Annotated in this window: 55 protein-coding genes, 4 tRNA genes and 1 pseudogene (1 of these 60 running past the window's edge); 35 read left to right on the top strand and 25 right to left on the bottom strand. The window is 62.4% G+C overall.

What is annotated here, in order from left to right:
* The 6 genes from BT108_RS09190 to BT108_RS09215 form a co-directional block, all read left to right on the top strand.
* A partial coding sequence (locus BT108_RS09190) for a response regulator transcription factor (RefSeq protein WP_143142448.1) occupies window positions 1-414 on the top strand: 414 nt, incomplete at its 5' end.
* A gap of 365 nt (window positions 415-779) precedes the next feature.
* Entirely contained in the window at window positions 780-1,955 is a 1,176-nt protein-coding gene (locus tag BT108_RS09195; RefSeq protein WP_072294250.1) for a multicopper oxidase domain-containing protein, read from the top strand.
* 34 nt (window positions 1,956-1,989) lie between these two features.
* Entirely contained in the window at window positions 1,990-4,800 is a 2,811-nt protein-coding gene (locus tag BT108_RS09200) for a multicopper oxidase domain-containing protein (protein WP_255369682.1), read from the top strand.
* Window positions 4,801-5,135: 335 nt separating this feature from the next.
* Window positions 5,136-5,342 (top strand): hypothetical protein, encoded by a 207-nt coding sequence (locus tag BT108_RS09205; protein WP_072294251.1) that lies wholly within the window; start codon window positions 5,136-5,138, stop codon window positions 5,340-5,342.
* A 5-nt stretch (window positions 5,343-5,347) separates the two neighbouring features.
* On the top strand, window positions 5,348-5,707 hold the full coding sequence (locus tag BT108_RS09210) for a DUF5395 domain-containing protein (RefSeq protein ID WP_072294252.1): 360 nt from the start codon (window positions 5,348-5,350) through the stop codon (window positions 5,705-5,707).
* Window positions 5,704-7,146 (top strand): putative sulfate exporter family transporter, encoded by a 1,443-nt coding sequence (locus BT108_RS09215; protein ID WP_072294253.1) that lies wholly within the window; start codon window positions 5,704-5,706, stop codon window positions 7,144-7,146. Before BT108_RS09210 ends, BT108_RS09215 begins: the two co-directional genes overlap by 4 nt.
* Before the next feature lie 200 nt (window positions 7,147-7,346).
* Here BT108_RS09215 and BT108_RS09220 read toward each other — a convergent pair whose 3' ends face one another.
* The 3 genes from BT108_RS09220 to BT108_RS09230 form a co-directional block, all read right to left on the bottom strand.
* Window positions 7,347-8,069: a PEP-CTERM sorting domain-containing protein gene (locus tag BT108_RS09220; RefSeq protein WP_218184851.1), complete on the bottom strand. Its 723-nt coding sequence runs from the start codon at window positions 8,067-8,069 to the stop codon at window positions 7,347-7,349.
* A 574-nt stretch (window positions 8,070-8,643) separates the two neighbouring features.
* Window positions 8,644-8,719 (bottom strand) — tRNA-Lys (locus BT108_RS09225).
* 415 nt (window positions 8,720-9,134) lie between these two features.
* Window positions 9,135-9,210: transfer RNA gene (locus BT108_RS09230), tRNA-Thr, on the bottom strand.
* Between the two features lie 381 nt (window positions 9,211-9,591).
* On the opposite strand from BT108_RS09230, the gene aroQ reads away from it, so the two are divergent.
* The 12 genes from aroQ to BT108_RS09290 all read left to right on the top strand — a co-directional run bounded on the left by aroQ (window position 9,592) and on the right by BT108_RS09290 (window position 18,285).
* Entirely contained in the window at window positions 9,592-10,047 is a 456-nt protein-coding gene (gene aroQ, locus BT108_RS09235; RefSeq protein WP_072294254.1) for a type II 3-dehydroquinate dehydratase, read from the top strand.
* 109 nt (window positions 10,048-10,156) lie between these two features.
* Complete coding sequence (gene accB, locus BT108_RS09240) at window positions 10,157-10,612, top strand: acetyl-CoA carboxylase biotin carboxyl carrier protein (protein WP_072294255.1); 456 nt, start codon at window positions 10,157-10,159, stop codon at window positions 10,610-10,612.
* Between the two features lie 63 nt (window positions 10,613-10,675).
* Window positions 10,676-12,031, top strand: a complete 1,356-nt coding sequence (accC, locus tag BT108_RS09245) for an acetyl-CoA carboxylase biotin carboxylase subunit (RefSeq protein WP_072294256.1) — start codon at window positions 10,676-10,678, stop codon at window positions 12,029-12,031.
* A 49-nt stretch (window positions 12,032-12,080) separates the two neighbouring features.
* On the top strand, window positions 12,081-13,007 hold the full coding sequence (gene prmA, locus BT108_RS09250) for a 50S ribosomal protein L11 methyltransferase (RefSeq protein ID WP_072294257.1): 927 nt from the start codon (window positions 12,081-12,083) through the stop codon (window positions 13,005-13,007).
* A gap of 21 nt (window positions 13,008-13,028) precedes the next feature.
* The gene (locus BT108_RS09255; protein WP_072294258.1) at window positions 13,029-14,042 is read left to right on the top strand and encodes a DUF3426 domain-containing protein; all 1,014 of its coding nucleotides are present in this window, start codon (window positions 13,029-13,031) and stop codon (window positions 14,040-14,042) included.
* A 40-nt stretch (window positions 14,043-14,082) separates the two neighbouring features.
* Window positions 14,083-14,895 (top strand): ABC transporter ATP-binding protein, encoded by an 813-nt coding sequence (locus BT108_RS09260; RefSeq protein WP_072294259.1) that lies wholly within the window; start codon window positions 14,083-14,085, stop codon window positions 14,893-14,895.
* A complete protein-coding gene (gene mlaE / locus BT108_RS09265; RefSeq protein WP_072294260.1) occupies window positions 14,888-15,685 on the top strand; it encodes a lipid asymmetry maintenance ABC transporter permease subunit MlaE in 798 nt (265 codons plus the stop codon). Before BT108_RS09260 ends, mlaE begins: the two co-directional genes overlap by 8 nt.
* Entirely contained in the window at window positions 15,685-16,158 is a 474-nt protein-coding gene (gene mlaD / locus BT108_RS09270; RefSeq protein WP_072294261.1) for an outer membrane lipid asymmetry maintenance protein MlaD, read from the top strand. The genes mlaE and mlaD overlap by 1 nt, the downstream gene beginning before the upstream one ends.
* Before the next feature lie 75 nt (window positions 16,159-16,233).
* Window positions 16,234-16,863, top strand: coding sequence for an MlaC/ttg2D family ABC transporter substrate-binding protein (locus tag BT108_RS09275; RefSeq protein WP_072294262.1), 630 nt, complete (start codon window positions 16,234-16,236; stop codon window positions 16,861-16,863).
* 3 nt (window positions 16,864-16,866) lie between these two features.
* Window positions 16,867-17,160, top strand: coding sequence for an STAS domain-containing protein (locus BT108_RS09280; protein WP_072294263.1), 294 nt, complete (start codon window positions 16,867-16,869; stop codon window positions 17,158-17,160).
* A gap of 45 nt (window positions 17,161-17,205) precedes the next feature.
* The gene (locus BT108_RS09285) at window positions 17,206-17,961 is read left to right on the top strand and encodes an ABC transporter permease (RefSeq protein WP_072294302.1); all 756 of its coding nucleotides are present in this window, start codon (window positions 17,206-17,208) and stop codon (window positions 17,959-17,961) included.
* 81 nt (window positions 17,962-18,042) lie between these two features.
* Entirely contained in the window at window positions 18,043-18,285 is a 243-nt protein-coding gene (locus BT108_RS09290) for a BolA family protein (RefSeq protein WP_072294264.1), read from the top strand.
* A gap of 45 nt (window positions 18,286-18,330) precedes the next feature.
* Here BT108_RS09290 and rpoH read toward each other — a convergent pair whose 3' ends face one another.
* The 4 genes from rpoH to ftsY all read right to left on the bottom strand — a co-directional run bounded on the left by rpoH (window position 18,331) and on the right by ftsY (window position 21,910).
* On the bottom strand, window positions 18,331-19,182 hold the full coding sequence (gene rpoH, locus BT108_RS09295) for an RNA polymerase sigma factor RpoH (protein WP_072294265.1): 852 nt from the start codon (window positions 19,180-19,182) through the stop codon (window positions 18,331-18,333).
* Between the two features lie 89 nt (window positions 19,183-19,271).
* Window positions 19,272-20,180: a permease-like cell division protein FtsX gene (ftsX, locus tag BT108_RS09300; protein ID WP_072294266.1), complete on the bottom strand. Its 909-nt coding sequence runs from the start codon at window positions 20,178-20,180 to the stop codon at window positions 19,272-19,274.
* Complete coding sequence (ftsE, locus tag BT108_RS09305) at window positions 20,177-20,830, bottom strand: cell division ATP-binding protein FtsE (protein WP_072294267.1); 654 nt, start codon at window positions 20,828-20,830, stop codon at window positions 20,177-20,179. The genes ftsX and ftsE overlap by 4 nt, the downstream gene beginning before the upstream one ends.
* Window positions 20,831-20,923: 93 nt before the next feature.
* On the bottom strand, window positions 20,924-21,910 hold the full coding sequence (gene ftsY / locus BT108_RS09310; RefSeq protein ID WP_072294268.1) for a signal recognition particle-docking protein FtsY: 987 nt from the start codon (window positions 21,908-21,910) through the stop codon (window positions 20,924-20,926).
* Between the two features lie 96 nt (window positions 21,911-22,006).
* Here ftsY and BT108_RS09315 point away from each other — a divergent pair, with 96 nt between their 5' ends.
* From BT108_RS09315 to BT108_RS09335, 5 genes are all read left to right on the top strand, one after another.
* Window positions 22,007-23,428, top strand: a complete 1,422-nt coding sequence (locus BT108_RS09315) for a M16 family metallopeptidase (RefSeq protein WP_083566336.1) — start codon at window positions 22,007-22,009, stop codon at window positions 23,426-23,428.
* Between the two features lie 115 nt (window positions 23,429-23,543).
* Complete coding sequence (locus tag BT108_RS09320; protein WP_072294304.1) at window positions 23,544-24,854, top strand: M16 family metallopeptidase; 1,311 nt, start codon at window positions 23,544-23,546, stop codon at window positions 24,852-24,854.
* Window positions 24,855-24,885: 31 nt separating this feature from the next.
* Window positions 24,886-25,431 (top strand): 16S rRNA (guanine(966)-N(2))-methyltransferase RsmD, encoded by a 546-nt coding sequence (gene rsmD, locus BT108_RS09325; protein ID WP_072294269.1) that lies wholly within the window; start codon window positions 24,886-24,888, stop codon window positions 25,429-25,431.
* On the top strand, window positions 25,424-25,915 hold the full coding sequence (gene coaD / locus BT108_RS09330; RefSeq protein WP_072294270.1) for a pantetheine-phosphate adenylyltransferase: 492 nt from the start codon (window positions 25,424-25,426) through the stop codon (window positions 25,913-25,915). The genes rsmD and coaD overlap by 8 nt, the downstream gene beginning before the upstream one ends.
* Before the next feature lie 18 nt (window positions 25,916-25,933).
* A complete protein-coding gene (locus tag BT108_RS09335) occupies window positions 25,934-26,182 on the top strand; it encodes a YfhL family 4Fe-4S dicluster ferredoxin (protein WP_072294271.1) in 249 nt (82 codons plus the stop codon).
* Here the strand turns inward: BT108_RS09335 and BT108_RS09340 are convergent.
* The 5 genes from BT108_RS09340 to BT108_RS09360 form a co-directional block, all read right to left on the bottom strand.
* A complete protein-coding gene (locus BT108_RS09340; RefSeq protein WP_072294272.1) occupies window positions 26,163-26,897 on the bottom strand; it encodes a YggS family pyridoxal phosphate-dependent enzyme in 735 nt (244 codons plus the stop codon). The genes BT108_RS09335 and BT108_RS09340 overlap by 20 nt on opposite strands.
* 293 nt (window positions 26,898-27,190) lie before the next feature.
* On the bottom strand, window positions 27,191-30,682 hold the full coding sequence (gene dnaE, locus BT108_RS09345) for a DNA polymerase III subunit alpha (protein ID WP_072294273.1): 3,492 nt from the start codon (window positions 30,680-30,682) through the stop codon (window positions 27,191-27,193).
* 153 nt (window positions 30,683-30,835) lie between these two features.
* Window positions 30,836-31,891, bottom strand: coding sequence for a YheT family hydrolase (locus BT108_RS09350; RefSeq protein ID WP_072294274.1), 1,056 nt, complete (start codon window positions 31,889-31,891; stop codon window positions 30,836-30,838).
* 221 nt (window positions 31,892-32,112) lie between these two features.
* Window positions 32,113-33,648: a cytochrome B6 gene (locus tag BT108_RS09355; protein ID WP_072294275.1), complete on the bottom strand. Its 1,536-nt coding sequence runs from the start codon at window positions 33,646-33,648 to the stop codon at window positions 32,113-32,115.
* Window positions 33,649-33,843: 195 nt separating this feature from the next.
* Window positions 33,844-33,919, bottom strand: a tRNA-Lys gene (locus BT108_RS09360).
* A gap of 154 nt (window positions 33,920-34,073) precedes the next feature.
* Here BT108_RS09360 and thiO point away from each other — a divergent pair.
* The 5 genes from thiO to ruvB all read left to right on the top strand — a co-directional run bounded on the left by thiO (window position 34,074) and on the right by ruvB (window position 38,299).
* A complete protein-coding gene (gene thiO, locus BT108_RS09365; RefSeq protein ID WP_072294276.1) occupies window positions 34,074-35,186 on the top strand; it encodes a glycine oxidase ThiO in 1,113 nt (370 codons plus the stop codon).
* A gap of 136 nt (window positions 35,187-35,322) precedes the next feature.
* Window positions 35,323-36,048 carry a YebC/PmpR family DNA-binding transcriptional regulator gene (locus BT108_RS09370; protein WP_072294305.1) on the top strand — a complete coding sequence of 242 codons (726 nt, stop codon included), beginning with the start codon at window positions 35,323-35,325 and terminating at the stop codon, window positions 36,046-36,048.
* Window positions 36,049-36,080: 32 nt separating this feature from the next.
* Window positions 36,081-36,599 (top strand): crossover junction endodeoxyribonuclease RuvC, encoded by a 519-nt coding sequence (ruvC, locus tag BT108_RS09375; RefSeq protein ID WP_072294306.1) that lies wholly within the window; start codon window positions 36,081-36,083, stop codon window positions 36,597-36,599.
* A complete protein-coding gene (gene ruvA, locus BT108_RS09380; protein WP_072294277.1) occupies window positions 36,596-37,183 on the top strand; it encodes a Holliday junction branch migration protein RuvA in 588 nt (195 codons plus the stop codon). The genes ruvC and ruvA overlap by 4 nt, the downstream gene beginning before the upstream one ends.
* 75 nt (window positions 37,184-37,258) lie before the next feature.
* On the top strand, window positions 37,259-38,299 hold the full coding sequence (ruvB, locus tag BT108_RS09385) for a Holliday junction branch migration DNA helicase RuvB (RefSeq protein WP_072294278.1): 1,041 nt from the start codon (window positions 37,259-37,261) through the stop codon (window positions 38,297-38,299).
* A 174-nt stretch (window positions 38,300-38,473) separates the two neighbouring features.
* Here the strand turns inward: ruvB and BT108_RS09390 are convergent, their stop codons facing one another.
* A complete protein-coding gene (locus tag BT108_RS09390) occupies window positions 38,474-38,755 on the bottom strand; it encodes a hypothetical protein (RefSeq protein ID WP_072294279.1) in 282 nt (93 codons plus the stop codon).
* 347 nt (window positions 38,756-39,102) lie between these two features.
* Here BT108_RS09390 and BT108_RS09395 point away from each other — a divergent pair, with 347 nt between their 5' ends.
* Window positions 39,103-40,080: an IS3 family transposase gene (locus tag BT108_RS09395; protein ID WP_255369684.1), complete on the top strand. Its 978-nt coding sequence runs from the start codon at window positions 39,103-39,105 to the stop codon at window positions 40,078-40,080.
* Between the two features lie 106 nt (window positions 40,081-40,186).
* Here BT108_RS09395 and BT108_RS09400 read toward each other — a convergent pair whose 3' ends face one another.
* The gene (locus tag BT108_RS09400; protein ID WP_143142450.1) at window positions 40,187-41,308 is read right to left on the bottom strand and encodes an HAF repeat-containing PEP-CTERM protein; all 1,122 of its coding nucleotides are present in this window, start codon (window positions 41,306-41,308) and stop codon (window positions 40,187-40,189) included.
* A 292-nt stretch (window positions 41,309-41,600) separates the two neighbouring features.
* On the opposite strand from BT108_RS09400, the pseudogene BT108_RS14325 reads away from it, so the two are divergent.
* Window positions 41,601-42,020: pseudogene (locus BT108_RS14325) on the top strand (helix-turn-helix domain-containing protein); the annotation flags it as partial.
* Window positions 42,021-42,419: 399 nt separating this feature from the next.
* Here the strand turns inward: BT108_RS14325 and BT108_RS09410 are convergent.
* The 11 genes from BT108_RS09410 to BT108_RS09460 all read right to left on the bottom strand — a co-directional run bounded on the left by BT108_RS09410 (window position 42,420) and on the right by BT108_RS09460 (window position 52,776).
* Window positions 42,420-42,495 (bottom strand) — tRNA-Ala (locus BT108_RS09410).
* Window positions 42,496-42,600: 105 nt separating this feature from the next.
* Window positions 42,601-43,500 carry an oxygen-dependent coproporphyrinogen oxidase gene (gene hemF, locus BT108_RS09415; protein WP_072294308.1) on the bottom strand — a complete coding sequence of 300 codons (900 nt, stop codon included), beginning with the start codon at window positions 43,498-43,500 and terminating at the stop codon, window positions 42,601-42,603.
* Between the two features lie 55 nt (window positions 43,501-43,555).
* Window positions 43,556-44,866, bottom strand: a complete 1,311-nt coding sequence (gene purD / locus BT108_RS09420) for a phosphoribosylamine--glycine ligase (protein WP_072294282.1) — start codon at window positions 44,864-44,866, stop codon at window positions 43,556-43,558.
* Window positions 44,867-44,929: 63 nt separating this feature from the next.
* A complete protein-coding gene (gene purH, locus BT108_RS09425; RefSeq protein ID WP_072294283.1) occupies window positions 44,930-46,510 on the bottom strand; it encodes a bifunctional phosphoribosylaminoimidazolecarboxamide formyltransferase/IMP cyclohydrolase in 1,581 nt (526 codons plus the stop codon).
* A gap of 56 nt (window positions 46,511-46,566) precedes the next feature.
* Window positions 46,567-46,809 (bottom strand): helix-turn-helix domain-containing protein, encoded by a 243-nt coding sequence (locus tag BT108_RS09430; RefSeq protein ID WP_072294284.1) that lies wholly within the window; start codon window positions 46,807-46,809, stop codon window positions 46,567-46,569.
* Entirely contained in the window at window positions 46,806-47,819 is a 1,014-nt protein-coding gene (dusB, locus tag BT108_RS09435; protein ID WP_072294285.1) for a tRNA dihydrouridine synthase DusB, read from the bottom strand. Before dusB ends, BT108_RS09430 begins: the two co-directional genes overlap by 4 nt.
* A 230-nt stretch (window positions 47,820-48,049) precedes the next feature.
* Window positions 48,050-49,324: an FAD-dependent monooxygenase gene (locus tag BT108_RS09440; RefSeq protein WP_255369683.1), complete on the bottom strand. Its 1,275-nt coding sequence runs from the start codon at window positions 49,322-49,324 to the stop codon at window positions 48,050-48,052.
* Entirely contained in the window at window positions 49,321-49,662 is a 342-nt protein-coding gene (locus tag BT108_RS09445; RefSeq protein ID WP_072294286.1) for a hypothetical protein, read from the bottom strand. Before BT108_RS09445 ends, BT108_RS09440 begins: the two co-directional genes overlap by 4 nt.
* Window positions 49,655-51,001, bottom strand: coding sequence for a Xaa-Pro aminopeptidase (gene pepP, locus BT108_RS09450; protein ID WP_072294287.1), 1,347 nt, complete (start codon window positions 50,999-51,001; stop codon window positions 49,655-49,657). Before pepP ends, BT108_RS09445 begins: the two co-directional genes overlap by 8 nt.
* Window positions 51,002-51,059: 58 nt before the next feature.
* A complete protein-coding gene (gene murU / locus BT108_RS09455) occupies window positions 51,060-51,752 on the bottom strand; it encodes an N-acetylmuramate alpha-1-phosphate uridylyltransferase MurU (protein WP_072294310.1) in 693 nt (230 codons plus the stop codon).
* A 19-nt stretch (window positions 51,753-51,771) separates the two neighbouring features.
* Window positions 51,772-52,776: an aminoglycoside phosphotransferase family protein gene (locus BT108_RS09460; protein ID WP_072294288.1), complete on the bottom strand. Its 1,005-nt coding sequence runs from the start codon at window positions 52,774-52,776 to the stop codon at window positions 51,772-51,774.
* A 108-nt stretch (window positions 52,777-52,884) separates the two neighbouring features.
* Between BT108_RS09460 and BT108_RS09465 the strand changes: the two genes are divergently transcribed.
* The 5 genes from BT108_RS09465 to BT108_RS09485 form a co-directional block, all read left to right on the top strand.
* Entirely contained in the window at window positions 52,885-53,175 is a 291-nt protein-coding gene (locus tag BT108_RS09465) for an accessory factor UbiK family protein (RefSeq protein ID WP_072294311.1), read from the top strand.
* Window positions 53,176-53,218: 43 nt separating this feature from the next.
* Window positions 53,219-54,736, top strand: coding sequence for a YifB family Mg chelatase-like AAA ATPase (locus BT108_RS09470; protein ID WP_072294289.1), 1,518 nt, complete (start codon window positions 53,219-53,221; stop codon window positions 54,734-54,736).
* A gap of 227 nt (window positions 54,737-54,963) precedes the next feature.
* Complete coding sequence (locus BT108_RS09475; protein WP_143142451.1) at window positions 54,964-55,695, top strand: hypothetical protein; 732 nt, start codon at window positions 54,964-54,966, stop codon at window positions 55,693-55,695.
* Between the two features lie 15 nt (window positions 55,696-55,710).
* The gene (locus tag BT108_RS09480; RefSeq protein WP_177257294.1) at window positions 55,711-56,838 is read left to right on the top strand and encodes a hypothetical protein; all 1,128 of its coding nucleotides are present in this window, start codon (window positions 55,711-55,713) and stop codon (window positions 56,836-56,838) included.
* A gap of 12 nt (window positions 56,839-56,850) precedes the next feature.
* Window positions 56,851-57,347, top strand: partial view of a radical SAM/SPASM domain-containing protein gene (locus BT108_RS09485; RefSeq protein ID WP_072294292.1) — the beginning only. It continues 1,087 nt past the right edge of the window; only the first 497 of its 1,584 coding nucleotides appear in the window; it begins with the start codon at window positions 56,851-56,853; its stop codon lies beyond the right edge, outside the window.

Below are 57,347 nucleotides of genomic sequence, written 5' to 3' on the forward strand. Positions count from 1 at the left end.
GTCTTCCATGGGGCGCGGGGCGTGGTGTACAAGGAGCAGCCGACAGCGACCATTCTCAAGGCGATCCAGAAGGTTCACGAGGGCGAGCTGTGGCTGCCGCGCAAGACGATGGGACGCGTCGTGACCAGCTTCGTGCAGGCGGAGCCGGCGTTTGCCGATCCCGTCACCGAGCGGATCGTTGCGCTGACGCGCAAGGAAGGCGCGATCGTGGCGGCGTTCGCGAGCGAGGCGGGCGCCTCGAACAAGAGGATTGCGCACACGCTGGGGATCAGCGAGCAGACGCTGCGCAACCACCTGACCTCGATTTTCGGCAAGCTTGGCATCCGCAACCGCTTCGACCTCTTCATGTTCGCCCAGCTCCACCATCACCGGCTCGACATCGCGCCTGCCCGTTCCCGCCCCGTCCATCCCTAGCAGCCCCGGGAGGGCGGGCCGGGACAGCCGTACCGGCCGCGCTCCGCAAATCCGGTACAAATATCCGCTCTGGCAGAGACAACCCTCCCGTAGCACATCCTTTTCTGCTGCCCCATAATCCGCAGCGCGATCAGGGAGGAATCTCGCCTGCCGCACAGGACATGCAGCGATTCTCGACGGCCTTCCGCACGCGCTTTCCCGATCGGAACGCATGATCGGCCAGCCCCACCGGTGCCGCCCGGCCTCGCGCCGATCCCGCCGATCCTTCACAGCCCGGCGATTCGACATCGCACCTGATCCAGTGCGGCACTTGTCGTTTGCCGGGGCCGGAGGATGGCCGTTCTTTCAGAGAGGAGTTTTCTACTATGAAAAGTAAATATCTGCATGCGACGGGGGACATCGGCCATGCCCGACACGCCTCACCCATGCGGCAATCGAGGCATTCCATGCTGAAACCGGTAATCGTTCTTCTGCTGTCGGTCGGAATGCTGCTGGGTGTCCCCGCCGAGAGCATCGGCAGCGACACCGCCGCTTCCGGTAAGGGGGAATCGCTCCAGCCTCTCGTCAAGGCCAAGACCGATGGCCGGAAGGAGGTGATCCGTGCCGACGACAAGAAAACCATCAGCACGCCCGCTGCAACGGCCAAGAGTCAGCCGGCACAGCAAAGCGCCGGATCCAGGCATATCATCGAGATGGCGGGGGAGGAAACCGAGGACGGCCTGCTCGCCTATCGCATGGTCTCGCACCGGATCGATGGTGTGGATGTCACGTCCCGCTACAGCCCGCAGGCGACGATCCCCGGCCCGACGATCGTGCTGACGGAGGGAGACAAGGTCAGGCTGACCATCCGCAACGCCGTGAACACCCGTCCCGAACAGCAGATCAGCGTGCACGTGCATGGCGTCCACTACACCATCCTGAGCGACGGCACCCTGAAGATCATCAACAGGGTCGAGGATGAAGGCGCCCATCCCCAGCATGGGACCGGGGGACGCTTCTATACCTATCTGTGGGATGTCGCGCCCGGCACTGCCGGCACTTGGCCCTACCACGATCACAACTTCGAAACCCACAATGGCTCCGAGGACAGGGGACTGTTCGGCACGGTCATCGTCAACCCGGCGTCCGGAGCGGTCGCGGCGAGCAACGGCAGCAGCGCATCGAGCGTATCCATCCAGGATATCCGGAAAGACTACGTGCTGTACCTGGCCGACGACGCCTTCTGGGGCATGGAAATTGACAGTGCCACCAAGCGGCAGACGCCGCTCGGCGTCAATCCCGCACTGACGGCCGGCGGCGGCGAGTATGTGAGGTTCCATCTCATCGCGATGGGAACCTACCTGAACCGCTTCCGACTCGAGGGCTATCGCTGGCTCGAGCCGGGCACGACACAGCTGATCCAGGCAAAGAACATCGGCCCTCTCGAAAACCATGCATTCACCATCAAGGCGCTGAACAGCGCCAGCTATGTCAACGAGAATTTCTCCCGCAGGCTGATGGGCATGAGGGGGAGCTTCAATGTTACCCACGGCACTCCCTGAGAAACCGGCAGACAGATCAAGAGGACGACATCAAATGAACAAGCACCAGCATCTTTCCGGACCGAGAGCCGTCGCAATGGCAGGCATTGCACGCCTGCTGTGCGCCATGGCCCTCCTGCTGACCCCGTGTGCAATCTGGGCGGCGACCCACACCCTTGCATTGACCGCAGAAATACTGCCCAACGGGCAGTACGGCTATAAACGGGGGGATGGGCAAGCGGTCATCCCGGGCCCGACCCTGTTCGTCCGGCAGGGCGATACCATCCAGGTCACGGTGACCAACAATACGGACAAGCCGGCGGGCTTCAGGGTGCCAGGCCTTGCGACCCATGGCGCGACGCAGGCGCCTCCCCATGGCGGCACGCTGAGCTACTCCCTCACCGCCGGCAAGACCGGCGCCTATCCGTACTACGGTGAGGGCCAGGAACTGCTCGGCCTGTTCGGTGCGATCGTGGTCGATCGGCCGGATGGAAAAGCGGAACGCTTCGTCGACGGCGACGGTGCCCTGAAATCGGTCGACGTGCAGCAACTCGACAAGCAGTACGTGCTGTTCATGGTCGGCTCGACCTTCTGGGGATCGGAGATATCCAGGTCGGGCACCGAGACGCCGCTTTGGACCAATCCCATTCTCGGGGCGGTCAAGGACGATGTCGTCAGGTTCCACATCCTGTCGCTCGGACCCGGCCACACCTTCCACCTGCACGCCCACCGCTGGCTGGAACCCGGCACCAACAGCATCATCGACACCCGGTTGATGAACGACGTGGCCGACAGCCATACCTTCACCGTCAAGGCGGGCACCGGGGTGGGTGCGGGCAGCTGGCAGTACCACTGCCATCTGTTCTCCCACATGGAAGCGGGCATGCACGGCAATTTCAGGGTCGACGCCCCAAGCGGCCAGGGCGACCAGGCCGGCCTGAGCATCGCCGGCGCCTCGCCCTATGGGGCCATTTTCCCGAATTCCAGCACCGAGCCCGGCCTCGTCACCTTCGTGATCTCGGACGAGCCGGGCAGCTGGTTCCGAAGCGCGCGTGGAGACGCCCTGATCGGCGCCATCCCGGGTACGGAAGGACGCAGGATCAGCACCCGTTCCCTGGAAGTGATCCCGCCCGGCAGCAGCGTGAACTTCATCATGGCGGATACGCGAACGGTGCATACCATGACCAGCCTGATCTGGCCCAGCGAGGCCGATGACCCCGCCAAGGAGACGGGACATGCTCACCCTGACGGCAAGAAGCCGAGAAGCCGCGGCCACCTCGCCTCCATGCCCTTCGACCAAAGCAGGGCCTACAAGGGCGGCGGCATCGTCAAGCTGACGACGCCCGGCCTGTACGTATTCACCTGCAAGGTGCATCCCTACATGTTCGGCGCGGTGATCGTGGATGATCCGGCCACCGATGGTCTGGATCTGGGGGAAGCCATCGACCTGGCCACCGGCATCACGGATCTGCCCACCAGCAGCGACCTCGCCACCCGTTTGCTGAGAACCTTCTTCATCGCCACTTCGCCCGGCAACTGGCAGAACTACCAGCCTCCGACTCCCTGGACGCTGACCTACCCCAGCGTACCGGTACGCATCACCGGCGGCGCGGTCGCCGACCTGTCGGACGTTCTTGTCGCCCGCTACGGCAATCACCAGGTCCTGACGGCACCGGTTCCGCCGGCAACACCCGGCGTGGGAGAGGTATGGGTCAACACCCAGTTCGAAAAGACCGCGGGCAAGACGAAGCCCGGCACGATCACCGCGATCGACACTGCCAACTGGAGCATCATTCGCAAGATCTCGCTGCCGCAGATCAACATGAACAATCCGCACAACATGTGGACCAACCGGGATCAATCGGTGGTCTACCAGACGCAATGGTTCGACAACAAGCTGACGCTGATCAACAGAAGCAACGGCGCGCTGATCCGGAACATCCAGGTCGGCGAAGCGCCCGCCCACGTCATGACCCGTCCCGACACCGATGACATCACCGTCACCAACAACGGTGAAGACGGCATCTCCTTCATTCCGGCGGGTGGAACCGAGGTCAGCAAGATGATTCCCACGCAGAAACCCGGCCAGCTCGCCGCCAATCCGCATGGACACTGGATCAGCGCGGACGGCACCCGGGTCGTCACTCCCAACATCTTCACCAACGACGTGGGATTCTATGACCTGGACAGCGAAGCCGTACTGGAGCGGACGCCCACCGGCACGGTACCCGGCGCCCACCCCATCGCCATCGCCATGATGCCCGATTCCAGCAAGTACTACGCGGCCAACCTGCTGCACCACAGTGTCAGCGTCGTCGACGGAGATGGTACCCTGCTGAAGACCATCAACCTTATCGCGGACTACAATCCAATCGACGGCACGATCGTGGACCGGGATGGAAACGGGGAGGCGACTGCCGGCATGCTGCCCATCCAGCTGCCGGTCTCGCCCGACGGCCGTGCCGTGGTGGTGGCGACGATGACGCCCTCGATCATCGTCATCGACACGAAGACCGACACCGTGGCCAAGATGCTGCCCTGCGACCCCGGCTGCCATGGGGCAAATTTCGGGGCCAAGAAAGGCGGCGGCTATTATGCCTATGTCACCAGCAAGTTCTCCAACGAACTGATCGTGGTCGACGTGGATCCGAATAACGACGGCAACATCTCCGATGCCCGCATCGCCGGCAGGGTTTCCCTGGTCGGCAACGGCGGGACGCCTGTCGACGATCCCGTCAGCGGCCTGCCTGGCTATGGGGGGCAGGGCGTGCTTGGTATCCCCAACGTGTACAACAGCTGGGTCAAACACCTGCCCGACAGCTGGAAATCCCAGCTGACCGCGGAGCAGCGCAATCCCGGCCCGTAGCTCAAGTCTCTCACCTTACTGTCGGTTGACGGCCATCCATGCGATGGCCGTTTTTTTTGTCCATCGAGGATTGCCGGGGAAAGCAGCACGGATTTCCGGGAAGTAGTGTTCCCAAGGCACTTGTTTTGCGGCCGTGTTGCTGCGCTCCACCCATCTCCATGGCCGGAATGGGAAACCCGACTCGGGATTTCGAAGGCCATCCCGCGATCATTCCGATCTGGCCCATGCCGCTTTTTACCGCTGTCTCTTGAAAGCCGCGCCGACGAAAGCTATAGTCAGCCAGAGCGCCCGATCATCGGCGCTCGCAAAACCACGTTTCCGACCCCGTGGAGCACATGACGACGATGCACGATACCGAAAGCGAAATCCTGCGCCAGGCTGCCGGTGAGCCCGGCACGCTCCTGTCCGGCCAGTCGATTCTGGGGGAACCCGAGCCCTGGGAAGCCTGGGAAACGAGCCTGTGCCTGTGGAGCATCGGCATCGGCATCGCCGGGCTGGTCATCCTGGGAGTGCTGGTGAACTTGTTTCTGCTCCCCGGATAGGCTGCATGCAGGCCGATCTGGGCGTCCGCCTGATCCACGATGGCAACTGCTGGATCGCATGCCATCCGGTTTTCGAGGCTCAAGGGCGGGATCTGTCCGAGCTGGACCTCAATCTGGCCGGCTGCCTGGAGCGTGCGCGACTGTTTCCGGGCCGTACCGAAATCACGGTGTTCATGGCGTTCGACTTCGGCTGCATTCCCATCTGGATCAGGCAGTACGCCTACCATTACTTCAATCGCCACGTCAGGCTGACCCTGAATCCGGGAATGGAATGCTCTGAGCACGTATCCGGCGGCACCATCGGCCGCGCTCCCGCCCGGCGCGGCGGAGCAGTCGCAACAGCGGCGGTGGAGGGCACGCCATGAACCTGAAGTGGTACTCCGGTATGGCGCGCACCGAAGACTGGTGGGCCGTCTGGCTGGGCCTGTCGATGTTTCTCGCGAGCGTCAGCGCGCTCTGGGGATGGAACCTCACCGGATGGATGGTCAAACCCGGCACCTGGGTATGGGGCGAATTCTCGCTGAATGCCGCACTCAAGGCCGACGGCGACCCGATCTTGTCTTGGTTCACCACCTACCTGGTGTTCACGGTCCTGACGTGCGTCGCCGCGTGGTCGATGAAGCTGAATCTGAAGCGCTTCCTCGCCGGATGGAGCGCGCTCTTCGTGATGACCTGGATCATATGGATCGTCGGCCAGGAGGCACACTTCAAGGTTCCCGTCCACGAATTCGACAAGCATGGCCTGAACTGGGGCCTGTCGCTGGGCGGGGGTTTCTCGTACCTGCTGGCCCTGCTGGTCGGTTTGGTCATCGGCAACTTCTTCAAGGGCACCGCCGCCTTCCTCAGCGAAGCGGCCAAGCCGGAATGGTTCATCAAGACGGCGATCGTTTTCCTCGGCATCAAGATCGGCGTGATGTCCATCGAGGCAGCCGGTTTCATCGCCGAACTGGTCATGACCGGCGTCGCCGCCACCTTCGTCGCCTACATGCTGTTCTGGCCGATCGTCTATGCGCTCGGCCGCAGAGTCTTCCACCTGTCCCGGGAGGCATCCGCCGTGCTCTCCTCGGGCATCTCGATCTGCGGCGTCTCAGCCGCCATCGCCACCGCGGGAGCGATTCGCGCCCGTCCCGTGATCCCGGTCGTGGTCTCGATCCTGGTGGTGATCTTTGCCATGTTCGAACTCATCATCCTGCCCGGCCTGTACACTGCCCTCGCCCCCGGACAGCCCATCGTCAACGGCTCCGCCCTGGGACTCACGGTCAAGACCGACGGCGCAGACGCCGCTGCCGGTGCCATGCTGGACGAACTGATGCGAGCCCACGCCCTGACCCATCAGGGTGTCGTATGGAAGGAAGGATGGATCCTGATGGCTTCGCTCACCACCAAGATCTGGATCGACATGTTCATCGGTGTCTGGGCGTTCGTCCTGGCGCTCGTATGGGTGTACAAGGTGGAACGGCAGCCGGGGCAATCCAGGATCGGACCCATGGAAATCTGGCACCGGTTCCCCAAGTTCGTGCTGGGCTATCTGCTGGTCTGGCTTTCGTACATCGCCATCGCGTCCAGCGGGGCGGAAGTCGCCGACGTTCTGCACAAGGCCGCCACGCCGGTGGAGGGCCCCATGCGCACCCTGATGTTCATGCTGACCTTCCTCAGCATCGGCACCATCACCGACTTCAGCAAGCTCAGGGGCATGGGCAAGCTCGCGCTACTGTACGCGATTGCCCTGTTCGGCATCATCGCTCCGATCGCGTACGGGGTCGCGTGGGTGTTCCATCGCGGCATGATGCCGCCGGTCGTCTGATCGGAACTCTTCAGGCTTCCGGGAAAAGGGCTCGGCATCGCGTAAACGAACAGCTCCGAAGAGCTGCTGCAAGTACCTGTTCCAATGGTGGGTCGTGAGCGGCTCGAACGCTCGACCTACGGATCAAGAATATTGGGACTGGATAGATTAGCCCGAGCAGTAGCGCCAATGACCTCGAAGTGTCACTGCCGGCGACGCAATCAACGAGGCGGTCTGGCAGTCTCTCTTCGTACCCTCCATCCCAAAACACCTAGACCGGCCATCAGCATGGCGTACGTTTCAGGTTCTGGTACGGGCAACGGATTGCCCACCTGGGCAACAATAGTGAAACTGAACCTGTCGTGGTAGAAAGAGCCGCTTATGTATTCATCTCCAGTCATGGACAGTGTGGCACCATCAAACGTACCGGAAAAATTATCTATCCCACCCATCGATAACCCTGTACAGCTGGTCGTCGACGACAAGAGGAAGCAAGGATCATTGCTTGCAATGAAATCCCCCTCATTCATCAAGAGACCAGCGTAAGTAGGAAATGAAAAGCCCAGTACGGTTGCGCCCCCACTATCGACCGCCAGAGTGTCAAACCGGATTATCTGGGAATCAAGCCACACAGGGACTTCCTGGATGACGTTGAAATTGCCTGACAGTATAAAAGTCTGCGGATCAGATGGGGGCACGCAAATGCCTTGGAGGTCACAAGTAGAAAATGAGGGCCCATGATGGTAAGTCACCGAACTCTGGCTAGGGTCGATGTTGACAATGACCGCGTGCGAGCTAGTGGCAGCAGCAATCAGCACTATGGCCGCAAGGGGCAGCACGACCGTATTCTGGCAGAATCGAATAGCTAGGTTCATGACTGGGGAGAATGGATTATGTATGAGGTATGACTGGACGCTGGAATAATGATGATGAGCAATAATCATGCCTTTAATGCATTCATCCCCATGGATAGGCGATTTGTGGATTGATCACGTCTCATAGGTAATGATTGCGCCTGATCATCTGTAAATAATTTCGACATTGCAGGCAGTACCTAAATAATTAACAGTGAATGGAACGCGAGCAACCGATTACAGTGTATCTTGCCGAATTTCTGGTTGAACATGCGGCAGCATTGCAACCCGCCGCACCCGATTATTTTCTCGCTGATCGTGAGTGAAGCCCACACCGTCAACAATCTGGACAAACCCTTCCAGCGAGTAGCAACTCGTGCCGGCCTCGGACCTAACTTCAGTAGTAAGGCATACCCTGTGACTCGCTGCGATCACTCGCTCAATCTGTAAGTGGGCGTTGATTTGCCGACCGTGAAGCGTGTATTCCGGGGCAGAAAATTTAAGTATGAGAGAAGGTATAGCCGCCAGGACGGGCTCACATCGAGGCAACAATGAACAAATTCGCCTCACGTCATTCGCAAATCTAGCTGACGCAATTGCACAGGAATTACACAGAACGCAGAAAAGAAAAACGGCCTCCCTCCCGGAAAGCCGCTTTAATACTTGGTGGGTCGTGAGCGGCTCGAACGCTCGACCTACGGATTAAGAGTCCGCTGCTCTACCAGCTGAGCTAACGACCCGGGAACATATCTTCCTTGCTATCAATGCCCTGGAAACATCCAGGAGTGGATGTCGATGAGCATTTTATCCGATATCTCCCACCTTCGCCACAGCCGGTGCGAATGGAGCACGAACTGCTTTGTCATATGTCCTCCGGGGTGACCCGCATGGAACCGGCCTCGACATGAACTCGAAGTGTGGATTCCATAGGAAGGGCAGGGTGTCGGCCGCCGCATTGCAGGAACGTGCGACGCTCCGGGATGGATGATCGACCCAGAAAGGAAGCCACGAAAAGAAAGGCTCAACGAATATCGCCGGGGAAGGCGGCAAGGATTTTTCAGGAAACAGACAGCAACGAGCAGCCAGGCCATCAAGCCACGGTCTCGATACTTCCGCCGCGGTCCCGGTCCCGTCAGGAATCGACCGGCGCTGGTCTGGTGCTGTTGAGAGGAGTCGAACCTCCGACCTACTGATTACGAATCAGTTGCTCTACCAGCTGAGCTACAACAGCCCGGGGACAGACCGGAATTATAGAGGTTTGAGGAGGGCCGGGCAAATGCCGTTGCTGCCTTGGCGTAGCAGGCACATAAACCGTACACCCATGTCCCGGACGCGGGACCTCTCAGGCAGCTGCGTCTCCCATTCCGTCCCTACTCCGCTTCCCCATCGTCCAGCTCTGCAGGCATCCGCCACTTACGGCAGAATGTTGCAGATCAATGCTAGATATCGAATCTTTGCAGAAAATCAAGGTAAATCCATAACGCTCCATCGTATGGGCCGCCAGGCTAGCGCAATACCTCATGGCAATTGAAATAGTCATATTTGCTCTTATTTTCGTCGATCGTCACTTAATTTTATGGACATTTTTTTCTGATTACGGCACACTTGAGAAATGACAGCCGGCCTGTATCCCGTAAGGAACATCCTGATTCTCCACGGCCCCAACCTGAACATGCTGGGCAGTCGGGAGCCCGAAATCTACGGTTCTGCGACGTTAGCTGAAATTGACCGCAATCTGGCGCATTTGGCAGAGCAGGATGGTGTAAACCTGACAGCATTCCAGAGCAACGCGGAAGGAGAGCTCATCGATCGCATCCAGAAGGCGGCCACTGACGGCGTCGACTTCATCATCATCAATCCGGCCGCCTACACCCATACCAGCATCGCCCTGCGGGACGCGCTCGCCGCGGCCAGACTGCCGTTCATCGAGGTCCATCTGTCGAACATCTTCGCGCGCGAATCCTTTCGCAGGGAATCGTATTTTTCCGACCTAGCCCTGGGGGTGATCAGCGGCCTGGGCGCGCAGGGATATGAACTGGCCCTGCGCTACGCGCTGGCCATGCGCTGACGCCGGCGAGAACCCATCGCCATCGAATGCCGCCGGAAAGGGATCGAATCGATGGATCGAATGCCCAGGAAACAGGACACCAACATGCATCATCGTTTCGGAGGTTTTCATGGATCTGCGCAAGCTTAAAAAACTGATTGAACTGGTGGAGGAATCGAGCATAGGTGAACTGGAGATCACCGAGGGCGAGGAGCGGGTGCGCATCAGCAAATCCGCAGCCGCACCGGTGGCGCATGCCTACGTCACGGCGCCGCAGGTGCTGCAGGCCGCTCCGCCGGGGATTGTGGCCGAACCGCCGGCTGCGCCCGCGCCGGCCGAACCGCCTCCGACAGGCCATGTGGTGAAATCACCGATGGTGGGCACGTTCTACCGCTCGTCCTCGCCGGGGGCGAACCCATTCGTGGAGGTAGGGCAAACAGTGAAGGTGGGCGACACCCTGTGCATCATCGAAGCCATGAAGCTGCTCAACGAGATCGAGGCGGACAAGGCCGGCGTCATCCGCGCCGTGCTGGTGGAAAACGGCCAGCCGGTGGAATACGGGGAATCCCTGTTCGTGATCGAATGACGGCAAACCCTTCCGGAAATGCCGAAGATGACGGCGTTTCCGGAAACTCAACCACAATACTCCATGTTCGAAAAAATCCTGATAGCCAATCGCGGTGAGATCGCCCTGCGTATCCAGCGCGCCTGCCGTGAAATGGGAATCAAGACGGTGGTGGTGCACTCCGAGGCGGATGCCGATGCGAAATACGTGAAGCTTGCCGATGAATCCGTGTGTATCGGGCCGGCCCCGTCGGCACAGAGCTACCTCAACATTCCTGCCATCATCAGTGCGGCCGAAGTGACCGACGCGGAAGCCATTCATCCAGGCTACGGCTTCCTTTCCGAGAATGCCGATTTTGCCGAACGCGTGGAACGCAGCGGTTTTGTCTTCATCGGCCCGCGCCCCGAGACCATCCGCCTGATGGGCGACAAGGTGAGCGCCAAGAACGCGATGAAAAAGGCGGGGGTTCCCTGCGTCCCGGGCTCCAATGGCGCACTGCCGGAATCGCTCGACGAGGTTCGGGCGATCGTACGGGCGATCGGCTATCCCGTCATCATCAAGGCGGCGGCGGGCGGCGGCGGGCGCGGGATGCGCGTGGTGCACACCGAAGCGGCGCTCTCCAACGCGGTCACCATCACCCGCACCGAAGCGCAGGCAGCATTCGGCAGCCCTATGGTATACGCGGAAAAATACCTGGAGAATCCGCGGCATATCGAATTCCAGGTGCTGGTGGACGAGCATCGCAACGCCATCCACCTGGGAGAGCGCGATTGCTCCACCCAGCGCCGGCACCAGAAGATACTCGAGGAGGCGCCCGCCCTGGGCATCTCTCCGCGGCTGCGTGACAGGATAGGCGGACGCTGCGCCGATGCCTGCCGCCGCATCGGCTACCGCGGAGTGGGAACATTCGAGTTCCTGTTCGAAAAAAACGAATTCTACTTCATCGAGATGAACACGCGCCTGCAGGTGGAGCATCCCATCACCGAGGCCATCACGGGCCTGGACCTGGTGCAGGCCCAGATTCGCGTCGCAGCCGGCGAAAAGCTGACCATCCGCCAGCGCGATGTCACCTGGAAAGGACATGCCATCGAGTGCCGCATCAACGCGGAGGATGCCTACAAGCTCACGCCGTCGGCGGGACGCATCACCCAGTACCACGCGCCGGGTGGTCCCGGCATACGTGTCGATTCCCACATCTACCATAACTACATGGTACCGCCCTACTACGATTCCATGATCGCCAAAGTCATTTCCTACGGGGACAACCGCGACCAGGCCATCGCCCGGATGCGTATCGCCCTGTCGGAAATGGTGGTCGAAGGAATTCACACCAATACGCCGTTGCACCTCGACCTGCTGTCGGATGCGGCTTTCCTGACGGGTGGCACCAGCATCCATTATCTAGAGCAGAAGCTTGCCAATCACAACAAGACCTCGTGACCGGGGAACCGCCGTTCCAGCGCGCCCCCTGCGGGTATCTCCCTAGCGCATGCCCTGGGTCGCCCTGACGCTGAAAATCGACGCCGCGCATGCCGAAATCCTGAGCGATGCACTGCTCGCGCTCGGCGCCCTGTCCACCGACTTGCGCGACGCCGCAGCCGGCACCGAGCATGAGCAACCGCTGTTCGATGAGCCGTGCGCGCCGGAGGGATCGGCCGGGAGCATCTGGCCCGTGTCGGAACTGACCGCCCTGTTCCCGGCTGACACCGACATCGCCTCGGTCATGTGCACCGCGACACAGGCGCTGGGACTGCCCAATCCGCCCCCCTGCCACGTCACCACGGTGGAGGAGCAGGACTGGGTGCGCACGACGCAGTCCCAGTTCGACCCTATACGGATATCGTCGCGATTGTGGATCGTACCGACATGGCATCGCGCACCCGATCCTGCCGCCGTCAATCTGGTGCTCGACCCCGGCATCGCCTTCGGCACCGGTAGCCACCCCACCACGCAACTATGTCTTGCCTGGCTTGACGAAAATCTCCATGGAGAGGAAGATGTGCTCGACTATGGATGCGGTTCCGGCATACTGGGCATCGCCGCGTGGAAGCTCGGCGCCCGCCGTGTCATCGGTGTGGACATCGATGCGCAGGCCATTGCGGCCAGTCGCAGCAACGCCGCCCTCAACCGATGCGACGCAGCCCGCGTGACATTCCAGGCGGCGCATGCCGAGACTTCGAACCCCGCACACGGCACTCAGGTGGATGTGGTCGTCGCCAACATCCTCGCCAACCCCTTGGTCATGCTGGCGCCGATACTCGCGCAGGCAACCCGTCCCCAGGGCCGCATCGTGCTTTCGGGCATACTCGATACGCAGGCGCAGGAGATCGAGCACGCCTATCGGCCATGGTTCCGGATGTCGCCAAGCGGTAGATGTGAAGGCTGGGTACTGCTGGCCGGGATCAAGGAGTACTGAACTTCCTGCTCGGGAACGCTCATGACGCTCGTCACCCGTTGTCCTAGCTGCACCACCGCTTTCCGCGTCGTTCCGCCGCAACTGCGCGCCCAGGGTGGCAAGGTACGCTGCGGGCGCTGCCTGCACGTATTCGATGGCTTTGCTACGCTCGCCCTGATACGGGCGATGAAATCCGTTGAGCCACCCTCGTCGGCGCCGCCGGACGCGGCAGAACCGGATCATTCCGACGTGGCCCACGCGCATGAACAGGGCATTCCCCTCCCGGATGAACCGGCAGCCACGCCCCACGCCGGCCAATCGGCCGAGGCGGAAAAACAGGCCGGCCCTGCAGCCGCCCCACGGATTCAGTTGCCCGCGGAAACAAAACCCGTGGCCGTAGAGGGGGCACTTGCCGATCCACCTTCCCTCTCCAGCATGCGGAACGAGGTCGCACCCAATCCGATCCAGGCAGACCCGGCACCTGCCGATACCGATCCCGGCAGGCTGCCCTGGAGTAGGCACATCGCCATGCCGTGGAATATCGCAAACGGCGTCCTGCTGCTGGCATTGCTGCTCCAGACCGGCCATCTTTTCCGCGTCGAACTCGCCACCGCCATGCCCGCCATCCGGCCCTTGCTGGAACGCTATTGCGAGCTGCTGGGATGCAGCATTCCCTATCCACGCAACGCGGCACTCCTGAGCATCGAGACATCCGATCTGCAGACGGATGCCCAGCATATCGGCATCATGACGCTCCACGCCACGGTACACAACTATGCATCCTACCCCCAGGCGTTTCCCTCCTTCGACCTGACCCTCACCGATGCCGGCGAACGGCCTCTGGCCAGGCATGTCTTCGATCCGGCAGGATATCTGGAAGCACACACGCATCCTTCCGGGGCCATCGCTCCCGGGCACGATCTCGATGTCAAGCTGCGTTTCGAAGGCGATCATCCGGACATGGACGGATACCGGATTTTCCTGTTCTATCCGGAGCAGCCGTCGGAGGGATTCCGGTCCGCAGCCCTTTCCTTCCTGCCCATCCTCCGTATTTAGGTTAAAATCAACGTCCGCGGAATTCACGCCTTCAGGCCACATGCCCTCCGAAACGCTGATAGAAATCAAGAATTTGAATTTTTCCTACGGTGAGCGGGCGCTCCTGAAGGGCATCGACATGACGATGGCACGCGGCCAGGTCATCGCCATCATGGGCGGTAGCGGTAGCGGCAAGACGACGCTGCTGCGCCTCATCGGCGGCGCGGTGCGTCCCGCTTCGGGATACGTCAAGGTTGCCGGCAGGATCGTGCACGAACTCGGACGGGAAGAGCTTTTCCGGATGCGTCGCAGGATGAGCATGCTGTTCCAGTTCGGCGCGCTGTTCACCGATCTCTCGGTCTTCGACAACGTGGCTTTCCAGATGCGCGAGCATACCGACCTGCCGGAAGCCATGATCCGCGACCTGGTGCTGATGAAGCTGCAGGCAGTCGGCCTGCGCGGCGCGCACGAACTGATGCCGGCACAGCTCTCGGGAGGCATGGCCCGGCGTGTGGCACTGGCGCGGTCGATCGCGCTGGATCCCCTGCTGATCATGTACGACGAACCATTCACCGGCCTCGATCCCATTTCCCTGGCCGTCATCGGCAATCTGATCCGCCGCCTCACCGATGCGCTCGGCATGACCTCCATCGTGGTGACGCATGACGTGCAGGAATCCCTCAAGATCGTCGACTACGTCTACTTCATTTCGGACGGCGTGATCGCCGCGCATGGAACACCTGCGGAGATACACGAATCCGCGACACCCTTCGTCCACCAGTTCCTGCATGGCGAGGAGGACGGCCCGGTCTCTTTTCACTACCCTTCCGGCGCCTACGAGAACGATCTCGGGCTGGAGAGCGGCCTTGCCTAGCCGCCTCGTTGCCGGTGTCCGAGGTGTCGGTCATCGGGTCATCGACAGCATCTGGCGGCTGGGCTATGCCAGCCGCTTCTTTGCGTTGATACTGCTCAAGTCCGGTACCAGTTTCCGGCGGATCGGACTGGTCGTCAGGGAGCTTTACTTTACAGGGGTGCTGTCGCTGATCATCATCATCGTATCGGGGTTGTTCGTCGGCATGGTGCTGGGATTGCAGGGTTATGAGACACTACAGAGATTCGGCGCCGAATCCGCGGTGGGCACGATGGTGGCGCTGTCCCTCGTCCGGGAATTGGGCCCGGTGGTGGCGGCGCTGCTGTTCGCCAGCCGGGCCGGCTCCGCGATCACCGCCGAGATCGGCCTGATGAAAGCCACTGACCAGCTGGCGGCGATGGAGATGATGGCGGTGGATCCGATCGCACGCGTGGTCGCGCCCCGGTTCTGGGCTGGCGTGATCTCCATGCCGCTCCTCGCCGCGCTGTTCTCGGTGGTGGGCGTATTCGGCGGCTACCTGGTTGCGGTGGTGCTGATCGGCGTGGATGACGGATCGTTCTGGTCGCAGATGCAGAGCGCAGTCGACTATCGCTATGATATCGTCAACGGCGTCATCAAGACTTGCGTATTCGGGGGGGCAGTCACGGCCATCGCGGTGTTCGAAGGCTACGATGCGTCACCCACTGCCGAGGGCGTCTCCGGCGCCACCACCCGCACGGTGGTGACCTCCGCCCTGGTGATACTGGGACTGGATTTCGTTCTGACTTCGGTCATGTTCAGGGGAATGGGCTGATGCAGCGCACGACGATGGACTTGTGGGTGGGCGTGTTCGTCATGGCCGGAATCGGCGCACTGCTGGTACTGGCGTTCAAGATAGGAAACCTGGGGACCTACAGCACGGGAGAAAGCTATGTCCTGACCGGCAGCTTCGAAAACATCGGCGGCCTCAAGGTCCGTGCGCCCGTGAAGAGCGCAGGCGTGGTGGTGGGACGCATCACGGACATCCAGCTCGACACCGGCACCTACGATGCCACGGTCACCATGAGCATCGACCAGCGCTACCGCTTCCCGAAGGACACCTTTGCCAGCATCCTTACATCGGGCCTGCTGGGCGAACAATACGTCGGCCTGGCAGCGGGCGGCGACGACACGATACTCGAGGACGGGGACAGGATCATGAAAACCAATTCCGCCATGGTCCTGGAGGAAATGATCGGACGATTCCTGTTCGACAAGGCCTCGGAGAACAAGACGTCGGACGAATGAGGAGGTACCCGGATCGTTCCGTCGTCTCCGGAAATCCCGGCAACCTGAACTGAATCATCATCGCGAGGGAACACCATGAAAAAAAACCTGGGCATCTTCCTGTTTCTGGCAATTGGGCTGCTGGCGTCGCCCGCACGATCGGCACCGGCCAATCCCGATACCCTGGTCGAGAATACCGCGCAGGAAGTCCTGCAGATCATCAGGCAGGACAAGACATTGCAGGGCAGCCGCGCCAGGCTGCTCGACCTGGTGGAGGCCAAGATCCTGCCCCATTTCAATTTTACCCGCATGACCCGCCTGGCGATGGGGAAAAACTGGTCCAGGGCGACACCCGATCAACAACAGCAACTGATCAAGGAGTTTCGCACGCTGCTGATCCGCACCTATTCCAATGCCCTGACCGACTATCGCGACTACGCCATCAAGGTGGAGCCGCTCAAGGCGCCGGCGGATGCATCAGAGGTCATCGTCAAGACCAAGGTGATGCAGGATCGTGGGCAGCAGCCGGTTCCCATCGACTACAGCATGGAAAAGGCCGATGACGGCTGGAAGGTGTACGATGTCACGGTTGCCGGAATCAGCCTGGTCACCAACTACCGGAGCACCTTCAGCAACCAGGTGCGCGATGGCGGTGTGGAAAAACTGCTGAAGACGCTGGTGGACAAGAACCAGGCAAACGACAGCAATTCCGAGGCGGCATACTGATCCATGCCGGCCACGCCCATCCTCTCGGAACACGGCGACCTGGCCCTCCAAGGGCCCATCACCTTCGACAACGCTGCCGCAATGATGGAGCGGGGCCTTGCCCTGCTCAACCGTGGCGAACACGTGATCGATCTGGCAGGGGTGACGGAGGTCGACTCCTCCGCCCTCAGCATGCTGCTGGAATGGAAGCGCGCGGCACGGCAGCGCGGCTGTACGGTACGTTTCATCCATCTGCCGACGGCTCTGCAGCGATTGGCGCAGCTGTACGGTGTTTCCGACCTGATCCTCTCGCCATGAGCACCGGGCACCGCCGTCCAGGCAATGCCGCGGAATGATTGCCGCGTGACCGGATTCCTGACCCTGCTTCACAAGGAACTGCTGCGCTTCTGGAAAGTCGGCCTGCAGACCGTGCTGGCTCCCATGCTCTCCGCATTGCTCTACCTGCTGATCTTTTCACATGCGCTGGAGAAGCACGTCCAGGCGTATCCGGGTATCGCCTATGTCGTCTTCCTGATTCCAGGACTGGTGATGATGGCAATGCTGCAGAATGCGTTCGCCAATTCCTCCTCCAGCCTGATCCAATCGAAAGTCTCGGGCAATCTCGTCTTCATTCTGCTCTCGCCGCTGTCTTATCGGGAGATGTTTCTGGCCTACGTGGCGGCGGCGGTGGTGCGCGGGCTGGCGGTGGGTGCCGGGGTCTATCTGGTGGCGGCGGGGTTCATGGACGTGGCCATCGAGTCGTTTCCATGGATACTCGCGTTCGCCCTGATGGGCAGCGCATTGCTGGGTGCGCTGGGCGTCATTGCCGGCCTATGGGCGGACAAGTTCGACCAGCTTGCCGCGTTCCAGAATTTCGTCATCCTGCCCCTGACATTCCTGTCCGGCGTGTTCTACACGATCCACAGCCTGCCGCCGTTCTGGCAGGTGCTGTCGCATCTGAATCCGTTCTTCTACATGATCGACGGCTTCCGTTACGGCTTCTTCGGCATTTCGGACGTTTCTCCACGCACCAGTCTCGCCATTGTGGCAACCTGCTTTCTGACGGTATCATGGTTGACGCTGCGGATGCTCAGAAAGGGCTACAAGATCCGTCACTGACGGGTCCCGGACTTGGTGCTCGCTGCGCCGAGCCTCGATGACTCTTACTCTTGACTACCCATTTTTCTTGAAGAGGGAATCATGGCCACACCCGAAAGCATCAAGCAACATATCGAGACCTCCCTTCCGTGCGAACTGGTGCACGTGGAAAGTGACGACGGCCGCCATTTCAGCGCCATCATCGTCAGTATCGAATTCAGGGGAAAAAACAAGGTGCAGCAGCACCAGTTGGTCTATCGCGCCCTGGGCGACAGGATGAGGCAGGAAATCCACGCACTGTCCATGAAAACCCTGACGCCGGAACAATGGGCGGAAGCGCATTGAGGAAAGGAACGTCCGCGCACAGGGCGCCGCCGCACGGTACCCGCGTTACGCGGCGGTGGCATCTCCCATCACGGCGCGCATCCTTTGCATCGCCTTGGCTTCGATCTGCCGCACCCGCTCTGCGGAAATACCCAGTTCCCCGGCAAGATCGTGCAACGTGGCGGCACCGTTCTCCCTCAGCCAGCGTGCCTCGATGATGTGCCGGCTGCGCGCATCCAGGCCGGCCAAGGCTCGCTCCAGCCCTTCTCCCCGCAGGCGCATGGTCTGCTCGGTCTCCAGCAGGTGCATCGGCTCGGAGCCATCGGTCAGGTAGGCGATGGGGCTGAATGTCTCGTCATCATCCTCATCGGACGACTCCAGGGGCACGTCGCGCCCGTTGAAGCGGGTTTCCATCTCCACCACATCCTCTGTCTTCACGCCGAGCTGCCTGGCCACGGCATCCACCTCCTCCGGGTTCATGGTGTCCAGCGCCGACTTCATGCTGCGCAGGTTGAAGAACAGCTTGCGCTGCGCCTTGGTGGTGGCGATCTTGACCAGCCGCCAGTTGCGCAGGATGAACTCGTGTATCTCCGCCTTGATCCAATGCACCGCGAACGACACCAGCCTGACCCCACGATCGGGGTCGTAGCGCCGCACCGCCTTCATGAGTCCGATGTTGCCCTCCTGAATCAGGTCCGCCTGGGGCAGGCCATAGCCGCGGTACCCCCGGGCAATCGCCACTACCACGCGCAGATGCGACAGCACCAGCTGGCGGGCGGCATCGATGTCGCCGTCGTCTCGCAGGGAACGTGCCAGCCGGAACTCTTCCTCCGGCGTCAGGATGCGAAAACGATTGACGGACTGGATGTAGCTTTCGATGCTGCCGCTCGTCGATGGAATGGTCAGGGCAAAAGTCATGTGCTCTCCTCAAAATCTCTGAACCTGTGCTTTCAAGATAAGAAAGCCATTATCGGGAAAAGTTCCTCAGATAAAACATAAACATATGATCAATATGGCTCTATCCGCCACAAATGGCTGGCCACGGAAAGCCACGCCCCGATCCAGCCCAGGCATGCCGAGACCAGCAACAGGATCAGGCTTTCCTCCATGGAAAGATGATGCAGGGAAAAATCGACCCCGTAGAGCTGCGCCAGCTTCCGCAACTCGGTGTCGAGCAGGCGGATGCCGAGAAGGAGAATGAACCATGCCGCCAGGCCGCCGGCGACTCCCTGCAGGGCGCCGAAGTAGAGGAAAGGCCGGCGGATGAAGCCGGCGGTTGCACCAATGAGCTTGGAGACCTCTATCTCGTCCCGTCGGGTGAGTATCTGCAGGCGTATGGTGTTGAACGTCACTGCTATCAGAGCGAACCCCAGCAGGATGGAAAGCATCAATACCGCCAGCCTGCCAAGGTTGAGCAAGGCATCCAGGCGGCTCGCCCATGCCGAATCCAGCTGGGCATGCTCGACGCCCGGCCATGCCTGCAATTCCGTCCGCAACGCCTCCAGTACGGCCGGCAGGGGGCTCGCGGCATTCACCACGAACGCGTCAGGCAGCGGGTTGCGCTCCAGCCCCTCCATGAGTCCCGCGAGCCCACTCTCCTGCTTGAGCTGCTCCAGGGCGCGATCCCTGGGAATGAATTCGAAACTCGCTACCTGCGGATGCTCCCTGAGCCGGACTCCGATCTGCGCCGACTCCTCGTCCCCGGCATCCACCCGGAGAAACAGACTCAGCTGAGGCATGCTTGCGATGTGCGCGGAGAGTGTCTGAATGTTGCCCAGCAGCATATGGATTCCAGCGGGCAGGCTGAAGGCGACGCCGATCACGAGTATGCTGAGCACACTGCCGACGGGGGCCGCCGCCAGCCGCTTCAGCGACAGCACGAAGGCATGCCAGTGATGAGAGAGCCACACGCTCATGCGGCGAGCCTGCCGTGATCCAGCGTCAGGATGCGCACCGCCATTTCCGACAGCAATTCCGTGTCATGGGTGGCGATCAGCACCGTCACGCCGACCTGGTGAAACGCCCTGAACATCGCCATGATGTCTTTCGCATAGCCGATGTCCAGGTTGCTGGTCGGCTCGTCGGCAATCAGGATGGAGGGCCGGTGGACAATGGCCCGCGCGATGCAGAGGCGCTGCTGTTCGCCGCCGGACAGCGTGATCGGACGCGCCTTTTCCCTGTCCCGCAGCCCCACCTTGTCCAGGGCTGCGCGCACCCTGCCGGATGCCGCACGGGAATCGAAGCCGCCCACCTGGAGCGGCAGCATGACATTGTCGAAGACGGAGCGGTCGAACAGGATCTTCTGGTCCTGAAAAACCAGTCCCAGATTGCGCCGCAGGTACGGAATGGCTCCGCTCTTGAGGGCACCGACGTTCTGGCCATTGACGATGACGCTGCCGGAGGTGGGACGCTCGATCGCGGCGATGAGGCGAAGCAGGGTGCTCTTGCCAGCGCCCGAATGGCCGGTGACGAGTGCCATTTCCCCCGCCTCGACGGTGAAGCCGATGTCCTGCAGCGCGGTGAAGCCGTTGGGGTAGCGCTTGCAGACCTGGCTGAAGCTGATCACGAGAAATCGCGTGCGCTACGGAACCGGCGCATGAAAAGGGATCCGCCTGGAAACCCGCATCTGAATCTCATTCCATTTCCATCAATGGCGGTGTCAATCGAACAGCGCTTCGACGAACGCCTCCGCCTCGAACGGTCTCAGATCGTCGATGCCCTCGCCCACGCCGATGAAGCGTATCGGCAGGGGCGGCCGCTGCAGACGCTCCCGGGCGATGGCGGCGACCACTCCTCCCCTGGCGGTGCCATCAAGCTTGGTGACGATGAGGCCGCTGAGACCCAGGGCCTCGTCGAAGGACCTGACCTGGCTGACGGCATTCTGTCCGGTATTGGCATCGAGCACCAGCAGCACTTCATGGGGTGCGCCCGCCTCGGCTTTGGCGATGACGCGCTTCACCTTCTTGATCTCCTCCATGAGGTGGGACTGCGTGGTCAGCCGCCCAGCCGTGTCCGCCAGAACGATGTCGATACCGCGCGCCCGGGCGGCATTCACCGCGTCGAATATCACGGCCGCCGGGTCGCCCTTGTGCTGCCCCTCTGCCTCCTGCGCAACCACGGCGACGCCGTTGCGCTGGCCCCAGGCCATGAGCTGTTCGCGTGCGGCGGCACGAAAAGTATCGCCTGCAGCCAGAAGCACGGTCTTGCCTTGCGACTGGAAGTAACGGGCAAGCTTGCCGATCGAGGTCGTCTTGCCAGCACCGTTCACGCCCACGAGCATCACGATGAACGGCTTGTGCGCATCCGTATCCAGGCGCTGCGCCAGCGGCGCCAGCAGATCCACCAACGCCTGCTGCAAGGCAATCCTGAGCTGCGCCGCGTCGACCAATCCTTCACGCCTGACCCGCTTGCGCACCTCGTCGAGCAGCGAAGTCGTCGCGTCGACCCCGGCATCGGCCGCCAGCAGGGCGGTTTCCAGTTCTTCATAGAGAACGTCGTCGATCTTCCCCCCGCCAAACAGCCCCGCCAGCTGCCTGCCCAGGCTGTTGCGGGTACGGGAAAGGCCGACCCGGACCCTGCTCGCCCAGTTTTCAGGCTGCCCATCGTTCGGCACGGCACTTTTTTGGGATTTGAAGAAACTCTGCATTCTGTTAGGCTGTCTACCCTCGTCGAAACAATGCTGATCCGGAACGAACATGCGATCCGGATCTTAGTCCGTTCACCCGTGTTCAGGTTGCCAAAAATGCGCTTTCACGATCGCATCATCCCCCTCGCCCGGCGGCGAACCGCGAAGCTGGCGGTACTGACCGCCATTTCGGTGCTGGCGGGCTTGCCGGGTTCTCCGGATGCTCTGGCCGCGATACACGAGTTCACGCTCGGCAACGGACTCAGGCTGATCGTCAAGGAGGACCATCGTTCGCCGGTCGTGGTCTCGCAGATCTGGTACAAGGCCGGCAGCATCGACGAATTCAACGGCACCACGGGAGTTGCCCACGTATTGGAGCATATGATGTTCAAGGGTACCCGTAAAGTTCCCGGGGGTGAATTTTCCAGGCGGATCGCTGCGGCCGGCGGTCGCGAGAACGCGTTCACGAGTCGCGACTACACTGTCTACTTCCAGCAGCTGCAGAAGTCCCGTCTGCCGCTGGCCATGGAACTGGAGGCCGACCGGATGCGCAACCTGGTGTTGACGGAAGAGGAATTCTCCAAGGAAATCAGGGTGGTGATGGAAGAACGGCGCCTGCGCACGGACGATCAGCCACGCGCCCTGCTGTATGAGAAGATGGTCGCGTCCGCTCTGCAGGCGCACCCCTACCGGCGTCCAGTCATCGGCTGGATGAACGACCTGGAAAACATGAATGTCGCTGACGCGCGGGCATGGTACGACCGGTGGTATGCGCCGAACAATGCCGTGCTGGTGGTGGTGGGCGATGTCGATCCGGCGCAGGTGTTCGCTCTGGCGCAGAAATACTACGGCCCGATCAAGCCTCGTTCCCTGCTGCCGCTGGGCCGGCGCAAGCCACAGGCCGAACCGCCGCAGATCGGCATCAAGCGGATCACCGTCAAGGCGCCCGCCCAGTTGCCGTATCTGGTGATGGGCTACCACGCTCCGGTACTGCGCGATCCTGCCGCGGACTGGGAACCCTATGCGCTGGAGATGCTGGCGGGTGTGCTGGACGGCAACGAATCCGCGCGCCTCAACCGGCAGCTGGTGCGCGAGCAGCGCATCGCCAGCTCGGCGAGTGCAGGCTACGACTCCACGGGAAGAGGCCCCGGCATGTTCTATCTGAACGGTATTCCCAGCGAAGGAAAGACGGTGGCCGACCTGGAGGCGGGCTTGCGCGCGGAAGTGGAGAAACTCGTGCAGGAAGGCATCGCCGAAGAGGAGCTGGCACGCATCAAGGCGCAGATCGTGGCCAGCGAGATATTCCAGCTCGATTCGATGTCCAACCAGGCGATGCAGATCGGCCAGCTGGAGAGTATCGGCCTGTCCCACCGCGATATCGATACCATGCTGAAGAAACTGCAGGCCGTCACGGCCGAGCAGGTGCGCGAGGTCGCCAGGAAATACCTTCAGGATGACGGCCTGACAGTCGCGGTGCTCGACCCACAGCCGCTGGAACATAAGCCGCCATTCGCCACGCCACCCGGAATGCGCCATTGATCGAGAACCGCTCCCGCCGATTCCCCTGATGCACGCAAACACGAGCCATCCGCTTTCCGGCACCGGCAGCGATGCCGGCCCCGGCCGGAAAGCCATCCAGCGAAGAGGATTCCCGATGCTAGCGACACGTAGCCTGTTGATCCTGTTTCTGGGCATTTCGGCCCCATGGGCTTCGGCCACGCTGCCGATCCAGCAGTGGCAGGCCGCCACCGGAGCGCAGGTGTACTTCGTCGAAAGCCACGACCTGCCGATACTCGACGTCAGCGTGGATTTCGGCGCGGGAAGCGGCACCGATACGCCTGCAACCTCCGGTCGCGCCGCCCTGGTCCTGCGTCTGCTCAGCCTGGGTGCGGATGGGCTGTCCGAGGATCAGATCGCCAGGGCGATCGCAGACGTGGGCGCCGAACTGGGGGCCTACTTTGACCAGGATCGCGCGGGCATCGTGCTGCGCACGCTGAGCAGCGCACGGGAGCGCCGGCAGGCCCTCGACGTGCTGGCCCGCATCGTGCAGCACCCGGAATTTCCGGCTGGCGTGATGGAGCGTGAACAGCAACGCATCATCGCCGGCCTGAAGGAAGCCGACACCCGGCCGGATGCCATCGCCGACCGCGCATTGATGCAGATGCTCTACGGCGACCATCCATACGGATTGCGCGGCTCGGGCGAAATCGCTACGGTGGGTGCGCTGCGACGCGAGGATCTGGTGGCGCTCCATCATTCCCGCTACGTGGCATCCGGCGCCACCGTCTCCATCATGGGCGCCGTCACCCGCGAGGAAGCAGCCGCCATCGCCGAATCGCTGACGAACCAGCTGCCCAAGAGCGCGGCAGTGGGTGCCGTGCCGCCGGTATCACAGCCGCTGGCGCAAATCCGGAGAATCGCCCATCCCGCCACCCAGAGCCATATCCTGCTCGCCTATCCGGGCCTGCGCCGGGACGATCCCGACTATTTTCCGCTGCTGCTCGGCAATCACATCCTGGGCGGCGGCGGATTCACCTCGCGCCTGATGGAGGAAATCCGGCAGAAACGCGGCCTGGCCTACAGCGTCTCCAGCCACTTCATGCCGCTCAGGGAGCAGGGTCCGTTCGAAATCGGCCTCCAGACCCGCAAGGAGCAGTCGGAAGAGGCGCTGGCGCTGACGCGCAAGGTTCTGAAGGATTTCGTGGCGAACGGACCAACGGAACGGGAGTTGGCAGCGGCCAGGCAGAACATCATCGGCAGCTTTCCCCTGCGCATCGACAGCAACCGGAAAATCATCGGGTATCTCGCCATGATCGGATTCTACAAACTGCCGCTGACCTACCTCGAGGATTACCTGAAGCGCGTGGAGAGCGTGACGGTGGCCCAGATCAAGGACGCTTTCCAGCGCCGCATCAAACCGGAAGGCATGGTGGCTGTCGTGGTGGGCGCGCCGGAGAAGGAATAGCAGACGCCGCGTCCCGGTTGAATCCGTTTTCATGAAAAACAAGGTGCGCATCATCGGCGGCGACTGGCGCAGCCGCACGATCGCCGTTGCCGACAATCCGGATTTGCGCCCGACCCCCGACCGGATACGCGAAACCGTGTTCAACTGGCTGGGCCAGGATCTGAGCGGTAAAATCTGCCTCGATCTCTTCGCAGGCAGCGGCGCCCTGGGTTTCGAAGCCTCTTCCCGGGGGGCTGCGCAAGTGGTCATGGTCGAAATCGAGCGGGCAGCCCTGCAGGCGCTGAGGCGTAATATCCAGTCGTTGAAAGCCACCCGGATTCAACTGGTCGCAATGGACGCGCTGGCATTCCTCGATTCCGACCGGCAGCAGTTCGACGTCATCTTCCTGGACCCACCCTACCGGAAAGCTCTGCTGCCCCGGCTTCTCTCCCTGCTTTCCACGCACCTCGCGGAAAGCGGACTGGTCTACGTCGAGGACGAGCGCCCGCCGGAGCCGGGCGCAGACTGGCTGGCCTGGCGCACGGGACAGGCAGGCGGCGTATACTATCAGCTTCTGAAACCGCAAGAACATGGATAAGGCGATCTACCCGGGCACTTTCGATCCCATCACCCGCGGGCACGAGGACCTGATCCGGCGTGCTGCGGGGCTGTTCGACCGCGTGGTGGTCGCCGTGGCCACAAGCAGCGCCAAGAAACCGTTCTTCGCGCAGGATGAGCGGGTGGAAATCGGTCGCCAGGTGCTGGCCGACTACCCGAATGTCGAGGTGACGGCCTTTTCCGGCCTGCTGATGGAGTTCACCCATCGGCAAGGAGCCAGGGTGGTGCTGCGCGGATTGCGTGCGGCGTCGGACTTCGAGTACGAATTCCAGATGGCAGGCATGAATCGCGGCATCCATCCGGGAATCGAGACCGTATTCATGACGCCCTCGGAGCAGTATATGTTTATCTCCGCCACCATTGTGCGGGAAATCGCGCTGCTCGGCGGCAGCGTCGACAAGTTCGTGCATCCGCTGGTCGCCGCGCGGCTCCGGGAAAAGATCCATTCCCAGTCCGCCGGCTAGGCGGAACAGGAGAGCCCCATGGCGCTGATGATCACCGACGAGTGCATCAACTGCGATGTGTGCGAATCGGAGTGCCCCAACGACGCCATCTCGCAGGGTGAGGAGATCTACGAGATCGCCGCGGGCCGCTGCACCGAATGCGTGGGACACCACGCCACCTCGCAGTGCGTGGAAGTGTGCCCGGTGGACTGCATCGTCCTCAACCCGGACGTGGTCGAGACCGAAGAACAGCTGTACGAAAAATATCTCACCCTTGGCGGGCGATAGCCAGCTCCTCGGGAATGGGATAGCGCCGGGGCCCGAAGATGGCCGTGCCCACCCGCACCAGGGTGGCGCCTTCCTCGATGGCCAGGTCGAGATCCTCCGACATGCCCATCGAGACCGTATCGAGGTCGTGCCCCTCCTGCCTCAGCCGGTCGTAGGCATCCTTGAGCATGCGAAACTGGCTGCGCTGCAAGGCAGTGGCGCGCGTCAACTCGGGGATGGCCATGACGCCGCGCAGCCTCAGGCGCGGCAAGGCGGCGATGTGCGCTGCCAGTTCCGCGGCTTCCTCGGGCGCCACGCCGCTCTTGCTGTCCTCGCCGCTCACGTTGATCTGCACGCACACCTGCAGGGGAGGCAGGACGGAAGGCCGGTCCTTGGACAGGCGATCGGCGATCTTCTTGCGGTCGATGCTGTGCACCCAGGAGAAATTCTCCGCGATGCGCCGCGTCTTGTTGCTTTGTATGGGCCCGATGAAATGCCACTCGATCGGCAGATCCGCAAGCTCGGGCATCTTTCCCAGGGCTTCCTGGAGATAGTTTTCCCCGAAGATCGCCTGTCCTGCGGCAAAGGCTTCGCGCAGGCATTCCGCGGGATTGGTCTTGCTCGCGGCCAGAAGCGTGATGTCCGCGGGATCCCGGCCCGCTCTTCCCGCCACTTCCCTGATGCGGGCCTTCACCTTCTGCAGTCCCGAGGCAATGGTCGTCGTATTGGGTTCCATCTTTTACCTTTGATCAGCGATCGTCGTTCCTGCGGTTGAAAGGGAGCAACGGAAAGACCCGCGCCGGCCCGGTATCGCGTCCGAATTCAATGGGTTGAATTGCACTTTACCTGTCCCTGCCCATCGGTTGCCGGGCACGGCATTCAAGGAAGCGGGCGCTGGGCCGACCGTCGCCATCTCCAACGTCCGCAGGGGCTGCATACCGCGAGAATGTGCGCATAGTAGAACTACTCGAGTTTCCGGTCAAGGATCAGACGGACCGCGTGGCGGAAACAGCGCCTGCCATGCGGGCCTCAATACAGCACCTCCACGCCTCCCGCATCGAAGCGCGCACGCAGGGACTGCAGCAGATCGTCACGCAGGCTGACGCGCCACGCTGCTCCCAATTCCAGTTCGCATGCCGCCTCCTGGTTACGGTACACCACCGACACCGGACAGCCGGGATGGGCGGCGTCCGGCTCGTCCCGTCCGAGATAGGGAGCGAGCAGCCTTCCCAGTTCCTCGGCATTCGAAAGGCCATTGCAGTGAAGCCTCATGCACTTCGCGTAGCGGGAGCGGGCACCCTCCAGATCGAAGAGCTGATCCGCCGAGATGCGCAATTCCTCGGTGCCGCCCTCGTCGCCGCGCCGGTTGCCCACCCGGGCCTCCGCCAGCAGAAGCTGATCTTCCTTGAGCCAGCGGCGGGCGGATTCGAACAACTCGCTGTACACCACGACCTCCACGCGTGCGCTGCCATCGTCCAGCACCACTACACCCATCTTGCCGCGCCGGGTCATCTGCGTGCGCACTGCGTACACGATGCCAGCCAGCAACTGCGGCTCTCGCTGGACGCTCAGGCGATCCAGGCGGGTACGCACGAAGCCCTTGAGTTCTTCCGTCCAGGCATGGAAAGGATGGCCGCTGAGGTAGAACCCCAGCGCCATTTTTTCGTTCTTCAGTCTGTCCTTCTCGTCCCAGCGCGGTACTTCGACCCAATCGGGACGCGCCATGCCGCCGTCCGCATCCTCGAACAGGCTCACCTGGTTGGCCGCACGTTCCGCCTGCTCGGCCGACTCGAGCGCGAGGCCGACCGACGCCAGCAGACGAGCCCGGTGGTCATCGATGGCATCGAATGCCCCGGCACGGATCAGCGACTCGATGACGCGACGGTTGACGATGCGCTTGTCCACGCGACGGCAGAAATCGAACAGATCGGCATAGAGGCCGCCCTGCGCGCGCGCCTTGACGATCGCATCGATCGCCGATTCCCCCGTTCCCTTCACCGCCCCCAGCCCGTAGCGTATGCTCCTGTCGTCCACGGGGACGAAACGGTAATCGGAGAGGTTGATGTCGGGCGGCAGGATGGAAAGGCCATTGGCGATCCCATCCTCGAAAAAAATGTGCACCTTGTCGGTATCGTCCATGTCGGCCGACAGCGTGGCCGCCACGAACTCGGCGGGGTGATGCGCCTTCAGATAGGCGGTCTGGAATGCGATCAGGGCATACGCTGCCGCGTGCGACTTGTTGAAACCGTACCCCGCGAACCTTTCCATCAGGCCGAACAGCTCGGTCGCGTCACGCTGCGTCAGGCCGTTCCTGACCGCTCCCGAAACGAAGATGTCGCGCTGCAGCGCCATCTCCTCGGGTTTTTTCTTGCCCATCGCCCGCCTCAGGAGATCCGCGCTGCCGAGGCTGTAACCGCCGATCACCTGTGCGATCTGCATCACCTGTTCCTGGTAGATCATCACCCCGTAGGTGGGCTCGAGTATGGGCTGCAGGCGCGGATCGAGATACTCCACGCGCTTGCCGTGCTTGCGTTCGGTGAATTCCGGAATCAGCGCCATCGGCCCGGGGCGGTACAGCGCGACCAGTGCGATGATGTCCTCGAAGCAGTCGGGCCTGGCCTTCTGCAGCAGGTCCTTCATGCCCCGCGATTCGAACTGGAATACGCCTATGGCGTTTCCCTGGCGCAGCAGCGCGTAGGTGGCCGGATCATCCAGAGACAGGCTCTCCAGCGAGAACGGCGCCGGTGCCTGTGTGCCGGCCTCCATGGCGGCCCGCTCGGCGCGCTGCCGGATGTAGCGCACGCTCCAGTCGAGGATGGTCAGCGTGCGCAACCCCAGGAAGTCGAACTTCACCAGCCCGATCTTCTCGACGTCGTCCTTGTCCAGCTGGCTGATCACCGAATCTCCGGAATCGGTGCAGTACACCGGACAGAAATCGGTGATCTTCCCCGGTGCGATCAGCACCCCCCCCGCGTGCATGCCGACGTTGCGCGCCAGCCCTTCCAGGCGCTCCGCCAGCTCCAGCAGCGTACGCACCTCCTCCTCGGCCTGCGCCCGCTGGTTCAGCTGCGGCTCCTCCGCGCGCGCCTTCTCCAGGGTCATGCCCAGCTCGAACGGCACCAGCTTCGCCAGCTGGTCGACGAAATTGTAGGGCAGATCCAGCACCCGACCCACGTCGCGCACCACCGCCTTCGCCGCCATGGTGCCGAAGGTCGCGATTTGTGAGACGCTTTCGGCACCGTATTTCTGCTTGACGTAGTCGATGACGTGCTCGCGCCCATCCTGGCAGAAGTCGATGTCGAAGTCGGGCATGGAAACCCGTTCCGGGTTGAGGAAGCGCTCGAACAGCAGATCGTACCGCAAGGGATCGAGATCGGTGATGCCCAGCGAGTAGGCCACCAGGGAGCCGGCGCCGGAGCCTCGCCCAGGCCCGACCGGCACCCCGCTGCGCTTGGCCCAGTTGATGAAGTCAGCAACGATCAGGAAATAGCCGGCAAATCCCATCTGCACGATGGTGGAGGTCTCGAAATCGAGCCGGGCGCGGTACCTCGACATCTGCGCATCGCGCTTGGACGCTTCAGGATAGAGGGCTTGCATGCGCGTTTCCAGGCCCGCCAGCGACTGCGTCCAGAGGTACGCGTCCAGGGTCTGGCCCTGAGGAACGGGGTAGGGCGGCAGGCGGTTGATCCCCAGTTCCAGCGCCAGGTTGCAGCGTTTTGCAAGCTCTACCGTGTTTTCCAGCGCCGATGGAATGTCGGCGAACAGCTCCGCCATCTCCGCCTGGGTCTTGAAATACTGCGCCTCGGTACACAGCTTAGGGCGGCGGCGGTCTCCCAGCACGTATCCTTCCGCGATGCATACCCGCGCCTCGTGCGCCCGATAGTCGTCGGGCTCCAGAAACTGCACCGGATGGGTCGCCACCACCGGCAGACCCAGCATCGACGCCAGCGCCAGGGAACGCTGCACCAGCATCTCGGTATCGGCATGGCCGAGGCGCTGCACCTCGATGTAGAACCGGCCCGGGAACAGCCCCGCCCATTCGCGGGCGAGCGCCTGCGCCTGTCCCGCATCGTGCTGCATCAACGCCTGTCCGATATCGCCCAGGCGCGCCCCGGAGAGGGCGATCAGCCCTGCAGTGCCGCCTTCCTCCTCGGTGAACCAGCATTTCCTGAGTTCCGCCCGCCCCTGAACCTGGTTCTCGCGATACGCGCGCGACAGCAGGCGGCTCAGCAGCAGATAGCCGGAATTGGATTGGCACAACAGTGCGATGCGCACGGGCTTGCTCCGATCCTCCTCGTTGCGTATCCAGACGTCGCAACCGATGATGGGCTTGATTCCTCCGGCGCGCGCCTCCTGGTAGAACTTCACCATGCCGAATAAATTGGAGAGGTCGGTCAACGCCAGCGCCGGCATGCGGTCGGCCAGCGCCTTTCGCACGGCGTCGCCGATCCGCACGATGCCATCCGTGATCGAGTACTCGCTGTGCATGCGCAGGTGAACAAAGACGGGGGACTGGGACATTCGGCACGATCCGGATTGAACGCGAGCTTCGGGCAGCGGGGGTTGCGGCCGGACCGGAACGGGACCATACTCCGCCGGCCTGCGAAAACTGCTGCGAACGGAACCCGATTCTACACCAATCGCGAAGTTCGATCGCCGCAGGGGCGAAACCCGTCAGGACGGCTCCAGGGCCGCCAGGCCCGGCTGTGACGCGTGGCAGATGCCGGCGCGCCATCCCTGCTGCGCCTCGAAGAACCGGATGACGCGCTGGGGCAACCAGTTCAGCCTGCCGGGAAACGCGCCATCCAGGAATCCCACATGACCTCCCTCGTCAGGAAGCTCGAGCGTCACCGCCGGGGATACCTCGCCCGGGGCAGGCAGCGCGGCTGCCGGCATGAAGGGGTCGTTGCGAGCATTGATCACGAGGGTGGGCACCTCGACATGCCCAAGCCATGGCTTGCTGCTGGACTGGCGCCAGTAGTCCTCGGTATCCCTGAATCCATGCAGCGGCGCGGTGACGAGATTGTCGAACTGGTAGAGCGTGGTGCACGTGGCCACCGCCTCCGCATCGAGCAGGCCGGGAAAGCGATCGAGCTTTTCCAGCGCCTTGCGCTTGAGTGTATCGAGGAAATGACGGGTATAGACCAGATTGAACCCGGAGGCCAGCGCTTTTCCCGCAGCCGCCAAGTCCAGCGGCACGGAAATCGCGGCGGCACCATCTATCACTTCCCGTGCCCGCGAACCCTGTTCCCCGAGCCACTTCAGGAAGGCGTTGCCTCCCAGCGACACCCCCACCACGAACAGTGGCGTGGAAACCGCTGACCGGCTGCATCTGCTCATCCTGCGCAGGATCCAGTCGATCTCGGCCGAATCACCGGCGTGATAGGCGCGCGCAAGACGGTTGGGCGTGCCCGAGCAGCCCCGGAAGTGCACTGCGGCCCCGCGCCACCCCAGATCCTGTAGCGCGACCATCATGCTGCGCACATAGTGGCTTCCCGAATTTCCCTCCAGTCCATGGAACATGACCAGAAGCGGCGCATGCGCAGGATTGTCCAGCCAGTCGACATCGACGAAATCACCATCATCGAGTTCCCAGCGCTCGCGCCGGTAGGTCACCCGCGGGCGGGGCAGCAGGTAGGGATAGATGGTCTGCGCGTGTCCGCCGCGCAGCCAAACCGGCGCCGCATAGGACGCGGAAGAGGAGATCGAAGCGATGGACAGCGGATTCATGGCCGGTTTCCAGGAATCTCGAGAACGAGGCGATGCCTATTCTAACGCTTAAAATGCCGCGATGGAGCCAGGATAGACGCGACCAGCGCAAACGAATAGGATATATCCCACATACCGGCGGCCCCATGCAAAAAAGCCCCGGCACGGCATACGCCGTACCAAGGCTCGTCACATACCTTCCTCGGACAGACGCTGACTTCAGGCCCGGGTGGGTAAATCTCTCAGAGCTGCCTCATGAAGGCCACCAGATCGGATTTTTCCTCGTCCGTGAGCCTGAGCTGCAATACCAGATTGAAGAACTCCACCGTATCCTCGAGTGTCAGCAGTCTGCCGTCGTGCAGATAGGGAGGGCTGTCCTTGATGCCCCGCAGGGTGAAGGTCTTGATCGGTCCATCCCCCGGCTCCTTGAGGAAGCGCTCCAGCTTCAGGTCGTGCATCTGGTGGTCGAGAAAGGCCGGCGGCATATGACACTGCGCGCACTTGCCCTTTCCATAGAAAACCTTCTCGCCGCGCAGCTCCTGCCGGGTGGCCCTGGAGGGATCCAGCCGTCCCGTGCCATCCAGCTTCGGCGCGGGAGGAAAATCCAGCATGTTCTGGAATTGCGCCATGTGACTGACGTGTATCCTGTCGAAGAGAGTGAAGCCCTTTTTCATCGAATGGATCGGATCGCCGTTGAAGTACGCCGTGCGAAACTCGAATTCGGTGAAATCCTCCACCGATCTCAGGCTGCGCTTCGAACCATGAATCTGCTGGTTGAACAGTCCGCGCAGACTGACGGTATCCAGGCGGAAACGCCGCTCCTGCCCGCGCGTGTCCGGATTGAGGTGGAACTGGCCGGTGGTATGGCCGTTCACGTGACAATCGAAACAGGTCACCCCCAGGCTGGGCCGGGGACTTTTCCTGTCGTCCGTCGGATTGAATTCTTCCTGGGGGAACGGCGTGAGCAGCATCCTCAATCCGTCCAGTTGCACGGGTGTCAGCAGATCCTTGAACAAGTGGTAGTAATTGTTGATCGATACCACCTCGCCTCTGGAAACGTCGCCCAGCTCGGGGCGGTTCTGAAGATAGATCGCCGGTGGAAACTCGGGCAAAAAAGCCTCCGGCAGATCGAACTCGACGTCGAACCGTTCCAGACGGGGGAACATCTCGATCTGCACCGGTGGAAAGACCTGCCCACCCGTCGACTGCTTGGGATGAGGCAGCGCCGGGTAGGGAAACACGTCGCGGGCACGGATCTCGGCGGGAGACATGCCGGCCAGCTTCTGCCAACTCATGCCGGAAGCCAGGCGGGCAGTCGGCCCCACCGCCAGCGGCTTGCCGCGCGACATTTTGGCCTCGGGATCGAGGCGGGGCGTCAGGTCGTAGCGCTGCCGGAGGAGTTCGTGCTGCCGCTGCATCACCCCGGCACGCTGGGCCACGTCCGCACGCATGATGTCCTCGAAGGACTGCATGGGAGTCTTCGCGTTCAGCGGATCCCGATAGAAATCGAAGCCCAGGATCTTGCCCTGGTCGGGTTGACGCTCGAATGTGGGGGAAGACGCCTCCGTGGCGGATGCCGCGAAAGCTCCCGACTCGTCGTGGGGCGTTTTCCGCTGCTCTGGCCGTGTAGTGGCCGTTTCGCGAATCTGCTGGGCGTCGTCCACGGCGTCGGCCGTGCGCGCGGCACGCGGACGTACTTGATCATCATTCTGTGCAGCGGCATGGCCCGCGACGCTCAGGCATGCCAGGCACAGGGTAAGGATATCCGTTGGTTTCATTGTATGACCTCCTGGGGCGGATCGAATGCGAACCCCATGCACTGCGGGCTCGAACCTTCATGGTGAGCTTCCCGCAATGCGTATTCCGTGCGCCAGCCAACATTCCTGCAGCCCACGCGAAGCCCCGCCACGACGCCGGCATGGGTGGCGAGCAAGCGAGGTGTCGTAACGGAAGGAGGGAAGAGTTGACTGGCTTGGTAGGTCGTGCCAGATTCGAACTGGCGACCAACGGATTAAAAGTCCGCTGCTCTACCGGCTGAGCTAACGACCCGGAGGTTTCCCGAAGATTTCCGGGGGAGTGCATTATACCGGCTCACCCCTGCGATATAAAGCCTTTTGGCCGGGCCGCGCCATCCGGCAGGGCATCATAGCGCCATCCGGAAAATCGTTCCGGGTTAAACTGCCGGCATGCGGGAGATCGGCCCTTGAGCGATGCAATCGTGGTAGGCGGTGGAGTCATTGGCCTCGCCACGGCACACGAACTGCTCCGGCAGGGTGCGCAGGTCACCCTGCTGGAGCGCGATCGCTGCGGACGGGAAGCTTCCTGGGCCGGGGGCGGCATCCTGCTGCCGCTGATGCCATGGGACTACGCCGAACCGGTGGTGCGACTGGCGGAACTGAGCGGGTTGCTGTATCCGGCGTTCGTGCACGAGTTGCAGGCCGGCACTGGGCTCGATCCTGAATTTCATGCGAGTGGGATGCTGGTACTGCCGGATTCCACCGTCGGAGAGGCGGCGGCGCCGCACTCCGGACGCCTGGATGCGGACATGGCCTGGTGCGATCGTCATGGGCTGACGGCCAAGCAGGTGTCTGCCCGAAGGATCGCGCCTGCGCTCGCCTCCGAGCAAACAGGACTGTGGCTGCCGGGCGTCTGCCAGGTACGCAATCCCCGCCTGCTGCAGGCACTGGCGCAGGCGGTGATCATGCGGGGAGGTGTCATTGCCGAACGCGAGGAAGTGGTGGAGTGGAAGATTGCAAACGGACGCATCCGCGCGGTTGGCACGCAGGGCGGCCGCGAGTACGCCGCCGATCACTACATCGTGGCTGCCGGCGCGTGGAGCCGGGAGCTGCTGTCCGGACACGCGCTGCAGTTGCGCATCCATCCGGTAAGGGGGCAGATCCTGCTGTTCAAGGGGCAACCCGGCCTGCTGCCGGTAATCGTGCTGCGCGTGTCGGACAATCTCTACCTCATTCCCCGCCGGGACGGCCATATCCTGGCAGGCAGCACGCTGGAGGAAGCCGGCTTCGACAAACGCACCACGGCCGATGCGCGGGAGATGCTGCTATCGAAGGCGGCCGGCCTGCTGCCGGCGCTGACGGAAAGTCTCGTCGCCGGACAGTGGGCAGGGCTGCGGCCGGGCTCTCCCGGCAACATGCCGGTCATCGCCAGGCATCCCCGCATTCCGAACCTTTACCTCAACAGCGGCCATCACCGCTACGGAGTCACCATGGCCCCGGCAAGCGCTCGCCTGCTGTGCAACCTGCTGCTGGGCCGGCCTCAGCCCCTGGACGTCGCGCCCTACCGCTGGCCGGCATGACGCCTGCCGCCATGAGGCGAGATGGCACGCCGCGCGACGCCCCTCGCGCTTTATCGCCCGCATGCAGGGTGGTAACATTGCAGCGTACGGCAGCACTCCCCCTCGCCGGCAGGCATCCACCAAAAACAAGGGCATCATGGCTGGTCATAGCAAGTGGGCGAACATCAAGCACAAGAAGGCCGCGCAGGACGCCAAGCGCGGCCGAATCTTTACCCGGCTGATCAAGGAAATCACCGTCGCCGCCCGGCTCGGCGGAGGCGACATCAACAGCAACCCGAGGCTGCGCCTGGCCATCGACAAGGCTTTCGAGCAGAACATGCCCAAGGACAATGTCGAGCGCGCCATCAAGCGCGGCAGCGGCGACCTCGAGGGCGTGAACTACGAGGAGATACGCTACGAGGGCTACGGCATCGGCGGCGCGGCGGTGCTGGTCGACTGCATGACGGACAACCGCATCCGCACCGTGGCGGACGTGCGCCACGCCTTCGCCAAATATGGCGGCAATCTCGGCACGGACGGCTCGGTGGCGTTCATGTTCAAGCACTGCGGCCAATTGCTGTTCACCCCCGGCACCGACGAAAACGCGCTGATGGAGGCGGCATTGGAGGCGGGGGCGGAGGATGTCGTCGACAACGGAGACGACGGCATCGAGGTCCTCACCGACCCGTACGAATTCATCGGCGTCAAGGCGGCACTGGAGAAGGCGGGCTTCAAGGCGGAATTCTCCGAGGTGACGATGAAGCCCACCAGCGAGTCCGTGCTGACCGGCGACGATGCCGCACGCATGCAGAAGATGCTGGACGCGCTGGAAAACATCGACGACGTCCAGGAGGTCTACACCACGGCGGTGATCGATGGATAGGCGCACCGGCGCACACCGGTAAGGAGCCGTACATCCGCATCCTCGGCATAGATCCCGGCCTACGCATCACCGGCTTCGGGATCATCGACAAGGCAGGCGGCCGGCTGTCCTACGTGAGCAGCGGCTGCATCCGCACTCCGGCAGGCGAGTTGCCTTCGCGCCTGAAATCCATCATGGATCACCTGAACGAGATCATCGCCGAGCATCGGCCGGAGCAGGTCGCGGTGGAGCAGGTGTTCGTCAATGTCAACCCCCAGTCCACGCTGATGCTGGGCCAGGCACGGGGCGCCGCCATTTGCACGGCGGTGCTGAACGATCTGGCGGTCGCTGAATACACCGCCCTGCAGGTGAAGCAGGCGGTAGTGGGGCAGGGACACGCCGACAAGGAGCAGGTGCAGGAGATGGTGAAGCGCCTGCTAAACCTCGCGGGCAGTCCCGGCGCGGATGCGGCGGACGCGCTGGCGTGCGCCATCTGCCACGCGCACGGCGGACTGGGACTGGGAAAGATCTCGACCGCCGGCTACCGCATGAAGAAGGGACGCCTCGTATGATCGGGCGCATCACGGGACGGCTGCTGGAGAAGCTGCCGCCGCTGGTGCTGGTGGACGTGCAGGGCGTCGGCTACGAAATCGACGTGCCCATGAGCACATTCTACAGCCTGCCGGGCACGGGCGCCGAGGTCACGCTGTACACGCATCTCGTCATACGGGAGGACGCGCACCTGCTTTTCGGTTTCGCCACCGAGGCGGAGCGCAGCACCTTCCGCCAGCTCGTCAGGATTTCCGGCGTCGGCGCGCGCACCGCCCTGGCGCTGCTGTCCGGCCTGAGCGTCGCTGATCTGCGCCAGGCGGTCGCGGCCCAGGACAGCGCACGCCTGGTGAGAATCCCCGGCATCGGCAAGAAAACCGCCGAACGCCTGCTCCTGGAACTGCGCGACAAACTGGATGCCAGTTCGGGCGGCATGGCCACGGCCGGCGCGCCGGCGGCGGGTGCGGGAAGCGACGTGCTCAATGCGCTGGTATCCCTGGGCTATAATGACCGGGAGGCCGGCTGGGCGGTCCGGCAATTGCCCATGGACGTCACCGTATCCGACGGCATACGCCAGGCGCTGAAGCTGCTGTCGAAGGAGAAGTAGCATGGCAGCGCCGCCCGCGCGACCCGGTACACGGCGGCATTCGCGCGGGAGCGCGATTCACATGGATGGGGCCGAATGATAGAGACCGATCGCCTGATCGCCGCCGCGCCCGCGTCCGCCCGGGAGGAGGAGCAGGAGCGCGCGCTGCGCCCCAAGCACCTGGACGAATACATCGGCCAGGAAAAGATCCGCGGGCAGCTCCAGATATTCATCGAGGCGGCGCGGCAGCGCCGCGAAGCGCTCGACCACGTGCTGCTGTTCGGCCCGCCGGGCCTGGGCAAGACCACGCTCGCCCACATCATCGCCCGTGAAATGGGCGTCAGCCTGCGCCAGACCTCCGGGCCGGTGCTGGAGCGCCCCGGGGATCTGGCGGCGCTGCTGACCAACCTCGAGCCGAACGACGTACTCTTCATCGATGAAATCCACCGGCTTTCCCCGATGGTGGAGGAAATCCTCTATCCCGCGCTCGAGGACTACCAGCTCGACATCATGATCGGCGAAGGCCCTGCGGCACGCTCGGTCAAGCTGGACCTGCCACCTTTCACCCTGGTGGGTGCCACCACGCGCGCCGGCATGTTGACCAACCCGCTGCGCGACCGCTTCGGCATCATTTCGCGGCTGGAATTCTACTCGGTGGAGGAACTCACCCGCATCGTGACGCGCTCCGCGGCGCTGCTCGACGTGGAGATCCACCCCGAGGGCGCGACGGAAATCGCACGCCGCTCGCGCGGCACCCCGCGCATCGTCAACCGCCTGCTGCGGCGGGTACGCGACTTCGCCGAGGTCCGCGCCGATGGCTGCATCACCCGGCCGGTGGCGGACGCCGCCCTGACCATGCTGGACGTGGACCTGCTCGGCCTCGACGTCATGGACCGGAAGCTGCTGCTCACCGTCATCGAGAAGTTCGAGGGGGGACCGGTGGGTGTGGACAACCTCGCCGCCGCCATCAGCGAGGAGCGCGGCACCATCGAGGACGTACTGGAGCCCTACCTGATCCAACAGGGGTACATGAAGCGCACCCCGCGCGGACGCGTAGCAACCTCCATCGCCTACCGGCACTTCGGCCTGCCGCTCCCACGGAACGGATCGAGCGCAGATCTATGGCCGGAGGAGTGATACTCCTGGAATCGCTACCGGATCACGCTTCGCCCGATTCGCTACTTCTGTTGGAGAGTTTGTTTTCTATCGTCATTTTATGGACTGAAATTCCATCCGCCCCGAAGAAGCGATGTACTTCTAAATGCTGTCAGGCGTGAATCTCTCCGGGCACGGAATCACCCACCGGTGGAATCAATGCCGCGCCCTTTCCTCCGCGCCACGAATAACATTCCCCAGCACCCCAGCCAGCGTTTCCATTCCTTTTGTGACGATCACATAATGCGTGTCGGTGAAATCCTTCGTGCTCTGCGGCAGAAGACCGCCGTCCATCGTCAGCTCGCCGTACTTCATCTCATAGTGAGTAATGGTGACCGCCAGTAGCCGCGCGCACTCAGCAAGCTCTTCCTTGCTCGCATGGAAGATCAATTCGTCGACCAGCGTCGCAAACTGTCGCAACCTCGCCAGATCCCTCATGTTGTTCTCCTCGCCTCAAGACTACGTATATAACATACCATGGCATCTCTGCGACGCGAAGAAAAACAAAACATCGAGAAGAAAAACTACTCTGGCTATCCATACATCTAGAACTGTCATCTCTTGAGCAGCCAAGGATCGAAATGCTCCGTCCAGATCTCGATCATGGGACAATGGTAGCGTAGGGGGCGCAATGAAAAAGCCCGCATGGCGCGGGCTTTGTGGATTTTCTAGGATGTATCTGGACGTTGTTGGAACTGAAATGGTGGACGAGGAGGATCGAATTAACAGTTAACCAATTGAAATAAACGAATAGATTGGATATGGCAGGAAATATGCCCCCAATTATGCCCCTATTGTTATTGTCTTATCCTTCAAATTTACGTCTCCCAAGTAAGAAAGTAGCCCAGGAGGAGCTATTCACTCCCACTGACGCTGGACAGGCAGATCCTGCAGGAGGTGGTTCGAAAAAAACTCTGAAGGCTGCCAAGCGGCGCGATCTGGCAGCCTGGATGCAGGAGCGCTTCAGAATCAGTGTGCAAAGATCCTGCCGCCTGGCGCAACTGCGGCGCTCGGTGTGGTATGCCAGGAGCAGGGCGCGTAATCAGAGCGCACTGTGCCAGCGCATTCGCGACATCGCCATGAGCCGTCCCCGGTTCGGCTATCTACGGGTGCTGGTGATGCTCAGGCGCGAAGGCTGGGAGGTAGGCAAGAAACGCGTGTATCGGCTGTATCGCCAGCAGGGACTGCAACTGCGCATGAAGGTCAAACGCCGTAAGCGCATCGCGCTGCTGCGGGGCAGGCCTCAGGCACCTACCGGCCCAAACCCGCACTGGAGCATGGATTTCGTCCACGACCCGATGCAAGACGGCCGGGCATTTCGCATCCTCGCCGTCATCGATCAGTGGCGTCGCGAGAGTGCATGCCTGGAGGCCAACTTCAGGCTGTCCGGGCGGTGCGTTGCCCAGGCCCTGGATCGGCTTGCGGCACAGCGGGGATGGCCCGGGGCAATCACCGTGGACAATGGCACGGAATTCACCTCCAAGGCCCTGGACGAGTGGGCCTATCGCCGGGGTATCAAGCTCGATTACACCCGGCCGGGCAAGCGTACGGACAATGGACTGATCGAGTCATTCAACGGGCGATTGCGCGATGAGTTCCTCAATCTCCACGAATTCATCACGCTGCACGATGCCCGTGAGAAACTGAAAGCCTGGCAGGAGGATTACAATCATCACCGTCCCCATGGCTCGCTCGGCCATCTGACCCCGAGTGAGTTCGTCAAGAAAAGGTCAGTGCAAACCAATGAAGCGGTCCGCCTCTAGCTTAAAACTGTCCGGTTCTCGGGGAAATGTCAGAAACGAAAAGAATATCGCTTCCTGGCGTCCGTTTCACGGGGCAGGTTCGATATTACCTACAGTAAGCTGCTTTTTAGGATATTTGCTTTCTCCGGCGCGCAATAAAACCGATCAAGCTAAGCCCGGCCAGCAGCAGTGCGTAGGTTTCGGGTTCAGGAATGGGAGAAAGCAGATAAGCGTGACCATCGTTAGCTCGAGCGATGATCTGCCCCAGATCATTTATCCCACGTGCTTCGCTAAAGGTGAGATTGCTATTCGCCAGATTCACAAAACTATTGAGATCCATCATACCTGCACCATCCACACCGGCAATGAAGGCACGCATTTGATACGAACCGGTTGGCTCGGTGGGTCTTATTATAGAAGTTCCCACCACCCAGCCCGAAGCATTTATACCATAAGCCTGACTATCATCTGTCCCAGACAGCGTACCGAGATCTGTTATACCTACGCCGTTAGCGCCGGTGATAAAAGCATGTGCATTATAATTATTACCAGATGTGGACGTAATGAAGAATCCTGTTACTTGTCCCGCATCGTTGATAGCTGTCGCGTAGCTGCTGGACTCATCCTTCTGAGCAAAGAGATCGATCATCCCCCCACCGTTTGGATCTGCAAAGAAAGCATGCGGTCCATTATCATCAGACCTGTAAGAATAGCCTGCAACTTGGCCTGAAGTATTAACGGCATAGGCTACACTTACGCTTCCCCCCAACGTACCGAGATCAGTCATGCCCATACCATTGGGTCCCGTGACATAAGCATGAATATCTCCCGAGGTATTACGAGAACTGCCCACCACTTGACCAATATTGTTGATATCGTAAGCGTTGCTATCAACGCCGCTGAAGGATGAAAGATAAATCTTACCCACGCCATTGGGGCCCGTGAAAAAAGCAGTAGTCGGATAACCACTAAGACCTTGTGTACCCGCTACTTGACCAGAATCGTTTATGCCGCGGATGGAATATACGTCATATATGTTGGTCTGACCCATAATGCCGGTTATAACACCCATGGTAAGAAAAGTTAATGGATTGGCGGCAGTGCCTGCCACCTGACCATTGTGATTAATACTTGTGGGAAAGATTTCGCCCAGATCCAAAGCCGTATAATTTGCTGCCCATGTAGACGACGATAATACAAAGCTGATACTCAAGATTGAAGCTATCAGATGACCAGCACTTTTTTTCACAGCCCCTCCTGAAGGAGTGTTATATAAAAAGCCGATTTCGCACGAAAAATATTTCTGCTCGCATCAGCACAAATCAATCTTGCGTAAGCAATATTTATTCCTTTTTTATATCTTTCTAATTATCAATTACTTATTTAGCGAAAGACATTATATCCAGCCCAATTGTAATAAATTTCGACAAAATTCAAGAATAGAAGTTGATCTCCTTTCAAGTTGACAGGCGAGAGATATCCCAGCGCGCTGTGACGTCGTCATCGGTCGTCGCAACACCCACTATTTCCGGGAGGTTGCGATGAAGCCATACAAGCGTTGTTTGGATCGGTGTACTCGAGGCAAGTTAAATTCCCCCGGGCGTCCGCCGGTTTGGCAGCGGGAACAACTGCGCGGTTTCTGGCAAGCTATTGCATCAGGCAAGACGAGCGAAGATGCGGCTGCATCCGTTGGCGTGTCGGCTCCGGTCGGAGCTCGATGGTTCCGCAATGGAGGAGGAATGCCGCCAACACATCTAGCGCCGTCGGCGAAGCTGTCTGGCAGTCGGTATCTGACATTCTCCGAGCGCGAGGACATCGCACTCGAACTGGCTAAAGATCAAAGCATCAGGTCCATTGCTCGTAAGCTGGGCAGGTCGCCGAGCACGATTTCGCGTGAAGTGCGGCGCAATGCAGCCACGCGTGGAGGAACTCTGGACTATCGCGCCAGTACAGCGCAGTGGCATAGGAGGGCGCCCACCGTGAATAGAACTTCGCGAACCACTTACGGGCTACCGTCTCGAAACTGTTTGCTGCATTTTCCTCGCTGATTCTCTTGGACTGCTGCTTGACCACGCCTGGATCAACCTCATTTGCCAGCAGCTTGCGAGCACCATCTCGCCAGCTACGCGCAAGGCTCAGGGTCACATCCGATAAACCCCAAAAGCAAGGCGCTTTTCCTTGCCCCAAAACGGTATTTGAACCGTCAGTATTTTGAACCGGTCGGCATCATCTCAAGGTACATGCCCCCACCATCCGCCATCTTGAATGGACGAAATGAGACGTGGTAGGAGGGAAAACCAATAAAAATCCCGCGTAGTGCGGGCTTTTTGGATTTCCTGAGATATCCTGAAACATCTAAATGGTGGAGACGAAGGGGATCGAACCCTCGACCTTCGCATTGCGAACGCGACGCTCTCCCAGCTGAGCTACGTCCCCGATTGTCCGGGTATTCTATACCAAAAGCAGTGCCCTGATGTGTGCCGGCGAACTCCAAGCGGCACCTACGGCGTCCTCAGAGAAAGAAGTCTCATCCCAGCCTCATCACACCCAGTCCCTGCCGGTCAGGAAATCGGTGTAGAGCTTTTCCTCCGCGCTGCCCGGCAGCGGTTGCCAGTCGTAGCGCCACTTGACCAGGGGCGGCAGCGACATCAGGATGGATTCGGTACGCCCCCCGGACTGCAGCCCGAACAGCGTGCCGCGATCCCACACCAGGTTGAACTCGACGTAGCGGCCCCGACGATAGGCCTGGAAGTCGCGCTCGGACTCGCCATAGGGCGTGGCCAGCCGCCGCTCCAGCAGCGGCACGTAGGCGGGGAGGAAATGGTCGCCCACGCTTTTCGTCAACGCGAAGCAGGTATCGAAATCAGGGCCGCTGAGGTCATCGAAGAATATGCCGCCCACACCGCGCGGCTCCTTGCGGTGCTTGAGGTAGAAGTATTCGTCGCACCACTTCTTGAAGCGTGGGTGGTGGCCATCGCCGAAAGGCTGGAGCGCCTCCCGGCAGGTGAGGTGGAAATGGACCGCATCCTCCTCGAAACCGTAGTAGGGCGTGAGATCCATGCCGCCGCCGAACCACCAGACGGGTTCGGCCCCATCCTTGCGGGCCTCCAGGTAGCGCACGTTCAGGTGCACCGTGGGCGCGTAGGGATTGCGCGGATGCAGCACTAGCGAGACCCCCATCGCTTCGAACGCGCGGCCCGACAGTTCCGGCCGGGCCGCGGTGGCGGAGGCGGGAAGGCCGCCGCCGAACACGTGCGAGTAGTTGACCCCGCCCCGCTCGAACACCCCGCCTTCCTCCAGCACGCAGCTCAGGCCGCCGCCGCCCTCGGGACGCGTCCATTCGTCGCGGCGAAAGCGTTGGCCGTCCACTTCCTCCAGGCGTTCGACGATGCGCGCCTGGAGTCCGATGAAGTATTCGCTGACCTGCCGTATCGTATCCATATGCCTGAATGCCATGTTTCCGGTGCTCGAGGAAAGTTGAAATCCACCCCGAGCCTCACTTTTTCTGGCCGATCGCCCGGTATCCGATGTCACGGCGCATCTGGCAGCCGCCGAAATGAATCTGCTCCGCGATATCGTAGGCACGCCGCTGCGCCATCCTGACGCTGTCGCCCAGCGCGGCCACGCACAGCACCCGCCCACCCGCAGTCACGATCCCGGTTCCATCGCCCCTATCGGCCGTGCCCGCGTGAAACACGTGGAAGTCCTTTTCCGGCGTGGCGGCGGAAAGAAGCGCCGGCAGGCCATGGATCACATCCCCCTTGCGCGGCGCCTCCGGGTAGCCCTGCGCCGCCATGACCACTCCCAGGGCGGTGCGGCGGTCCCACTCCGCCTCGATCCGGTCCAGGGTGCCATCGATGGCGTGCTCCACCAGTTCGACGAGATCGCTCTTCAGGCGCATCAGGATGACCTGGGCCTCAGGATCGCCCATGCGGCAGTTGAATTCCAGCACCTTCACGCCGCCGTCCGGCGTCACCATCAATCCGGCGTAAAGAAAACCGGTATAGCTTTCGCCTTCGTGCTCCAGCCCCGCCATCGTTGCGTGGATCACCTCGCGCATGATGCGGGCATGCAGCATGGGGGTGACCACCGGCGCGGGGGAGTAGGCGCCCATGCCACCGGTATTGGGACCCTGGTCGCCCTCCTTGAGCCGCTTGTGGTCCTGGCTGGTGGCGAGCGGGAGCACGTGGCGCCCATCGGCCATGACGATGAAGCTGACCTCCTCGCCCTCCAGGAATTCCTCGATGACGATGCCGGCCGCCTCTCCGTGGCTGCTGCCGCCGCCCGCCAGCATGGCATCCACTACGGCATGCGCCTCTTCCGGCGTTCGTGCCACCACCACGCCCTTGCCTGCGGCCAGGCCGTCCGCCTTGACGACGATGGGGGCGCCGACCTTGTCCAGGTAGTCGTGCGCCGGCGCCGCGGCGCTGAAGCTGGCGTGCGCCGCGGTCGGGATACCGTGGCGCGTCATGAAGTCCTTGGCATACGCCTTGGAAGACTCCAGCCGTGCCGCCGCCCGCGTGGGGCCGAAAATCCTGAGACCCGCAGCGAGAAAGGCATCCACGATGCCCGCCGCCAGGGGCGCCTCCGGCCCGACCACCGTGAAGGCAACGGACTCCTTCCGCGCAAACTCCACCAGTTCGGGAATCCCGGACAGGGGAAGGTTCTCGATGCCGTCCTCCAGGGCGGTGCCGGCATTGCCAGGCGCGACAAATACCTTGAGGGCGCGGGCGGCGCGAGGGGACTGGAGCAGCTTCCACGCGAGCGCGTGCTCCCGCCCGCCGCCTCCGATCACCAGCAGCTTCATGTCGAGGAGGGTCCGTACGGGGGAACGTTCCCGGAGGCAGGCTGCGTCATGTCCAGCAAACCTTCAATGCCTGAAATGGCGCACGCCGGTCAGCACCATCGCCACCCCGTGTTCGTTCGCGGCGGCGATCACTTCCTCGTCCCGCACGCTGCCGCCGGGCTGGATCACCGCTTTCGCACCCGCCTGCACGACCACGTCCAGCCCGTCGCGGAAGGGGAAGAACGCATCCGAGGCCACCACCGAGCCGGCAAGCGACAATCCCGCATTCTGCGCCTTGATGGAGGCGATCCGGGCGCTGTCCACCCGGCTCATCTGTCCCGCACCCACGCCCAGGGTGCGCCCGCCCTCGCAGTATACGATAGCGTTGGACTTCACGAACTTGGTCACGCGCCAGGCGAACAGCAGATCCTGCAGTTGCTGCGCCGTCGGCTGCACGTGGGTGGCGATCGTCAGTTGCGAAGCCTCAACGTTGAGACCGTCCGGCGTCTGCACCAGCAGACCCCCACCCACGCGCCTGAAATCGAAGGCGTTGCTCCCCGCCTGGAGCGGCAGGGTCAGTACGCGCACGTTGGGCTTGCGCGCCAGTATCGCCGCCGCTTCGGAAGTCAGATCCGGCGCAAGGACGACCTCGACGAACTGCCCGCTCACCGCCTCCGCAGCCGCGCCGTTGAGCGGGCGGTTGAAGGCGATGATGCCGCCGAAGGCGGAGGTCGGATCGGTGGCAAACGCCGCCCGGTAGGCTGCGAGCGGGTCGTCGGCCACGGCCACGCCGCAGGGATTGGCATGCTTGACGATGACGCATGCGGGCCGAGCTAAGGTCTTGACACACTCCCACGCCGCATCCGCATCGGCGATGTTGTTGTACGAGAGCGCCTTGCCCTGCAGCTGGACATAGCCGGCAAGGCTGCCCGGAACCGGCACGGGGTCACGATAGAAGGCGGCCTGCTGGTGGGGATTCTCGCCGTAGCGCAGCCGCTGGCCGAGCTGGAAATGGAGGTGGAGGCTGTCGGGAAACGCCTGGCGTTGCGCGTCTTGCCCCTGCGGCCCGGCCGCCGTATCAAGGGAAGTCAGATAGTTGCTGATGGCGCCATCGTAGGCGGCGGTATGGGAGAACGCCTTGCGGGCCAGCCGGAAGCGGGATTCCAGCGACAATATGCCGCCATGGGCCTCCAGTTCCTCCAGGAGCGCGGTGTAGTCACCGGGATCGGTCACCACGGCCACGCTGCGGTAGTTCTTGGCGGCGGCCCGCACCATGGCAGGCCCGCCGATGTCGATGTTCTCGATGGCCTCGTCCAGGCTGCAACCGGGATTCGCCACCGTCTGGCCGAAAGGGTAGAGGTTCACGACCACGAGGTCGATGGGATCGATCCCCGCCTGAGCGAGAGCCGCCATATGCTGCGGAACGTCCCTGCGCGCCAGGATGCCGCCGTGAATCTTCGGATGCAGGGTCTTGACGCGCCCGTCCAGCATCTCAGGAAACCCGGTATGGCTGCCCACCTCGGTGACGGCCACGCCCGCATCCCTGAGCAGCGCGGCGGTGCCGCCGGTGGAAAGGATGTGGACGCCGAGCCGGCACAGCGCCCGGGCAAGCCCGACGACGCCGGTCTTGTCGGACACGCTGATGAGGGCTTGCTGGACGGTCATCGGAACATTATAGCCGAACGCGACCTTCGCTGATGCGGCCGATGCCTCGGTGGAACTTATTTGATGTGGTATTGCTTGATGCGGTTGCGCAGGGTGTTGCGGTTGATGCCCAGCAGCTCCGCGGCACGCGTCTGGTTACCCTTGGCATGGGTCATCACCAGCTCGATCAGCGGCTTTTCCACGCTGCGTATAACCATGTCATAGATGGGATGCGGCTTCTCGCCATCCAGGTCGCTGAAATAGCCGTTCACCGCCTCACGCACGCATCGGGCGATCTCGTTTTCATTGATAATGCTCATGCCACCCACTCCTTCGGCTCAACGTAGGTCAGGCGCTGGCCGTGTCCGGCAAGCTCATGGAAAAACTCCTCGACCGCCCCCAGCTGCTGCTCCATCGTCTGCAACTGGTTCATCGCGTGGCGGAACCCGGCAGAACCGATCAACCCCTTCGTATACCAGGAAATATGCTTGCGGGCCACGCGCACCCCGGTATACTCGCCATAGAAATCGTAGAGCTCATGCAGATGATCGACGAGCACGCGATGGATCTCGGTCACTTCGGGCTGCGGCAGATGCTTGCCGGTAGCGAGGTAGTGGTCGATCTCGCGGAAGATCCAGGGCCGCCCCTGGGCCGCCCGGCCGATCATGACGGCATCGGCGCCGGTATAGTCGAGTACTCGCTTTGCCTGTTCCGGCGTGGTGATGTCGCCGTTGGCGATGACCGGGATCCCGATTGCGGACTTGACCTCGGCGATGGTGTCGTATTCGGCGTGCCCGGCATACGCGCAGGCGCGGGTCCGGCCATGGATCGCCAGGGCCTGTACTCCGGCACGTTCGGCGATGCCGGCCACCACCAGGGCGTTCCGGTGCTGCGTATCCCAGCCGGTACGAATCTTGAGCGTCACGGGAACATTCACGGCCCCCACCACCGCGTCCAGTATCCTGCCCACGAGCGGCTGGTCCTGCAGCAGTGCGGAACCCGCCATGACGTTGCAGACTTTCTTGGCCGGGCAGCCCATGTTGATGTCGATGATCTGCGCCCCCTGCGCCACGTTGTAGCGCGCAGCCTCGGCCATCATGGCCGGGTCGGCGCCCGCGATCTGCACCGAAATGGGATCCACCTCGCCTTCATGATTGGCGCGTCTTCGGGTTTTTTCGGAACCCCACAGCAGTGAGTTGCTCGACACCATTTCCGACACCGCCATGCCCGCGCCCATGCTCTTGCACAACTGGCGGAAGGGACGGTCGGTAACGCCCGCCATGGGCGCCACGATGAGCTTGTTCTTCAGGATGTGGGAACCGATCTGCATGCTTGGCTTCGAGCCGGCGCGAGGGCTTGGCCGGCAACGCGGGAGGTGAGAAAGATTACGATTTTAGCAGGCTGGCGAAATTCTCGTAGCCTTGACAATCTTTTGTGATTGTGCGGTAGGTTAGCGCCGCCCGCGGGGGTGGGATAGATGTAAGATTTTACAGGTGACGCCGGGCTGTGTTTGAGATAGCACCTGAGTTCCCGAAAACGACGCTTCGGGCTGTGCACCGGTCACCCGCGCGCGCCGAACATCATGCGCCGGGCGACGAAACGGCGGACCTGCGGCAGGCAGTCCAGCGCACCCAGCCCCGCTCCGCGCAGGCTGCCCAGCAGAGGATCGTCGTTCGAGAAGAGCTTCACCAGGGAATCGGTGAAGATCCGTCCCGCTCCGCTGTCCATCCTGCGCCTGTCGCGGTAGCGTGCGAGCATCGCGGAACTGCCGGCCTCGGTGGGCGACGCGATGATTTCCCGGGCCAGTTCCCATGCGTCGCGCAGGCCCAGGTTGAAACCCTGTCCTGCGACCGGATGGAGCGTCTGTGCCGCGTTGCCGACCAGCGCCACGCGGGGCGCCGTCACCGGATCCGCATACTTGAGCGCAAGCGGAAATCCGGAACGCTTGCCCGCTTCCACGAATCTGCCGAGACGATCGCCGAAGCGGTCGTGCAACCGGGCCAGAAAGGCGGTCTCATCCAGTGCCAGGATCCCCTGCGCCGCAGCAGGCGGGAGCGTCCACACCAGGGCAAAGTATTCGCCCATGGGCAGCAGCGCCACCGGACCATCCGGGGTGAAACGCTCGTAAGCCACCCCCGCCTCCGCCGGCGAAGCCGCGATGCCTCCGCCGCCACGGACGGGCAAGCCAGGGAGAGCCGCCTCTTCCGGCAAGCGCGGCACGTATTCGCTCCTGACGCGCGCAACCACCGCCCATTGCCGATAGTCGCGCACGTGCTGCGTCACGCCTTCGACCTGGGCGGCAAGGCGCCCGCCATCCGCCAACACCAGGAGGCGGGTACCGGCCTGTTGAGTTGCATCGCCATGCTGAAAATCGATCCGCGCGACATCGGCATCGGCTTTCAGCCGTAGCGCCTGGGCAGCGGTCAGATAGTCGGCGCCGCTCCGCTTCAGTGCCCGATGCATCGACCGGAATACATCGTGGTGATTGACGACGTAACCCAATGCCGGCACCCCAACTTCCCCAGCGGTCATGACGGTACGACCGAAACTTCCGCGACTTGAAACGTGGATGGTCGTGATGGGCGTGACGCTTGGCAGGCTCCGCCATACGCCCAGGCGTTCCAGGATCAGGCGGCTGCCATGGGATAGCGCCAGGGGACGCGCATCCTCCGTTTCTTCCGGCAGCCCGCGCGCCTCCAGCAGCAGGACCGATATCCCGCTGCCACGCAGCGCCAGCACCAGCGCCATACCCACAGGCCCGCCCCCGACGATGACCAGGTCGTACGTGCGCGCCGGGTCGGATTGTTTCCCTTCCATGCTGTGCTCATCCGTCATCGGTCGGGTCCGGCATGGGGATCGTCCGAGTGCTCTTCCAGGATTTCGACATCCTCGATGACGCTGTATTCTCCTTCTTGAACCTCCACGGTCTGGCGCAACTTGCGGCGCAGCCACCACAGTCGGAGCGAGATGGCCGCGGCGGTGACGGCGAACAGGGCAAGGAAAGCGGTGAAGAAGAAGACGCCCAGGATCGCCATGACCGCCAGCACCGGAATGAACAGCAGGTAGGCAGCCCAGCGGCTGGCGGGCGTCACGCGCACGGCAGACTCGTCCGAGGTACCTGTATCGCCACTGCGGATGACGTGCCGGATGATGATCTTTCTGTTTTCATCCATATCCATACTCCCTGGTGATGGATCGATCGCGCTCCCGCATCAATTCCTCGATGTCTCCCACCGTCTTGGGCGCAGCCGGCGTCAGAATCTCACAGCCGGCCGACGTGACCGCCACGTCGTCTTCGATGCGTATGCCGATATTCCAGAAGTGCGGCGGCACGTCGTCCGCCGGGCGGACATAGCAGCCCGGCTCCACCGTCAGGGTCATCCCCGGCTGCAGCGGCCGCCACTGCCCTTCGCGCTTGTAGTCGCCCGCATCGTGCACGTCCAGCCCCAGCCAGTGTCCGGTACGATGCATGAAGAAGCGCTTGTAGTCTTCCGACTGCACCACGGCGTCCACGCTGCCGCGGCACAGCCCGGCATCGATGAAGCCCTGCACCAGCACCCGCAATGCCGCCTCGTGCGGCGCATCCCAGGGGTTGCCGGGCCGCACCGCCTCGATCGCCGCCGCCTGTGCTGCCAGGACCAGCTGGTACAGGTCCTTCTGCGCGGAGCTGAAGTGTCCATTCACCGGAAAGGTACGCGTAATGTCAGAGGCATACCCATCGAGTTCGCAGCCGGCGTCGACCAGCAGCAAATCGCCGGCATTCAGGCGGGCATCGTTCTCGACATAGTGCAGCACGCAGGCATTGGCTCCGCCCGCGACGATCGAAGTATAGGCGGGCGCCTGGGCGCCATGACGCCGGAATTCGTGCAGCAGCTCGGCCTCCACCTCGTACTCACTCATGCCGGGACGGACGGCGCGCATGGCGCGGCGATGGGCTCCCCCGGAAATCTCGCCGGCACGGCGCATGATCGCGATCTCCTCCTCGCTCTTGATCAGCCGCATTTCGTCCAGCAGCGGCCGCACGTCATGGATGCTGGAGGGCGCGGTCACGCCGCCGCGCGCCTGTTGCCGCACCTGGTTGATCCACCCCATCACGCGCGCATCCCAGCCAGCCTCGTACCCCAGGGAACAGTACACCGCCGGCTGGTCGGCCAGCAGGCCGGGCAGCAAGGCTTCCAGCCGGTCCAGGGGAAAGGCCTCGTCGAGGCCGAACGTCTCCTGCGCCGCCTGTGGCCCGTAACGGAAGCCATCCCAGATTTCACGCTCCGGATTCTTGTCGCGGCAGAAGAGTATGTGCCGGGCCGGTTCCGCCACGCCACCGGCCACGATCACCAGCACCGCCTCCGGCTCGCGAAAACCGGTCAGGTAGTAGAAGTAGCTGTCGAAGCGGTACGAGTAGTGCGCGTCGCGGTTGCGCACCCGCTCCGGCGCGGTGGGGATGACGGCAACGCCCCGCTCCATCCGGGATGCCAGATGCAGACGCCGCTCGCGATAGCAATCGATCGGGATCATGATTCCTCATTCTTGCAGCATTCGCGTAATAACGCAAAAGAAGGCCGCGCAGCGGCGTTCATGGCGGCCCGCCCAACCTGTTGTCGAGGTCGCACAGGCGCTCCGGGGTACCCACGTCCACCCACATTCCCCTATAGTGGCGCCCACTCACCCTGCCCCACGCGGCGGCAGCGCGCAGCAGCGGCGCCAGCTTCGCTGCGGTGCCAGGCACGACGTCCCTGAAAAGCTCCGGCCGATAGGCGCCGATGCCACCGAACGTCAGCGCCGCCTGCCCAGCGGGGAGAACCCGGCCGGACTCGAGAGTGAAATCGCCCCCGGGATGGTGGAGTGGATTGTCCACCAGCACCAGATGGGCGAGGTCTGCGCCCGGCTCAGCGCGCATGTGGCGCAGGACCGGCAGCAGCGATACGAGATCGAATTCGCAATAGACATCGGCGTTGACCACCAGGAATGGCGAGGCATTTCCGTCCTGCAGAAGCGGCAGCGCCTGCGAGATTCCGCCGGCTGTCTCCAGTCCCGCCGCCTCGGGAGAATAACGGATGCGAACGCCGTAACGAGTTCCGTCGCCCAGGGCCGCCTCGATCATGTGGCCCAGGTAAGCATGATTGATTACGATCTCGACGAAACCGGCCTGGGCAAGATGCACGAGCTGGTGCTCGATCAGGGCTCGCCCACCGGCCCGCAGCAGCGGCTTGGGCAATGCGTCGGTCAGCGGCCGCATGCGCGTGCCGTGTCCCGCCGCAAGGATCATGGCTCTGAAGGGCGGCACGTCAGAACGTATAGCCAATCCTGGTTCCCGACGACACCTCATCCAGCTTTTCCAGCAGAGCATGAAGGAAATCGAGTTCACGATAGCGCGCGCACGCCTGGCGCAGGTACCGCATCACCCGCGGCATGTCTTCGAGATATCCCGCCTTGGCGTCGCGGTGCCAGAGGCGTGCGAAGATGCCCAGCACCTTGAGGTGGCGCTGCACGCCCATCCACTCGAAGTCGCGGTAGAACTCCGCAAAATCGGCGGTGACCGGCAGTTGCGCCCTGCGCGCCGATTCCCAGTAGCGCACCACCCAATCCAGCACCCGTTCCTCATCCCAGCGAACATAGGCATCCCGGAACAGAGACACCAGATCATAGGTAACGGGACCGTAGACCGCATCCTGGAAATCGATGACCCCTGGATTGGGGGCGGAAACCATGAGATTGCGCGCATGGTAGTCGCGGTGCACAAATACACAGGGCTGGGCAAGCGCATTCCGCACGAGCCGGTCGAACACAGCCTCGAGTCCGGCATTTCGGGCAGCATCGAGCGGCATGCGCCGGTGCTGCGCCAGATACCATTGCGGGAACAGGTTCAGTTCTCTCCGCAGCAGTGCCTCGTCGTACGCGGGCAGAACGCCGGGCCGGCTCGCCCGCTGGATATCGATGAGGGTGGTCCAGGCATCCCGGTACAGACGGTCGGCGCTGCCGGGATCCTCGTCCAGCGCCCGCAGGTAGGTGGTATCCCCCAGGTCGGAAAGCAGCAGGAAGCCTCGCGCCAGATCCTGGGCCACCACCGTGGGGACATGCACGCCCGCGGCTGCAAACAATCCGGCCACCTTCAGGAAGGGAATGCAATCCTCCTGACCGGGCGGCGCATCCATCGCAATCAGCGTTCGATGGGGGAAGGTCGCACGGAAATAGCGGCGGAAGCTTGCATCGGCGGAAGCGGGCGACAGCGCAAAGGATTCGCCGGGAAATTGTTTCCCGATCCAGTTTTCCAGAAGCTGCAGGCGCTCCATGATGGACGATTTGCCTAAATACCCGAAGTGTGAGATTTTAGCATGCGTACGATACGCTCTTATCCTGGCATCCTGGCGGATCATGCGAGGATCATCATGGAGGCACCCATGCTCAATCAGAAGGTACTGGACGAAATCGCAACCAAGGTCGGCGAACTGCTGGCGCAGAGCCCGGTCAAGGATGTGGAGAAGAATATCAAGGTCATGCTGGCCGGAGTGTTCACCAAGCTGGATCTGGTGACGCGCGAGGAATTCGAAGTGCAACAGGAAATCGTGCGGCGCACACGCGAGAAACTGTCCATCCTGGAAGCGCGCGTCACGGAATTGGAAAGCCTGGGGGCTGCGGGCGGTGGCGGCGTACCGGCAGAGACATTGGACGATCCCGCAGAAACGGAGTAGCCACCCTCAACGGCATGCGAAGAAGCCGATCGAACGAGACCGCATGCCGCCCGCCGTTCTGTACAGCCGCGCCATCTCGGGCATGGAATCGCCACTGGTCACCGTGGAGGTCCATATCGCCAACGGTCTTCCGAGCTTCACCATCGTCGGCCTGCCCGAAACGGAGGTCAGGGAAAGCAAGGACCGGGTACGCGCCGCACTGCAGAACGGACGGTTTGAATTTCCCATCCGGCGCATCACCGTCAATCTCGCGCCCGCCGACCTGCCCAAGGAAAGCGGACGCTTCGACCTGCCGATTGCCTTGGGCATACTCGCGGCCACGGGCCAGATTCCCGCGGATGCGCTCGACCGCTATGAATGGGCGGGCGAACTCGCCCTGACCGGAGAATTGCGCGCGATACGCGGGGCACTGGCAATGACGTACGGCGCCGCCCGCTCGGGCCGCAGTTTCGTTTTGCCTCGCCAGAATGCCGCCGAGGCCGCCTTGGTCCGGAAAGCGACGGTCTATCCCGCCGTGTCGCTGTTGCAGATCTGCGCCCATCTCGCAGGACGCGAACTCATCCAGCCGCTCATCCAGCCCGGCACACTCGACAAGGACGATCCCGGGACCGATTCATTCCCGTATCCCGACATGGGAGACGTCAAGGGCCAGATACAGGCCCGGCGCACTCTGGAAATCGCGGCGGCGGGTGGGCACAGCGTGTTGATGATGGGTCCGCCCGGTACGGGGAAATCCATGCTGGCGGCGCGTTTCCCCGGCATCCTGCCGCCCATGACGGAAGAAGAGGCGCTTGAATCCGCGGCCATGCAATCCCTGGGTAGCGGCGGTTTCGACATCGCCCGCTGGAAGCGTCGCCCCTATCGCTCGCCGCATCATACCGCCTCGGGTGTCGCCCTGGTCGGCGGCGGGAGCAACCCGCGGCCAGGCGAAATTTCGCTGGCCATGCACGGCGTGCTGTTTCTCGACGAACTGCCGGAATTTGACCGTCGGGTGCTGGAGGTGCTGCGCGAGCCGCTGGAGTCCGGCCGCATCACCATCTCGCGCGCGGCGAGGCAAGCCGAATTTCCCGCACGCTTCCAGCTGATCGCCGCGATGAATCCCTGCCCATGCGGCTACCTCGGACACTATCTCGGCAAGTGCCGCTGCACTCCCGATCAGGTGGCCCGCTACCGCAGCAAGATCTCCGGCCCCTTGCTGGACCGCATCGACCTGCAGATCGAAGTCCCCGCCGTCCCGCAGGAGGACCTGATGCGACGCACTTCCGGCGAATCCAGCCACAGTATCCGGCAGCGGGTGATAGCCGCCCGCCAGCGGCAACTGCAGCGCCAGGGCAGGAACAACGCCCGGTTGACGATCGGGGAGATCGACACCCATTGCACTCCGGATGTCCCGGGATTGAATCTGCTCAAGCAGGCCATCGCCGGCCTGAATCTCTCCGCCCGGGCATACCACCGCATCCTCAAGGTGGCGCGCACCATCGCCGACCTCGGAGCCAGCGAGCGCATCGTCAGCACACACGTCGCGGAAGCGGTGCAATACCACAGGCTGGACAGAGACTGAGCATTGAGTCGGTACCCGTCGTCGCGATTCCATGACACAAATATATTTCGGCGGCATCTTGACAATGGCAATCCCGGGCAATAAATTAGGCGGACCGGAAAAACAATGATCGTGAAATGGATATTGTCTTTCCGATAGGGAAAACCGCCTCGCGGATCTCCTTCAGACCCGATATCCGCCATTTCCCGTTCCCCCATCCCATCACCTTTCGCTTTGAGGAGCCCATCATGACCGACAAGCAGAACCCCAAGGATTCCCCCGCCTCGCCTGCTCCGAAAACCGCAGCCGATCCCCAGGCGGCTGAAGCTCCGCAATCCCGTTCACTGGCTGCGAACACCCGACTCAGCGAACTGACGATAGACGACCTGAATTCCATCATTTCGGCGGAGGCCAGCAAGGCCATCGCTTCCCGGCTGGCCAATCAGGGCGGACTGGCCGGCAGTCACGTGAATTCCGGACCTCCCGGATTCGTCAACGGCGGCGGGCACGCCAACTTCGATCCTGCCCGAAACATCGGCAGCCGCGTCAATGTGGGCGATGCAGGCAGGGCAGGCGTCCACGTGAATTCCGGCCCCCCGGGATTCGTCAACGGCGGCGGGCACGCCAACTTCGATCCTGCCCGAAACATCGGCAGCCGCGTCAATGTGGGCGATGCAGGCAGGGCAGGCGTCCACGTGAATTCCGGCCCCCCGGGATTCGTCAACGGCGGCGGGCACGCCAACTTCGATCCCGCCCGAAACATCGGCAGCCGTGTCAATGTGGGTGACCTGGGCAGGGCAGGCTCTCACGTGAATTCCGGCCCCCCGGGATTCGTCAACGGCGGCGGGCACGCCAACTTCGATCCGAGGACGAGTACCGCGGCATTCATCAACGTCACGTTGCCGGACGGAGGCCAGGTTGCCATTCCGGCAACCGGCCCGGTGGATCTGCACGTACGCGGCTTTCATATCACGCGCTAGCGACGCTTCCGGGCGGTGAAATCCGTACTGGCCGAAGGCACGGCGTGGTCACGCCATGCTGCAGGGCGGTTGCAGGCCTTCATCGCTGCCGCCTGCCAGGATATGAGGCTGCGAGGAATGCTGGCGAATGATCCCGCCACGGCGCTGCGCGAATGGCAATGGGAGCCCGATGCCGTGCCGGAATCGCTGCCGCCTCCCATGAGTGCGATATCGGTCCGCATGGACGATGCGACCCTCCTGGGCCCCGTGGAATGGTGCACTGAACCCGATGCGGCGCAGCTGCGGCAAACGCAGCTGCGCCTCCTGCTTGCGGGAGCCAAGCCCCTGGGCCTGATCCACGGCGACGAGCGAAGCCTGGTCGCCCTGGCAAGCTGGGCGCAGGCACGCGGCTACTATGCGCTCCTCGGTCCGTACCAATTCTCGCCACAGCAGGACCGGCACAAGAACGGCTACAGCAATCGCACAGCGACGGTGACAGCGGCGTCGCCGGGTTCGGGAGCATGGCGTGGACTGCTGATCTCCACCGACCAGCAGACGGTACTGCTGGCCTGGCTATGCCAGCTGTTCGGATGGGAACGCTTCCTGGGGGGGCTGCTCGGCTATCCCTCGTGCTGCTGCCGAGCGTTCGAGGAGCATTGGCCCAGGGCCGCTGCCGGGCACGAGGGGGATGTGGGCCTCATGCTTCTGGAAGAATCAGCTGGCATGCATCCGGTATACAAAATGAACTGGGCCGCGAATATTTTTGCGCGCTACTTCGGGCGGGAGATACTGCAGCACTTCCCATGCCAGTGGCACTGCTCGGGAACTGTGGCGATGGCCCGCCGGCACCTGGCCGCGCTGGAACACTACTGGCCGGCGGACGCGCTGGAAATACGGACATGCCTGGCCTCTCCCATGCTGGCTGCCCCCGGCCATGGCTACGCTCTGTTTCATGGGGGGCGCGTCGTACGGAAGCATGGCGGCATACGCCTGATCTACGATCCCGATCGGGTGGAAACCATCGGGATGAACGACGGGCTCGGCCGTGCGATCGCCTCGTCGCGTCAGTTGACGGCAGGTACCGTCGCCAACTGGCGCATTGCCGACCGGGCCGTTCCAGGCTGGGTGCTGGACACGAGCCATCCGGACGAGATGGCTGTTTAGGAGGATCATGGCATGAAATACTTCAGCAGACCTCCCAGGGAAAGCGCCGAAAGTGCCTATCTGGCGGAATCCTGCGGCAGACACTATGAGCCATTCGGGATGCTCAGCCTCGGCGACACGACCGTGCTGGGTACGGACGGCGTCGTTCTCGAACGTATCTGCGGCGAAATGCTCGCCATCCATCCCGAAAGCGCAGCATGGGCGTTTCTCAATGAGGAGGAATCGAGATGGTTCCAGCAGGCGAACGGGAAATCGTTCGCCTGGTTGAGGCACCACCTGTCGCCTGACGATCCGGATGGGGCTCTCGACTTCACCGCCCAGCTCTACCGCCGTGGCCTGCTGACGCTCGATGGACAGGCCGCCGTCGATCGGCGCATGTTTGCGGAGGGCCCCAACTACGACGAAGGCAACCTGATCGAACTCCTCATCACCGAGAAATGCAATCTCGCCTGTCCGTATTGCCTTGCGGGAGCCAGTTCCTCCATGCCGGCCATGGACAGGAACATCGC

This window comes from Nitrosovibrio sp. Nv17, from assembly GCF_900119085.1.
In the GTDB taxonomy this organism is placed as follows: Bacteria; Pseudomonadota; Gammaproteobacteria; order Burkholderiales; family Nitrosomonadaceae; genus Nitrosospira.

Coding starts and splice junctions, on each gene's coding strand:
- BT108_RS09195 (WP_072294250.1), top strand. CDS start 780: ATGAAAAGTAAATATCTGCATGCGACGGGGGACATCGGCCATGCCCGA.
- BT108_RS09200 (WP_255369682.1), top strand. CDS start 1,990: ATGAACAAGCACCAGCATCTTTCCGGACCGAGAGCCGTCGCAATGGCA.
- BT108_RS09205 (WP_072294251.1), top strand. CDS start 5,136: ATGACGACGATGCACGATACCGAAAGCGAAATCCTGCGCCAGGCTGCC.
- BT108_RS09210 (WP_072294252.1), top strand. CDS start 5,348: ATGCAGGCCGATCTGGGCGTCCGCCTGATCCACGATGGCAACTGCTGG.
- BT108_RS09215 (WP_072294253.1), top strand. CDS start 5,704: ATGAACCTGAAGTGGTACTCCGGTATGGCGCGCACCGAAGACTGGTGG.
- BT108_RS09220 (WP_218184851.1), bottom strand. CDS start 8,069: ATGATTATTGCTCATCATCATTATTCCAGCGTCCAGTCATACCTCATA.
- aroQ (WP_072294254.1), top strand. CDS start 9,592: ATGACAGCCGGCCTGTATCCCGTAAGGAACATCCTGATTCTCCACGGC.
- accB (WP_072294255.1), top strand. CDS start 10,157: ATGGATCTGCGCAAGCTTAAAAAACTGATTGAACTGGTGGAGGAATCG.
- accC (WP_072294256.1), top strand. CDS start 10,676: ATGTTCGAAAAAATCCTGATAGCCAATCGCGGTGAGATCGCCCTGCGT.
- prmA (WP_072294257.1), top strand. CDS start 12,081: ATGCCCTGGGTCGCCCTGACGCTGAAAATCGACGCCGCGCATGCCGAA.
- BT108_RS09255 (WP_072294258.1), top strand. CDS start 13,029: ATGACGCTCGTCACCCGTTGTCCTAGCTGCACCACCGCTTTCCGCGTC.
- BT108_RS09260 (WP_072294259.1), top strand. CDS start 14,083: ATGCCCTCCGAAACGCTGATAGAAATCAAGAATTTGAATTTTTCCTAC.
- mlaD (WP_072294261.1), top strand. CDS start 15,685: ATGCAGCGCACGACGATGGACTTGTGGGTGGGCGTGTTCGTCATGGCC.
- BT108_RS09275 (WP_072294262.1), top strand. CDS start 16,234: ATGAAAAAAAACCTGGGCATCTTCCTGTTTCTGGCAATTGGGCTGCTG.
- BT108_RS09280 (WP_072294263.1), top strand. CDS start 16,867: ATGCCGGCCACGCCCATCCTCTCGGAACACGGCGACCTGGCCCTCCAA.
- BT108_RS09290 (WP_072294264.1), top strand. CDS start 18,043: ATGGCCACACCCGAAAGCATCAAGCAACATATCGAGACCTCCCTTCCG.
- rpoH (WP_072294265.1), bottom strand. CDS start 19,182: ATGACTTTTGCCCTGACCATTCCATCGACGAGCGGCAGCATCGAAAGC.
- ftsX (WP_072294266.1), bottom strand. CDS start 20,180: ATGAGCGTGTGGCTCTCTCATCACTGGCATGCCTTCGTGCTGTCGCTG.
- ftsY (WP_072294268.1), bottom strand. CDS start 21,910: ATGCAGAGTTTCTTCAAATCCCAAAAAAGTGCCGTGCCGAACGATGGG.
- BT108_RS09315 (WP_083566336.1), top strand. CDS start 22,007: ATGCGCTTTCACGATCGCATCATCCCCCTCGCCCGGCGGCGAACCGCG.
- BT108_RS09320 (WP_072294304.1), top strand. CDS start 23,544: ATGCTAGCGACACGTAGCCTGTTGATCCTGTTTCTGGGCATTTCGGCC.
- rsmD (WP_072294269.1), top strand. CDS start 24,886: ATGAAAAACAAGGTGCGCATCATCGGCGGCGACTGGCGCAGCCGCACG.
- coaD (WP_072294270.1), top strand. CDS start 25,424: ATGGATAAGGCGATCTACCCGGGCACTTTCGATCCCATCACCCGCGGG.
- BT108_RS09335 (WP_072294271.1), top strand. CDS start 25,934: ATGGCGCTGATGATCACCGACGAGTGCATCAACTGCGATGTGTGCGAA.
- BT108_RS09340 (WP_072294272.1), bottom strand. CDS start 26,897: ATGGAACCCAATACGACGACCATTGCCTCGGGACTGCAGAAGGTGAAG.
- dnaE (WP_072294273.1), bottom strand. CDS start 30,682: ATGTCCCAGTCCCCCGTCTTTGTTCACCTGCGCATGCACAGCGAGTAC.
- BT108_RS09350 (WP_072294274.1), bottom strand. CDS start 31,891: ATGAATCCGCTGTCCATCGCTTCGATCTCCTCTTCCGCGTCCTATGCG.
- BT108_RS09355 (WP_072294275.1), bottom strand. CDS start 33,648: ATGAAACCAACGGATATCCTTACCCTGTGCCTGGCATGCCTGAGCGTC.
- BT108_RS09370 (WP_072294305.1), top strand. CDS start 35,323: ATGGCTGGTCATAGCAAGTGGGCGAACATCAAGCACAAGAAGGCCGCG.
- ruvA (WP_072294277.1), top strand. CDS start 36,596: ATGATCGGGCGCATCACGGGACGGCTGCTGGAGAAGCTGCCGCCGCTG.
- ruvB (WP_072294278.1), top strand. CDS start 37,259: ATGATAGAGACCGATCGCCTGATCGCCGCCGCGCCCGCGTCCGCCCGG.
- BT108_RS09390 (WP_072294279.1), bottom strand. CDS start 38,755: ATGAGGGATCTGGCGAGGTTGCGACAGTTTGCGACGCTGGTCGACGAA.
- BT108_RS09395 (WP_255369684.1), top strand. CDS start 39,103: ATGCCCCTATTGTTATTGTCTTATCCTTCAAATTTACGTCTCCCAAGT.
- hemF (WP_072294308.1), bottom strand. CDS start 43,500: ATGGATACGATACGGCAGGTCAGCGAATACTTCATCGGACTCCAGGCG.
- purD (WP_072294282.1), bottom strand. CDS start 44,866: ATGAAGCTGCTGGTGATCGGAGGCGGCGGGCGGGAGCACGCGCTCGCG.
- purH (WP_072294283.1), bottom strand. CDS start 46,510: ATGACCGTCCAGCAAGCCCTCATCAGCGTGTCCGACAAGACCGGCGTC.
- BT108_RS09430 (WP_072294284.1), bottom strand. CDS start 46,809: ATGAGCATTATCAATGAAAACGAGATCGCCCGATGCGTGCGTGAGGCG.
- dusB (WP_072294285.1), bottom strand. CDS start 47,819: ATGCAGATCGGTTCCCACATCCTGAAGAACAAGCTCATCGTGGCGCCC.
- BT108_RS09440 (WP_255369683.1), bottom strand. CDS start 49,324: ATGACGGATGAGCACAGCATGGAAGGGAAACAATCCGACCCGGCGCGC.
- BT108_RS09445 (WP_072294286.1), bottom strand. CDS start 49,662: ATGGATGAAAACAGAAAGATCATCATCCGGCACGTCATCCGCAGTGGC.
- pepP (WP_072294287.1), bottom strand. CDS start 51,001: ATGATCCCGATCGATTGCTATCGCGAGCGGCGTCTGCATCTGGCATCC.
- murU (WP_072294310.1), bottom strand. CDS start 51,752: ATGATCCTTGCGGCGGGACACGGCACGCGCATGCGGCCGCTGACCGAC.
- BT108_RS09460 (WP_072294288.1), bottom strand. CDS start 52,776: ATGGAGCGCCTGCAGCTTCTGGAAAACTGGATCGGGAAACAATTTCCC.
- BT108_RS09465 (WP_072294311.1), top strand. CDS start 52,885: ATGCTCAATCAGAAGGTACTGGACGAAATCGCAACCAAGGTCGGCGAA.
- BT108_RS09470 (WP_072294289.1), top strand. CDS start 53,219: ATGCCGCCCGCCGTTCTGTACAGCCGCGCCATCTCGGGCATGGAATCG.
- BT108_RS09475 (WP_143142451.1), top strand. CDS start 54,964: ATGACCGACAAGCAGAACCCCAAGGATTCCCCCGCCTCGCCTGCTCCG.